We start from the raw sequence: 42102 nt of genomic DNA on the forward strand, positions 1-42102 counted from the left end.
CCTGGCCGCGTGTGGCGAGGACCAGCCCGTCGAGCCGACCTCTTCCACGACCGTCTCACCCCTACCGGGCGACTCCTCCACCACCAGCGCATCTAACTCGAGTTCTTCGTCCAGCAGTTCCACCAGCGACGGTGTGGCCCCCCTGCCTGAGGCTGCGACCAAGCAGACGAAGGAGGGAGCCATCGCGTTCAACGAGTTCTACCAACTGCAGATGGGTGAGGCACTCAAGACAGCCAACTCAGCAACTCTCCGGTCCTACGCCAAAGACTGCGCCGTTTGTGACGGACTAGCTGACGTAGTCGACGACTTCAAGAAGCGGCGAGTGCACGCGAGCAAAAATCCTTACTCGGTCTCGGGCTCGACTGCTCGGGCACGTGACGACGGTGGGTATCGCGTGGAGATGAAGGTTGAGAACTCCGCGTACCGCGAGGTTGGAGCCGACGGCGCCAAGGGCCCAAATATCGATCCCATCTCCCTGACAATTGTGAGCGACACGCAATGGCACGACGGTAGCTGGCAGATCCGAGATTTGGTCCGAGTCAAATGAACGGCCAAGTGTTTGTCAGTGCCTTGATTTTCAGCCTGACCGCAGCGGTCACCCTGTCGGCGCCCCTCGCGCAAGCAGAGCCTACGGATCCTCCACCAACAACCGGACCTTCCGCAGATGCGGACAATCACTCAGCCTCGGTTTACGGCGAAAAGTTCAAAGACACCTCCGGCACTCAGGACTATCAGCAGCCTCCTTCCGGCCAGAAGGCACCCAGCGACCCGCCGCGAGGTGGGAAGGCTCCCGGCGTGACCAAGGTGAGCAACCCGCCCAAGGACGTCGAGGTCGAGGTCAGGACCGAAGCCTGCACCGACATGACCCTCGACCAGTGCCGTCAGGGCCGCACCGCCTGCCTGACCAGCGCGGGAGGACCCGCCGGGTTCAGGCCGCCGACCCTGACCTGGCTCAAGATCGGCGATGGCTCGTGGACCTACAACGGCCTCACCTGCGGCCCGCCCACCTCCATCGAGCTGCCCGGCAGCGGTGGCACCGTGTCCGTCGCTGTCCAGGCCCCACCGGTCCCCACTCTCGGCCAGATCCAGACCGCCTTCAAAGAGCTCCCCTTCAGCAAGCCGAGCGTCACCGTCCAACCCGTGGGCATGAAGACCCTCAAAAACCTCAAGACCTTCTACGCCGCCCACTGGCCAAACAACACCGGCCTACAACCGGGCGAGACCAGCAAGCCCGTCAAGTTGCTGTCTTGGACGGTTGAGTTCAAGGTCGATGCCCAGGACTACCGCTACGACTTCGGCGACGGCACCCACTCCAACTGGACCACCAGCTCGGGAGGCACCTACCCCGACGGCGACATCACCCACACCTACACCGACACCGGCACCGTGGACATCAAGGTCGACGCCCGCCTCACCGGCCAATACCGCGTCAACGGCGGCGACTGGCAGGACATCGCCACCACCGCCGACCTCCAGGACGAACCCACCGGCACCCTCACCATCGTCGGCACCAAAACCCGCCTGACCACCGACGAGGGCTGATTCACACCACGAGTCACGACCGGAGGCGCGGACCCACCTCACGATCAAGGGCACGGTCCACGGCATCGGCGACCGCGTTCAGGCCCTCACCGGTGAGGATGACGTCATAGTGGTTGGCGTCCGTCTCGTGGGTCATCAGGCCTGTAGGCAGACCAAGGGCGGCCAACCGCCCATCGTCGTACAGCCCCTGCGGCTCGTCCTGCAGACCGCGCCGGGCCCACACGAGCTCCACGCTGCTCCCCTGCTCGACCGCGCGGCCCGCCGCGGCATGGGCATCCGGGTCGGCGAGGACATCGGCCCCGTCAGCCCGCACGGCATCGAGGATGCACGAGCTCATGTACCGCCCGTCCCCCTCGGGGGAAGGGATGAGGTCGTGGTCGAGATAGCGCTGCACGATGCCGGCAACCGGGCCCTGCAGCAGCGGACCGACAGCCGGGTGCTTCGCCCAGAAGACGAGGTGGTCCCCTTCGTCGTCGAAGCGCATCGACAACCGGTCCATCGCCGGGCCGATGACCGCTTGCAGTGCGGCGTCGACATCCAGGTCCGGTGGTGGAGGAAAGGCAAGCCCTCCGTCGACGAGCACCACCGAGGGGAAGAGGTCCGGCCTCTCCGCCGCTGTCAGGGCGACGACGAAGCCACCCATCGAGTGGCCCACGAGGATCGGGTGGGTCCCGAAGACGCCGGCGACGGTGGCCAGGTCCACGGCGTGCGCAGCCAGTCCGTACGGCGCCGGTGCCTCGCGGCTGGCCGCCCGACCACGCAGGTCGGGCGCCAGCACGCGCACAGCCCCCGGCCCGTGCCGACGGTGCATCTCCTCGGCCAGACCTGCCCAGGACAGGCCGTTGGCAGTGATGCCGTGGACGGCCAGCACGACGGGAGCGTCCGGGGCGGCCGCTCCCACCGTGAGGTCGTGGATGGCCAGGCTGCCCACCGGCAGCTCGATGACAAAGGTGGCTTCCGCGGTCATGCCCGCTCCCTGCCCAGCAGACGTGCACCGAGCCCGGTCAGACCCTGCGGTGCGAAGTAGACCACCACGATGAAAAGGACGCCGAGGATGAGCAGCGGTTGGCCAAGGAGTCGCTGGACGATGTCCGGCATGGAACCCAGCGCCGACGAGCTGCTGAGATCCACCAGCCGCGCGTCCAGGTAGTGGTAGACGAACCCGCCGACGACCGCACCCCACAGCCGACCAGCGCCACCGAGCACGACCATCACGAGCAACGCGAGGGTGAACTCCGTCGTCGTCAGGTGCGGGCTCGAGCCACCTAGGACGATGGCGTGGACGATGCCACCGAGGCTGCCGATGAGCGCCCCAACGACGATGGCGAGCAACTTGACCTTGTAGACGTCATATCCGAGCACCGCAGCACGGGCTTCGTTCTCCCGGACGGCAGCCATGGCGTGACCGGCCCGCGAGCGCACCAGCAGCGCCACGAGCACCCAGGCGATGACGACGAAGCCCAGTGCCAACCAGTACCGGTACGGCGCGTTCTGCACGCCGACGAGCATCTGCGGGATCGCGGAGCGGTCCAGGACCAGCCCCTCCTCGCCACCCGTCAGGTCGCCCGGGTTGCGCAGGACGATGATCGAGGCCGCCTGGGCGAAGGCCAGGGTCACCATCGCGAAGGCGATGCCTCCGACCCGTAGCGCGATCCCGCCGACGACGATCGCCAGGACGAGGGTGATGGCCAGGGCCACGACGATCGCCAGTGGCAGTGGCAGGTCCCACGCGGACAGCGAAATCGTCAGCAGGTAGCTGCCGGCCGCGACGAAGAGTGCGTGCCCGAAGCTCAGCAGGCCGGTGCGCCCGAAGATCACGTCATAGCTGAGAGCGAAGCCGGCGAAGATGAAGCAGGTCGCCAGCAGCGTCAACGAGCCGGGACTGTTGACCCGCCCGGGCAGGATGCCCGGGAGCGTCACCGTCACGTACGGGAGCATCGCGAGGATGACCACGATGACCAGGCCCGGCAGGACCTTGAGCAGGGATGCGGGTCTCATGCGTGACCACCCTTCATGGATGTGGGCCGGATGAGCAGGACGACGGCCAGGAGGAGGACGACGGACAGGTCACCCACACCGCTGGCGGCGTAGTAGTTCGCCATCTGCTGCACGAGGCCGACGGCGACGGCTGCCACGGCCGTGCCGGGGAGCGAGCCCATGCCGCCGATGACCACGACGATGAAGGCGTAGATGAGCAGTGACCCGCCCTGCGCCGGCGAGACCGACCCGGCGTACTGGGAGTAGAGGACACCGGCGAGCGCGGCGGCAGCGCCTCCCATCGCGAAGACGACGGTGAAGGTGCCCTGCACATTGATGCCGAGCGCCTCGACCATGGTGCGGTTCTCCACACCGGCCCGGATGATCAGGCCCAGCCGCGTGTACCGCAGCAGGGCCATCAGCCCACCGAAGACGAGCAGCGCGACGATGACGAAGAGCAACCGGTCGTTGGGCAGGTGGGCGCCGGCGACGTCCGTCGTCGACGCCATCCAGGTCGGCTTCTCGACGGGCTTGGGGTCCGCGGTCCACACCGCCTGGGCGACTGCGACGGCCGCGAGCGAGAGACCGACGGTGACGAGCACCTGCTGGATGTGGTGCTTGTACAGCGGCCGGATCAGGCAGACCTCGACGATCGCGCCGATGAGTGCGCCGACAGCCAGGGCGACGACGACCGCGAGGACGAGCCGGACGCCGACGGACATGCCCTGCGGCAGTCGCTGCATCGTCTCCCAGCCGGCGTAGGCACCGAGCATCATGAAGGCGCTGTGGGCGAAGTTCAGCACGCCCATCAGGCCGTAGATGAGGCTCAGGCCGCTGGCGGCCAGGAAGTAGAGCGCACCGAGTCCCAAGCCGGTGACGAGGAGGAGGATGAGCTCGCTCATGCCGCACCGTCCCGTCGCATCGCGACGCCGAGGAGCTCACGAGTCAGCTCCGGGTCCGCGATCAGGTCGGCGGCAGAGCCGGCGTGAACGACCTTGCCGGCATCCAGGACGATGACGGTGTCGGCGATGCGGCGCACGAGCGGCAGGTTCTGCTCGACGAGCAGGATCGGGGTCGCCTCGGCGACCTCCCCGAGGACATCGGCCACCTCCGTGACGAGCTTGGGCGCCAGGCCCTTGGTCGGCTCGTCGATGAGGAGCAGTCGGTTGTCCCGCAGCAGGACCCGCGCGAGCGAGACCATCTGCTGCTGACCGCCCGAGAGCGTCCCGGCCCGCTGCGCCCGCCGTGTCACGAGGTCCGGGAAGAGCTCCTGGACGATGGGCGCGTCGGTGCCTGTCGCCGGGTCCACCAGGCGCAGGTTTTCCTCGACGGTCAGCCCACCGAAGACCTCGCGGTCCTCGGGGACATATCCGATCCCGTCCCGCACGATGCGGGTCGTGGTCCGGGTCTGGATCTCTTGGCCGTCGAGCGCGATGCGTCCGGTGCGAGGGGCCAGGCCGAGGAGCGCCTTGAGCGTCGTCGTCTTGCCGACGCCGTTGCGCCCCAGCAGTGCGGTGACGCCGGTGGCGGGTACCTCGAAGGAGACCCCTTGGAGGATGTGCGAGCCGCCGTAGCGCACGTGCAGGTCCTCGACCTGGAGCACGGGCGCGGGGCTGCGCGTGGTCTCCACCGGCTGTGCGGTGGTCTCGTCGTTCACAGCGCTTCTCCCAGATAGGCCTGTTGCACGCGTTCGTCAGAGGTGACCTCGGTCGGGCTGCCGATCGCCAGCAGCTGACCGTGGTGGAGGACGGCGACCCGGTCGGCCAGGCCGAGGACCACGTGCATGTGGTGCTCGACCATGGCGACGGACACCCCTTCGTCCCGGACCTCACCGATGATCTCGGTGAGCCCGTCGACGTCCTCGGCCGAGACGCCGGCCATCGGCTCGTCCAGCAGGAGGACCGTGGGGTCGGATGCGAGCGACATCGCCAGCTCCAGCTTGCGCCGGTCGCCGTGCGACAGGTCGCGCGCGAGGGTCTCCCCCTTGCCCGGCATCCGCACCCGCTCCAGGAGCGGGTCGATGCTCTGGCTCCCGGTGGAGCTCGCGGGGCGGAAGGGCGAGAAGGGGGCCGAGCCGGTGGCCTGGATGGCCAGCCGGACGTTTTCCCTCGCCGTGAGCCCGTCGAAGAGGGCTGAGGTCTGGAAGGACCGGGCCAGTCCGCGGTGGGCACGGCGGGTCGAGCTCATCCTCGTCACGTCCGCCTCCCCCAGGGTGACCCGGCCGGTGGTCGGCCGGGTCACCCCCGAGAGGATGTTGACGAGGGAGGACTTGCCCGCCCCGTTGGGACCGATGATGCCGAGCAGCTCACCGGCCCCGACCTCGAGCGAGATGTCCTCGAGGATCCGTGCACCACCGATGCGCCACCCGATCCCGGTGGCGGCGATCACTTGGACTCGGCGACGGGCGGGGCCACGTCGGCGGCGTCGATGGTCTTGCCCAGGACCGGCACGTAGTTCTTGCCATCCTTCTCCAGCGAGACGGTGAACATCGGCTGGAGCATGGCGTGGTCCTCGGGGCGGATCTCCATGTCGCCCTTGGGGCCCTCGAAGGTCCACCCCTCGAGCGCATCGACCATCTTGTCCGGGTCGTTGCCACCCTCCTTGACGGCCTGGACGACCATCTGCGCGGCGACGAAGCCGTCATTGCTGAAGAGGTCGACCTCCTGGCCCTCCTCCTTCAGCCCGTCCTCGAGCGCCGTGTAGGCGTCGTTGTCCGCGGCGCCGGCGAAGAAGTGCGACAGGAAGTCGATCTTGGTGCTGGCCTCACCAAAGAGGTTGTGGGTCGCCTTGATGTCCAGGCCGGTGACGACCGTGGTCTCATCGAAGACGCCCTGCTGCGACAGCGTGCTCCACATCGAGGTGGCGTTGTCCCCCGCCCACGCGACGTAGAGCAGGTCGGGCTTGGCCGTCTTGATCTTGGTGGCGAAGGGGGTGAAATCCTTGGCGCCGGCCGGAGCCTCGACCGCGGTGACCGTGGCGCCCTGGTCGCCGAGCGTCTTTTCGACACCGGCGATGTTGGCCTTGCCGAAGGCGCTGTCCTGCGCCAGGACGGTGATCTTCTTGCCCTTGACGTCGCCGACCATCGTGCCCGCGGTCGAGACGTCCTGGTAGGTCTGGCGGCCCGAGCGGAAGGTGTAGTCGTTGGCACCGGTGATGCCGTCGACAGCGGCCGGACCGGAGATGAAGAGGATCTTGTTGTCCTGCGCGAGCGGGGCGACCTGCAGGGCCACACCCGAGGCGGTGGAGCCGGCGATGATCTTGGTGTCCTGACCGATGAGGCCGGTCGCGGCGGAGACGGCCTTGGCCGGGTCGCCGGCGTCGTCCTTCTCCGTGATCTCGATCGTGCGGCCGTCGACCTCTCCGGTGCCGTCGGTCGCGTAGTCGAGACCGATGTCGAAGCCGGCGCGGTACTGGGCACCGTACGAGGCCAGCTGGCCAGACTTGCTGTAGACGAGACCGACCTTGATGGGGCCATCACCGTCGGCGCCCGCGTCGCCGGAGTCGCCGGCCCCTCCCGGTGTGCCGCACGCGGCGACGGTTGCAGTGACAGCGATGCTCGCCAGGGCGAGCTTCCACGAGTTGGACATGAGAGTTCCTCCACCTGCGGTGAGCGCTCGCGCCTTTGCTGCAACGAGAACCGTTGACGCTCAACCGATGGGCAGAGTCAATCCGTGCGGGGCCCCCGCGGGTGTGGCTCGACGAAACACATTCGTCTCGTCCTCATGTCCTGCGACGACACCGGACGAAGGGAGGAGAGGTGCACCTCAGAGGTGGGTGCGCAACCGCTCCACGATCGGGTCCGGCGTCAGACCCACCGTCTCGAGCACCTGTGCCCGAGAGGCGTGGTCGATGAACTCCTTGGGCAGACCGAAGCGGTGCACGGGCACGGACAGACCGGCCTCGTCGAGGGCACGAGCGACCTCGGCGCCCACACCGCCGGCAACATTGTTGTCCTCGATGACGGCGACCCGCCCGGCTCGGCGGGCGAGGTCGACGAGCGCGGTGGGCACGGGGAGCACCCACCGGGGGTCGACGACCAGGGTCGAGTGCCCCTCGGCTGCCAGCTTTTCGGCGACGGTCGTCCCGGTCCCGGCCATGGAGCCGATGGCGACGACGAGGACCTCGGGGTCGACACCCGGATCCCCGGCGAGGACGTCGAGACCGCCGATGGTGGACGTGGCCTCGATCGGGTCACCGACGCTCCCCTTGGGGAAGCGGATGACGGTCGGCGCGTCGTCCACGTCGACCGCCTCACGCAGCGCGCGACGGATCTGCTGCCCGTCGCGAGGTGCGGCCAGCCGCAGTCCGGGGACCAGGGAGACCAGGGACATGTCCCACATGCCGTGGTGGCTGGCGCCATCGGGCCCGGTGACGCCGGAGCGGTCGAGGACGAAGGTCACCCCCGCCTTGTGCATCGCGCAATCCATGAGCAGCTGGTCGAAGGCGCGGTTCAGGAAGGTCGCATAGATCGCGACGACGGGGTGCAGGCCGGTGAAGGCCAGACCGGCGGCCATCGTGGTCGCGTGCTGCTCGGCGATGCCGACGTCGAAGATCCGGTCGGGGTGCGCGTCGGCGAAGGGCTTCAGGCCGACCGGCATCATCATCGCCGCCGTGATCGCGACGATGTCGGGCCGCTGCGCCCCCAGCTGAAGCATCTCGTCACCGAACTCGTCGGTCCACGAGCGCCCGGAGATCTCCAGGGGCAGACCGGTCTCCGGGTTGATCTTGCCGACGGCGTGGAACTGGTCGGCCACGTCATTGCAGGCGTGCTCGTAGCCGCGCCCCTTCTGCGTGATGACGTGCACGAGCACGGGACCACCGAAGGCCTTGGCCCGACGCAGCGACTGCTCGACGCTGGCCTCGTCGTGGCCGTCGACCGGGCCGAGGTACTTGATGCCCAAGTCCTCGAACAGCCCCTGCGGCGCCCAGAAGTCCTTGGCGCCCTTCTTCATCGAGTGGAAGGCCTGGTAGGCCGCCCGCCCGACGAAGGGCGTGCGGTTGAGCTTGTCCTTGCCCCAGTCGAGGACCTGCTCGTACTGGCGGTTGGTGCGCAGCATCGCGAGGTGGTCGGCCAGACCGCCGATCGTCGGGGCGTAGGAGCGCTCGTTGTCGTTGACGACGATGACCATCGGCAGGTCCTTGTCGGCGGCGATGTTGTTGAGCGCCTCCCAGGCCATCCCGCCGGTCAGGGCCCCGTCACCGATCACGGCGACGGCATGGCGCTCCTCGCCGCGCAGTCGGTAGCCGGTCGCGATGCCCTCCGCCCACGACAGGGAGGTCGAGGCGTGGCTGTTCTCGCTCACGTCGTGCGGGGACTCGGCGCGGCTCGGGTAGCCGGACAGTCCCCCACGGGTGCGCAGGCCGCTGAAGTCCTGACGTCCGGTGAGCAGCTTGTGCACATAGGACTGGTGGCCGGTGTCGAAGACGACGGTGTCGCTCGGCGAGTCGAAGACCCGGTGGATCGCGATGGTCAGCTCGACGACCCCGAGGTTGGGTCCGAGGTGCCCCCCGCTGCGCGAGACCTCCGCGACGAGGAAGGCTCGGATCTCCTGCGCCAGGGTCTCGAGCTGCTCCGCGGGGAGGCGCCTGAGATCGGCGGGAGAGGTGATCGTCTCGAGGACTGCCACGCTGGCGTTCCTTCCGGGGGTCGGGGACCGCACGAGTCTACGTCCGACGGACTGGGAAGTAACTGTGACCCCGCCCGCCGTCTCTGACCGGTCACAACCGCTCGACGAAGATGCTCCCGTCCAGCGCCTCACGGATGAGCACGATGCCGCGCTGAGCGGCCCGCAGCCGCAGCCCCTCGTGCTCGAGGCACACGAGCAGCGCGTCGAGGGTCCCGTCCGGCAGGGACTCCGACAGGTCGACCCGCACCGTGCGGTAGGCCTGCCGCATCGCCTCGACCTGCGCCGCGACATGGCGCTCGGTCAACCAGGCCAGCGCTGCCGGGTGACGGCGCAGCACGGCGTGACCGCGGTAGTCGGGCGGGCACAGGTCGAGCAGCCACGAGACCGCCGCCGGCTGCCAGCCGCGCACGCCGGGCGGTGGGACCAGGTCCGGCCAGCCGGGGGGACCCCCCTTCGCCCCAGCCGCTGCGGTCCGCGCACCCGGCGACCCGGGCAGCGCCGGCCGCACCGGCGGACCCGCAGCATGATCGAACATGTGTTCGAGTGTACGACGATCCGGCGACATGACGAAGGGCGCCGTCCTGAGGAGCTTGCGCAGCAAGCGTCACGGAGGGGAGGTCCTCGCCGCGGCGAGGACCTCCCCTCCGTGGGGTGTCAGGTGTCAGCTGACCAGCGAACGCAGCACGTACTGCAGGATGCCGCCGTTGCGGTAGTAGTCCGCCTCGCCGGGGGTGTCGATGCGCACGACCGCGTCGAAGGTGACGGGCTCGCCACCCTCCTTGGTCGCGGTGACCTTGACCGTCTTGGGCGTGGAGCCGTTGTTGAGCTCCGTGATGCCGGTGAAGTCGAAGGTCTCCGTCCCGTCCAGGCCGAGCGACTCGGCGTTCTGCCCCTCGGGGTACTGGAGCGGGATGACGCCCATGCCGATGAGGTTGGAGCGGTGGATGCGCTCGTAGGACTCCGCGATGACGGCCTTGACACCGAGCAGGACCGTGCCCTTGGCTGCCCAGTCACGCGAGGAGCCGGAGCCGTACTCCTTGCCCGCGAGGACGACGAGCGGGACGCCCGCCTCGATGTACTTCTCCGAGGCCTCGAAGATCGTGGTCTGCTCGCCACCATTGAGGAAGTCGCGGGTGAAGCCACCCTCGACGCCGTCGAGCAGCAGGTTCTTCAGCCGGATGTTGGCGAAGGTGCCACGGATCATGACCTCGTGGTTGCCACGGCGCGAGCCGTAGGAGTTGAAGTCCTTGCGGTCGATCCCGTGCTCGGCGAGGTAGACACCCGCCGGGCTGTCGGCCTTGATCGCACCGGCCGGGCTGATGTGGTCGGTGGTGACCGAGTCGCCGAGCAGCGCGAGGACGCGCGCACCGGAGATGTCCTCGACCTGGTCGAGCTCCATCTTCATGCCCTCGAAGTATGGGGGCTTGCGCACGTAGGTGGAGTCCTCCGCCCACTCGAAGGTGTTGCCCTCCGGGGTCTCCAGCGAGGTCCAGCGCTCGTCGCCGGCGAAGACGTCGGCGTACTTGTCGACGAACATCTCCTGGTTGACGGCGTGGTCGATGACGTCCTGGACATCAGCCGGTGCCGGCCAGATGTCGGTGAGGAAGACGTCCTTGCCCTCTGTGTCCTGGCCGAGCGGCTCGGACGCGAAGTCGAAGTCCATCGTGCCGGCCAGGGCGTAGGCGATGACGAGCGGCGGCGACGCGAGGTAGTTCATCTTCACGTCGGGGTTGATGCGCCCCTCGAAGTTGCGGTTGCCCGACAGGACCGAGGTCACCGCGAGGTCGCTGGCGTTGACGGCCTCGGAGACCTCCTCGATGATCGGGCCCGAGTTGCCGATGCAGGTCGTGCAGCCGTAGCCGACGAGGTGGTAGCCCAGCTTCTCGAGGTAGGGCCACATGCCGGCCTTCTCGTAGTACGAGGTGACGACCTTGGACCCGGGAGCCATCGACGTCTTGACCCAGGGCTTGACCTGCAGCCCGCGCTCGACGGCGTTCTTGGCGAGCATCGCGGCCGCCATCATCACCGACGGGTTGGAGGTGTTGGTGCAGCTGGTGATCGAGGCGATGACCACGTGGCCGTGGTCGATCTCGACCTCGGTCCCGTCGATGACGGCCTTGGTCGGGTTGGTCGCACGCTCACCGTTGGTCCGCTGGGCGGAGTGCTCCGGGCGCCCTGCGGCCTCCGAGGCCTCGTTGGCGTCGTGGCTCGGCGAGTCGGACGCGGGGAAGGTGTCCTTGAGCTCCTCGTCGACCGAGGACTTCACGATGCCGTTGCCGTCGACGACGTAGTTCTTCAGGTCGCCGCGGAACTGCTGCTTGGCCTCGGTGACCGAGATGCGGTCCTGCGGACGCTTCGGGCCGGCGATCGACGGGACGACCGTCGACAGGTCGAGCTCGAGATACTCGGAGAAGCGCGGCTCGACGGCCGGGTCGAGCCACATGCCCTGCGTCTTGGCGTATGCCTCGACGAGCGCGACCTGCTGCTCGGAGCGGCCGGTGAGGCGCAGGTACTCGAGGGTGACGTCGTCGATGGGGAACATCGCGGCGGTGGAGCCGAACTCGGGGCTCATGTTGCCGATGGTGGCGCGGTTGGCCAGCGGCACGGCCGCGACACCCTCGCCGTAGAACTCGACGAACTTGCCGACGACACCGTGGTCGCGCAGCATCTCGGTGATCGTCAGCACGACATCGGTCGCGGTGGCGCCGGCCGGGATGTTGCCGGAGAGCTTGAAGCCGACGACGCGCGGGATGAGCATCGACACGGGCTGGCCGAGCATCGCGGCCTCGGCCTCGATGCCGCCGACGCCCCAGCCCAGGACGCCCAGGCCGTTTTCCATCGTCGTGTGCGAGTCGGTGCCGACGCAGGTGTCGGGGTAGGCGACGCCGTCACGCGTCATCGTGACGCGGGCCAGGTGCTCGATGTTGACCTGGTGGACGATGCCGGTGCCCGGGGGGACGACCTTGAAGTCGTCGAAGGCGGTCTGGCCCCAGCGCAGGAACTGGTAGCGCTCGTTGTTGCGCTCGTACTCGAAGTCGACATTGCGCTCGAAGGCGTCGGCCGAGCCGAAGACATCGATCTGCACGGAGTGGTCGATGACCAGCTCGGCGGGCGCGAGCGGGTTGATCTTGGTCGGGTCGCCACCGAGCTCGGCGACGGCCTCGCGCATGGTGGCCAGGTCGACGACGCAGGGCACACCGGTGAAGTCCTGCATGATCACGCGGGCGGGCGTGAACTGGACCTCGATGCTCGGCTGGGCGTCCTTGTCCCAGGACCCGAGCGCGTTGATGTGATCCGCGGTGACATTGCTGCCGTCCTCGGTCCGCAGCTGGTTCTCCAGCAGCACCTTGAGGCTGTAGGGCAGGTCCGCAGAGCCCTCGACCGCGTCGAGGCGGTAGATCTCGTAGGACTCGTCACCGACGGTGAGCTGGTCCTTGGCGTTGAAGGTGTTCGCACTGGCCACAGTCGACTCCTCTGTCGTAGTTATCTTGACGTCAAGATAAAACTATCACAGGACCGTGGACATCGGTCCGCCGGCCCGCTGACTCCCACTCTTCCCCAAAACCGCGCCGTCGTCACGGGGTGAGGGGCTCCCCCTTCGGCTCGAAGGTCGCCACGCACTCGACGTGGTGGGTCATGGGGAAGGCGTCGAAGGCACGCAGGCCGGTCATCGCGAACCCGAGACCGGCCAGGTAGGCGGTGTCCCGGGCCAGCGCTGCCGGGTCGCAGGCGACGTACACGAGACGACGAGGACGAAGGGAGGTCAGCGCCGCCACGACCTCGCGGCCGGCCCCGGTGCGGGGCGGGTCGATGACGACGACGTCGGCGCTGGGCGGCAGCAGGTCCGAGCGTGCCGAGCGACCACGGGTGCGGCCCCGGCCGTTGCGACCCCCCTTGGACCCCTTGGGGCCCTTGCGCGGGATGCCGAAGAGGTCGTCGACCCGACCGGGGACGACGAGCGCCTGCGGCGTCGCCGCGAGGTTGTCCCGCAGGTGGTCCACCGCCCGGCGATCGGACTCGATGGCGACGAGCTGCCCGTCCGGCCCGGCCGCTTCGGCGAGCGGGACGGAAAAGAGGCCGACGCCGCAGTACAGGTCGAGCACGCGCTCGCCGCCCTGCACATCGGCAGCGGTGAGGACTGCTTCGACAAAGGCCCGGGGTGCGTCCTTGTGGACCTGCCAGAAGCCTCGGGCGTCCACACCCATGGTCCGCTCCCCCGCGGGAGTCGCGACGCGCTCGGTGACGGTGATGGGCGGGGTCGGCGCGTCCGCCGGGACCTCGACGACGACCGTGTCGTCCTCGCCCGACGGGACGACGACGTCGAGGGCCGAGATGCCCGCGAGCGCCCCCTTGACCCCTGCGGTCTCGGCCAGCGTCTCGGTGAGTGCCTCGTCGATGTCGGGGACGGCGATGGGACAACCGGTCAGCGGGACGATGTCGTGGCTGCGGTGGCGGCGCAGCCCGATCCGACCGTCGGCGACGGCGAACTCCACCCGGGTGCGGTACCGCAGCCCGTCGGCGTCCTCGAGAGGCTCCACGACGACGTCACGCTCCAGCCCGGCCAGTCGCTGCAGCTGCTCGGCGACGACGCGCGCCTTGAGGTCTCGCTGGTGACCCGTGGCCACGTGCTGGAAGTCGCAGCCGCCGCACCCACCGGGGCCGGCGACCGGGCAGCGCGAGGCCACGCGGTGCTCCGAGGCATCGGTGACGGCGATCGCGTCCGCGCGCAGGAAACGGTCGCCGGGACCCCCTTCGGTGATCCTGGCCCGCACCCGCTCCCCCGGCAGCGTGTGCCGGACGAAGAGGACTCGCCCCTCGTAGCGGGCCACGCAGTGGCCACCGTGCGCGACCGGTCCCACCTCGACGTCGATCTCGTCGCCAATGGTCAGGTCATCTGCTGCTGGTCCGCTCATGCTCCACCTCGTCGTACGTCGCCCGCCACGGGGCCGTCCATGCGTTCCTCGGCACCGGCCGAGCTCGCGAGCTGCCAGGGCACCGAGGACACCATGACACCCGGCGTGAAGAGCAGTCGACTGCGCAGGCGCAGCGCCGACTGGTTGTGCAGGGCCTGTTCCCACCAGTGACCGAGCACGTACTGCGGGATGTAGACCACGACCAGGTCGCGCGGGTTGCCCGAGCGGATCGACTTGACGTAGTCGACCACCGGTCGGGTGATCTCCCGATAGGGCGAGTCGAGGGCCTTCAACGCCACCGGGATGCCGCGGCGGTCCCACTCGTCCTGCAGCGCCTTGGTCTCCTCCGGGTCGACGTCGACCGTGACGGCCTCGAGCCGTGAGGGCCGGGTCGCCGAGGCATAGGCCAGCGCTCGCAGTGCGGGACGGTGGATGGTGCTGACGAGGACGATCGCGTGCACGCGCGAAGGGAGGAGCTGGTGCTTGGTGTCCCCCTCTGGCACCGCGAGCTCCTCGCTGACGTGCCGGTAGTGGCGGCTGATCGATCCCATGAGCAGGAAGAGGACGGCCATGGCCGCCATCGCGAAGCCCGCTCCGTGGGTGAACTTGGTGAGGACGACGACGACGAGGACCGTGCCGGACATGACGGCCCCGACGGCGTTGATGGCGCGGCGGCGCATCATCGCTCGCTGCTCGGACCGGTCCCCCTCGAGGGCCAGGTGGCGGTTCCAGTGCCGCACCATGCCGATCTGGCTCAGCGTGAAGGAGACGAAGACACCGACGATGTAGAGCTGGATCAGCCGGGTGACGCTGGCATCGAAGATGATGACGAGCAGCCCCGCCGCACCGGCGAGCAGGATGATGCCGTTGGAGAAGGCGAGCCGGTCACCACGGGTGTGCAGCTGACGCGGCAGGTACCCGTCGCGCGCCAGGATCGACCCGAGCACGGGGAAACCGTTGAAGGCGGTGTTGGCGGCGAGCACGAGGATCAGCCCGGTGACGACCGACACGATGACGACACCGGCGGGGAAGCCGTCGAAGACGGCCGTCGCGACCTGGGCCATGACCGTGTGCTGCACGTAGCCGTCCCCGACAGGCACCCCGTCTCGCAGGAGCTGCTGTGCAGGGTTGTCGGCGATCTTGACACCCGTCCACGTGGCCAGCGCGATCATCGACATCAGCATCGTCACCGAGACGGTGCCCATGAGCAGCAGCGTCGTCGCGGCATTCTTGCTCTTGGGCTTGCGGAAGGCGGGCACACCATTGCTGATCGCCTCGACACCGGTGAGCGCCGCCGCACCCGAGCTGAAGGCGCGCAGCAGGAGGAAGGCCATCGCCAGGGTGCCCAGCTGCTCCATCCCCGGCTCGGGAGCCAACGTGAAACTCGCGCTCTCGGCCGAAGGGAGGGTCCCGGTCGTGCGTCGGACGATGCCCACGAGCGCCATGGCCAGCACGGAGAACATGAAGAGATAGGTGGGGATGGCGAAGGCCTTGCCGGACTCGCGCACCCCGCGCAGGTTCATCGCCGTGAGCGCGGTGATGAGCACGATGGCGGCCAGGACCTCGTGGCCGCGCAGCCAGGAAAAGGCGGCCGCCGCATTTTGCACACCCGAGGAGATCGACACGGCGACGGTCAGGACGTAGTCGACGAGCAGCGCGCTCGCGACCGTCAAGCCCGCCCTGGGACCGAGGTTGGTGCTGGCGATCTCGTAGTCGCCGCCGCCTGAGGGGTAGGCGTGCACGTTCTGCCGATAGCTGGCGACGACGACCACCATCACCGCGACGACTGCCAGGGCGACCGGCCACGAGTGCGTCATCGCCAGGGCCCCACCCGCCAGACCCAGGGTCAGGAGGATCTCGTCCGGCGCGTAGGCCACGGAGCTGAGCGCATCGCTGGCAAAGACGGGAAGGGCGAGCCGCTTGGGAAGGAGGGTCTCGCCGAGATCATCACTGCGCATGGCGCGACCAACGAGGACGCGCTTGAGGAAACGTCCTGAAGACACCACGTGAGTGTAGGCCTGCTTCAGGAGGGGTACCGTCAACTCGTGCACTTCGTCATCATGGGATGTGGCCGCGTCGGCGCCTCGCTCGCTCGTTCGCTCGAACGCATCGGCCACGACGTCGCGGTGGTCGATCAGGACCCTGCGGCCTTCCGCCGACTCGGCAGCGAGTTCAACGGCCGCCGCATCGCCGGCGTCGGCTTCGACCGCGACACCCTCGAGCAGGCCGGCATCCGCGAGGCATATGCCTTCGCCGCCGTCTCCAGCGGCGACAACTCCAACATCCTCGCGGCGCGGGTCGCGCGCGAGACCTTCGGTGTCGAGCACGTCGTGGCCCGCATCTACGACCCCGACCGCGCGCAGGTCTACCAGCGTCTGGGCATCCCCACCGTCGCGACGGTCCGCTGGACCGCTGACCAGGTGCTGCGCCGGATGCTCCCCCAGGGGCAGGCGACGGAGATGACCGATGCGTCGGGCCGTCTCGTCGTCGCGGAGATCCAGATCTCGTCCGCGTGGGTCGGGCGTCGCCTGACCTCCATCGAGGAGGCAACGGGAGCTCGCGTCGCCTACATCACCCGACTCGGTGAGGGCATCTTGCCCGGTCCCGACACGGTCTACCAGGAGGATGACCTGGTGCACCTGGTCATCCGACGGGAGCACGTCCACGACGTCGAGCGCATCCTCGACGGCCCACCACCGCAGGAGGACTGAGCCATGCGCGTCGCCATCGTCGGAGCCGGGTCGGTCGGCCGGTCCATCGCCCAGGAGCTCCTGCAGAGCGAGCACTCCGTCCTGCTCATCGACAAGGACGCCAACGAGGTGCGGGTCGCCAAGCTCGCCGAGGCCAACTGGCTCTCGGGTGATGCCTGCGAGCTCTCCACGCTCCAGGAGGCCGAGATCCACTCGTGCGATGTCGTCGTCTGCGCCACCGGTGACGACAAGGCCAACCTCGTCGTGTCACTGCTGGCGAAGACCGAGTTCGGCGTCCCCCGCACGGTGGCCCGCGTCAACAACCCCAAGAACGAGTGGATGTTCGACGAGTCCTGGGGTGTGGATGTCGCCGTCTCGACACCGCGCCTGATGACCGCGCTCGTCGAGGAAGCGGTGAGCGTCGGTGACCTCGTGCGCATCTTCGACTTCCAGCAGGGCAATGCGTCGATGACCGAGATCACCCTGCCCGCGGACAACCCCAATGTGGGCCGGCGGGTCGGCGACATCACCTTCCCCGTCGACACCCTGCTCGTCGGCATCATCCGCGACGGTCGACCCATCGGGCCCACCGCCGACGACTCCCTCGAGGCGCACGACGAGCTCCTGCTGCTCACCACGGCAGAGGCGGAGCCGGAGCTCGAGGCGATGATGCGGCCGGGCGCCAAGGCTCGCCGCCGCCCTGTCCCGCCGATCTGACCGCGACGGTCAGTGCGAGACGTGGGGGTCAGTCCGAGACGCGGGCGTCAGTGCGACGAGACGTCGACCGGCTGGACGAGCTCGTCGTCCGGGTCGATCGGGGTGTTGCCCTTGAGGAGCATCGCCCCCATGACGGCCACCGCCCCGGCCCAGAGCGGCCATCCGAGGACGACCTTGGAGATGGTCAGCCCGGCCACATTGTCCGTCAGGTACAGCGGACCCATGATGGCGACACGGATCGCGTAGACGGCCACCAGCACGAGGGTGAGACGACTGCACACCTTGACGGCAGCGGCGTTGCGGCGCCAGCGGAAGGCATCTCCGGCGGCGACGGCAGCCTGGTCGGCGAAGCCGACCATGATCCCGACGAGCGGCCAGCGCAGCAGGACCGACAGGAGCGACCCGACCAAGTACGCGCAGGACGTGAGGATGCCGGGGAGGAAGGCATCCTCGGCATCACCGGAGCGCAGCGCGAAGAAGGCTGCCAGCCCCGTCGCGATGATCGACCCCAGGACGAACTGCAGGGTCTGGCGTTGTACGAGACGCACCAGTGCGAGCACGACGGTCAGTGCCGCAGCGGCTCCCAGCGAGAGGTTGCGGTCCGTGGTGATCGACCAGACGATGACGAAGACGAGCATCGGCATGGCCGCCTCGAGCGACCCCCGCAGGCCCCCCAGCGCCTCGCCCAAGCGGTGCCGGATGAGGGCCTCGACCGTCGGGTGAACCGGCGCGGCGATGGCTTCGGGCTCACCCATGGTGCGGGAGCAGCTCGTACGCGGGGTTGAAGATCGTGGCCGACCCCCGGGGGCGGCACAGCATGCCGGTCGCCTTGATGTAGGCGCCCGGCTCGATCCCATGGATGCTGCGTCGTCCCAGCCAGACCAGCTGCACAGCGGTCGATCCGTCGAAGATCTCGGCGACGAGTGCGGGGACGGTGGCCCGCGGTCGCAGGGTGACCGCGGTGATGGTCCCCGCGATCGTCACCGACTGGCGGTCGGTCTCATCGGTGATCGGCGCGCACCCGTGGGCCGTCGCTGCCTCACGCAGCTCACCCGCTGCGAGGTCGTCGTCGGAGCGACCGAGGTCGACGAGCCGGCGCAGCAGGGTGGACATCAGCGGACCTCGGTGATCTCGGGTCCACGCTCGAAGGGCTTGAGGTCATCGGTCTGCTCGTCGACGTCCTCGTCGGCCGCGGTCTGCTCCTGCGGCGCCTCGGGCATCTGGAGTGGCAGCATCTCGCGCGGCGCGCGGGGGTCCTCGCCACGCGCGACCACCACCGTGCTCAGGATCTCGTCGAAACGTGCTCGCACATCGTCGTCGACGGCGGCCGATCCGGAGTAGACCGCCCTCACGAACCATCGCGGGCCCTCGGCACCGGCAAAGATCGCCGGCGCGAAGACCGTGCGGCCCTGCGGGCCCGGCTGGGCCAGTCGGGTCCGCAGCTCGGTGCCGAAGGGTCCCTTGGCCTGCTCGACGGTGCCGCCGTTGCCGGTGATCATCTCGGCGATCTCGTCGCGGATGTCGCCCCAGATGCCTGCGGAGCGAGGAGCCGCGAAGGCCTGCAGCTGCACGGCTGCGTCCTCATCGGCGATCTGGACCGCCGTGACGGCGTTGGTCTTCTGGTCGACCTCGAGGCGCAGCTCGGTGCCCGGTGAGGGCCGGAGGAGGATCGATCCGAGGTTGACCAGGGAGTCGGTGTCGGAGACCTCGGAGAGGTCGCGCGGGCCACGGGTCCGGGTGGTGTCCTCGGTCGTCGACGGCGCGTCAGCGCTCTCGGCCGTGGTCGTCGTGTCGGGCTCGGTCGCCTCGTCAGCTGCGTTCTTCTTCTTGCGCCCGAACATCATTCACGTCCTGTCGTCGACTGTGGGCCGAAGCCCCCGCTGGATCCGTATCCAGTCTCACCCCGCTGGCTGGGTGGAAGCGAATCGACAGGGAGGAACTCCCCTTCGCTCACCTCCTGGAGCACGAGCTGGGCGATCCGGTCCCCCACCTGCACCGTGAAGGACTCGGCCGGGTCGAGGTTGACGAGGTTGACGAGGATCTCACCCCGGTACCCCGAGTCGATCGTCCCGGGCGCGTTGACGATCGAGATGCCGTGACGGGCCGCGAGGCCCGAGCGCGGGTGGACGAGTCCGACCCAGCCATGAGGCAGCGCGAGCGCCACGCCCGTGGGCACGAGGGCCCGCTCACCCGGCGCGAGGGTCAGCTCGGCGACCGACGTGAGGTCTGCGCCCGCATCGCCGTGCTTGGCATATGCGGGCAGCACCGCGTCCCGGTGCAGGAGCTGCACCGGGAGCGTGATCTGACGTGGTCCGTCAGCCACGGGTCACGCAGCGCACTCGGTGCAGACCGGGCCGTTCTTGCCGTCGCTGGCCAACTGGCTGCGGTGGTGGACAAGGAAGCAGCTCGTGCAGGTGAATTCGTCTGCCTGGCGTGGAACGACCCGCACCGACATCTCCTCACCGGAGAGGTCAGCGCCGGGCAGCTCGAAGCCTTCGGCCATCTCAGTCTCATCGACGTCGACGTTGGAGGAGGTCGCGTCGCCGCGACGGGACTTGAGCTCCTCGATGGAGTCCTCGGACAGATCGTCGTCAGTCTTGCGAGGAGCGTCGTAATCGGTCGCCATCTCTCCTGTTTCCTTGGGGGCTAGAGGGGCTTGAAAAGCTCTGTTGCCGTCGTCAACGCAGCAGGTGCTGGTTTTGTGCCCGGCGCGCCGGATTGTGCCCCATCCGGCGACGTTGTGCCACCCCGTTCCTGATCAGCGAACGTTCTCGGGTCCGACCTGCTCCACGGCACCCTCCAGGACGGCCCCCAGGGCGGCGTGGAGACCCGGTGCCGCGGCGAGGGTCATCTCGGCTCGCGGAGCGTGCCCATACAGGTCGGAGACCAGCGCGCCGGCCTCGGTGGCCACGAGCCACCCGGCGGCGATGTCCCACGGGTTGAGACCTCGCTCGTAGTACACGTCGAGGCTGCCCTCGGCCACCCGGCACAGGTCGAGCGCCGCGCTCCCGAGCCGACGGATGTCGCGCACCTGTGGCAGCACGTGGGTCAGCACGGCCGCCTGCCACGCCCTCCGGTCGGCGTCGTAGCCGAAGCCGGTACCGCAGAGGGCCTGGCCGAGCGAGGTCTCGGCGACCCGGAGCCGTCGTGGCTCCTCGTCGCCGACCGCGCGCCAGGATCCACCCTCGAGCCAGGCGGTGTACCGCTCCCCCGTCACCGGGTTGACGACCGCACCGGCCACGGGCTGCCAGGTACCGTCGGTGGTCGGGTCACCCACGACCGCCGCGACGGACACCGCGTAGGCCGGGATCTCGTAGAGGTAGTTGACGGTGCCGTCGATCGGGTCGACGACCCAGGTGATGCCCGACTCCCCTGCCCGACCGCCGCGTTCCTCGCCGGCGAACCCGTCCTGCGGGCGCAGCCCACCCAGCCGTGCGAGCAGGTGGTCCTGGCTGCGCTGGTCCATGACCGTCACGACATCAGTCGCCGAGCTCTTGGTCTCGGCGACGCCGAGGCCGTCCGGCCGCTCGTCCATGATCAGCTCGCCGGCTTCGATCGCGACCGTCAGGGCGATCCGGGCCAGCTCGGCGGGGTCGGTCCCCGGGGGCACCGTGTGCATGTCAGTCCGATCCGCAGAGCGCAGGGTGCGCCTCGCGCAGGTTGGGGCAGCATCCCGCCGGGCAGACCGCCGGGTGAGAGTCGAGGTCGCGCCAGGTCGCGCGCACCGGCTGCTCGCCGCGCTCCTGCGCGGCGCGCTCGAGGATGAGGTCGACGAGCCCCGCGACGAAGGCGCGGTCGCCGCCAGGCGTCGGGACGCGCGTCATGGCCAGGCCGATCTCGGCTGCCGTGGTGGCGGCCTCGATGTCCAGGTCGTAGACGACCTCCATGTGGTCGGAGACGAAGCCGATCGGCACCACGACCACGTGCTCGATGCCCTCCTGCACCAGCTCGCGCATCCGATCGTTGACATCGGGCTCCAGCCACGGGGTCCGAGGAGAGCCCGACCGGGAGCAGAAGGCCAGCCCGGCCGGCAGGTCGGCGCCCAGCACGGTGTCGACCTCTGCCGTGATCGCCGCCGCCAGCTCGGCCTGGTCCGCGGAGTAGGCACGCCCCTCGCCGTCACCCGGTCCGGAGGTCTCGTCCATCGCGTCGGGGATGGAGTGGGTGACGTAGAGCAGCGCGACCGCGTCGGGACCGACCGCCTCCACGGCTGCTCGGGCCGCGGCAAGCGTGTCCCGAGCCAGTGTGGCGGCGAACCCGGGGTGCTCGCCGAAGGGCCGCACCTTGTCCAGGACGAGCCCAGCCCTCCCTTCGGCCGCCTCGGCCAACCCCTCCCGGTACTGGCGGCAGGAGGAATAGCTGCGCCAGGCGCTCGTCGGCACGACGAGGACCCGTCGGGCGCCGTCCGCGGTGAGCTCGTCGAGGGCCTCTGGGACGAAGGGGGCGGAGTTGCGGTTGCCCAGCGCCACCGGGAGCACGCACTCGCGAGCCGTCAGCTCGGCCACGAGGTCCGCGACGAGGCGTCGGTTGAGGGCGGGCAGGGGGCTGACCCCGCCCACGAGGTCGTAGTGGGCACCGACCTCGACGAGTCGCTCGTCCGGGACGCCGCGACCGGCGGTGACCCGCCGCAGGAAGGGCAGCACCTCGTCGGGACCTTCGGGACCGCCGAAGGACTGGACCAGCACGGCGTCATACGGTCGAAGGGGGTGCTCAGCAGCGTCATCGGACATGAACACACGGTATCGCCGCGGCGTGTACGTCCCCGGATCGGACCGAGCAGGTGGCAGAGTCGCCCACGAGGACGATGGACGAGAGGGATCTTTGATGCGCGACCTGCGACTCATCGGGGTGCACGACGACGGCGAGCACCTCGTCGTCACCGACGACGCTGGCGAGGAGTACCGCCTGCGGATCGACGAGCCACTGCGCGCCGCAGCGCGGCGCGACCGCCCGCGGCTGGGCCAGCTGCAGATCGCCATCGACAACGATGTGCGGCCGCGCGAGGTGCAGGCGATGATCCGAGCCGGCGCCAGCGCCGACGAGGTCGCTGCCCGCACCGGGTGGGATCTGGACAAGATCGCTCGCTTCGAGGGCCCGGTCCTCGCCGAGCGCGAGCACATCGCGACCCGCGCCCAGGGCGTGCGCCTGCGCGGCACCAACCAGGCGGGTTCACCTGAGACCCTCGCTCAGCGCGCCGCGACCCGATTCGCCGGCCGTGGCGTCGAGCCCTCGTCGGTCCTCTGGGACGCCTCCCGCAACACCGAGGGCCAGTGGACCGTGTCTGCGGCCTTCGCTGCTGGCGGTCGAGAGCGGACCGCGACCTGGTGGTTCGACGTCGCGGGCATGAGCGTCGTCGCCAAGAACGACGAGGCCAAGTGGCTCTCCGAGGCCGACACCCCCGCCGGGCCCGTCCCGACGGCCGTGCACCGCCCCACCGCAGTCTTCGACGTGGAGGTCGAGGAGACCAAGGTCGAGCGGGCCAGCCGGGCCAACACCGACGACCTCATCAACTCCATGCGTGAGCACTCCGGTGCCAAGAGCCGTCGTCGCGGCGGCCGTCGCAAGAGCCGCGCCGCTGAGCCGACGCCCACCGTGACCGAGGACGCGCTGCCGATCGACGAGCTGCCGCCCCCCGCCAGCGGGACGCACCCGCAGGACGACAAGGCCCGGGGCACGACGGTCCAGGACGACAAGCCCAAGGATGAGCCGGCGCGCGCCGGCGCACAGGCCCCCAAGGCGGCTGCTGCACCCGTCACTCCCGCTGCAGAGGCGCCCTCACCCACGGCATCCGCTCAGGACTCCCCTGCTGAGGACCCGTCCGCCGTGACCACTGACCATGTCGAGGTCTCGGCCGCCGCACCGGCTGCCGAGATGAAGGCCGAGCACGAGCCCGACGCCCAGCCCGTGGACACGGCGGAGGACACCGCGGAGTCGGACGAGCTCCTGGAGGACGAGACGACTGGGCCCGGACAGGACGAGTCGACCGGGTCCGAGCCCGAGCAGTCTGAGCCGGAGCAGTCCGACAAGGACTCCACCGGTAAGGGCCGGGGTGGCCGCAAGGGTCGCGCCAAGGTCCCCAGCTGGGATGATGTGATGTTCGGGACGACCCGGGACTGACCTGGGTCAGCCGGGCGGCACCGGGCAGGCGTCGAGGTCGAAGGGCAGGACATCGGCCGACAGCGCAGCAGCCTGGGCGGCTCGGGAGTTCATCCGGCGCATGTGGTGGCGGCGACAGAGCACCTCGTACTCGACCTCGGCCTCATGGGTCGCGTCGGCGGTGTCGCCGACGACGACCTGCTCGCCCTCGACGACCATGATGCCGTCGACCACGCGCGCGTTGTGCGTGGCGCGGCGTCCGCACCAGCACAGTGCGGAGACCTGCAGGACCTGGGTGCGGTCGGCGAGCTCGATGAGCCTGCGGCTGCCGGGGAAGAGCTCGGTGCGGAAGTCGCTCGTGATGCCGAAGGCGAAGACCTCGATGTCCAGCTCGTCGACGATGCGGGCCAGCTGCTCGATCTGCTCGGGCGAGTAGAACTGCGACTCGTCGCAGATCAGGTAGTCCACCCGGCCGCCCGCCGTCAGCTGGGCGACGACCGTCTCCCAGAGGTCGAGATCCTGCCCGACCTCGACAGCCGGAGTCTCCAGGCCCAGGCGCGAGGAGAGCACGGCCTCGCCGGACCGGTCGAGACGGGTGAAGATGATGCCCACCTGGCCGCGGGCCCGATGGTTGTGGTCCATCTGCAGGGCGAGGGTGGACTTGCCGCAGTCCATCGTCCCGGCGAAAAAGCTCAGCTCCGCCATGTCACTGCTCCCGAGCGGCCAGGGTCAGCCACGGAATCGCCACCTCGTCGGCCGTGATCGAGCCGTGTACCCCGATGAGCGCCCGCAGCTCGGGCCGGTGACGACGCGAGTCCTGGACGGCGATCGGTCCGGTCATCGCGGCGATGACCTCACCGATCCGCGGTCGCACGGTGTCGCTGACCGTCCCGAACCACCCCGACTCGATGGCTTCGTCGCGGGTGACGACCAGCGCGTCCTCCCCCAGTCGGCCTCGCCAGGTCGCCAGGACGTCGTCGAGCGCACCGGTCTGCACGTGCAGCTGGACACAGCGTGGTTCGCCGGAGACATGACGCAGCCCGGCATCGAGCTCAGCGTCCTCGGCGATGTCCGGCCGGGCGTCGAGCGGGACATCGACCATCCCGTGGTCGGCCGTAATGTGCAGGGAGGTGTCGGCCGGCAGCAGGTTGGCCAGCCTCGCCAGCTGCGCGTCGACCTCCTCCAGCTCGGCGACCCACTCGTGGGAGTCGCACCCGTGGACGTGACCGATCTTGTCGACCTCTCCCCAGTAGAGGTACACGAGCGATCGTGGCTGTGCCCGGACCGCGCTCACGGTCGCGTCGACGCGCGCGGCCAAGCTCTTGGCAGCGATGAAGCGGCCGCCGCGTAGGGCCGCCTCCGTCAGGCCGGACCCGTCGAAGAAGCCGGGGCCGATCCGGGTGACCGCCACCCCTGCGGCCTGGACCGCCTCGAAGACGGTGGGTGCGGGCTGCCAACGGTGCGGCGCCGGACCGTCTTCCCAGGACAGCTCGTTGAAGACGGCGTCCGTGTCGGGGTCATAGGCCTCGTAGCCGACGAGCCCGTGCGCGCCGGCCAGGGAGCCCGTGCCGAAGCTGCCCATCGAGGTCGCCGTCGTCGACGGGAACCCGCAGTCGATCGTCACCGCGGCATCGGGGTCCTGCAGCAGGCGACGCAGGAAGGGAGCGTGCCCGCCGCGACGAGTCAGCAGCTGGGCTCCCAGTCCGTCCACGAGGACGACGACGGTGCGTCGGGCAGGAGCCAGGGGCCGGTCCCCGCTGCGTGCCAGACCGGGGACCTCGAGGCTCGTCGCGACGGCCGGGAGCAGGCGGTCGAGTCGTGGGGTCGCCGGCAGGAGGGTCGCGGGTTGGTTGCCGTAGTGCGCCATGGAGCGGGTCAGTGCCCGATGCTCGCGGAGAGGTCCCGGGCGAACTCGATGGCCCGGTCGAGCGCCGTGCGTCCCTCTGCCTCGGCGCTGATGCGCAGGGCGATGTCGTCACTGGTGACGGTGCCCTCGTAGCCGTGGTCGCCGCCGTCGCACTCGGGGTCACTGCACTGGGCCGGCAGCAGGTCGACCCGGCTGACCGCTCCCCAGCCGACCGTGAGGGTCAGCTCGCGCCCGAGCGAACCCGGCACATAGGACGACGGGTCGCCGACGACATGGGTGAGCATGACGCCGCGCACATTGGACAGCGGGATGCACTCGGTCGTGGCCGTCGCGATCTCCTGCGCACCGGAGAAGTGGTCGGGGTAGTCATCGGCATGGGCGACCACCAGACGTGTGGTCGTGCGGGCGAAGACGGTGATGTGCCGGCGGACGGTGTCCTGGTCGAAGGTCGTCTCCTGGTGGACCAGGTGCCCGTGCACGTCCTCGGTGCCGACCGCCGCCTTGATCACGTCGGCGACGAGGGCCGGGTAGTAACCGGCCCGCTCGATGTCAGCGGTGAGGGCCGGCGGCAGGGTGATCGCCGTGAGGTCAGCAGGTGCGGGCATCCCGCCATTGTGCCCCAGCCTCAGGTCAGGCTCCGCGCGTCGGTGTCGATGCGCCGGGTCGCCGGCGAGATCATGACCTCGGCCCCGATGACCGTCACGCCGCTCCCGTGGGCGATCACCGGGTTGAGCTCCACCGACGACAGCTCGAGGAAGTCGTCGGACATGATCGACAAGCGGCCGAGGACGTCCTCGAGTGCGGCACGATCCACCGGTACCGCACCGTCGTACCCCATGAGCAGCGGCGACAGCTTGATCCCCTCGACGATCTCGCGCACGTCGACGTCGGTGAGCGGCGGGATCCGGTAGGCGATGTCGTCGAGCAGCTTGGTCGGCGCGCCGGCGATGCTGAAGGAGACCACGGGACCAAAGAGCGGGTCCTCGATCGTGGACAGCACGGTGGAGACTCCGGGTCCGGCCATCCGCTGGACGACGAAGTAGTTGGCGTCCATCGGGGCCAGTCTCCGGTCGAGGGCTTCGAAGGCTGCCCGCACGGACTGCGCGTCGTGCAGGTCCACGCGGATGCCCTCGAGCATCGCCTGGCCCCGCACGAGCGGCGAGAGGGACTTGACGACCACGGGGTACCCGACGGCTTCCGCTGCCGCCACCGCCTCGTCGGCCGTGGCCGCCTCGTAGCGCGGCCAGACATCGATCCCATAGGCCCCGAGCAGCTCGCTCGCCTCGTCGCTGGTGAGGGCGCGCCCTTCCGGGTCCTCCTCGAGCACCCGGTCGAGCAGCGCGCGGGCCGCCCACCGGTCGATCCCGTCGCGTACCACGGTCTCGCCCTTGTCCTTGTCACGCCACTGCCCGTAGTCCGTCGCGGCGGCGAGCGCCCGGATGGCCTCCTCGGGCATGGCGTAGAGCGGCACGGCCTGCCGGGGAGCATCGTCGGGGAAGTCGCCGGTCTCGTGGAGGAAGGCGGCGTCACCACCGTCGTCGACACCCCGCAGACCCAGCAGCGTCGCGACGCAAGGCTTGTCCGACCGTGAGGCCGCATGCCGCAGGGCCTCGACGACCTCTTGGTCGAGCGCCCCGACAGGAGGGATGAAGCAGACGATAACCGAGTCGACCTGGTCGTCGGCGAAAGCGGCGTCCACCGCCGCCTGGAACTCGACGGCCGTGGCCTCTGTGGGTACGGCGACCGGGCCGTGGACGACCTCGAGCCCGCGCTCGTTGGCGTTGTCGGCGCACAACGCCGCGAGCTGGCTGGAGTTGCCGACGATGGCGACCCGGCGCCCCGCGGGGAGTGGCTGGTGTACGAGCAGCTGGGCGACGTCGAACATCTGGTGGACGTTTTCGCAGTGGATGACCCCGGCCTGCTCGAGCATGGCGTTGAAGGCATGCGGCTTGACCTTGGGCTTGCGCACCTTGTGGCCGGGGGGCGCCCCGTAGCTCGCCGAGGCGGGCTTGACGACGATGACCGGCTTGTTGGAGGCGAGGTGGCGCGCCACCCGGGAGAACTTGCGCGGGTTGCCCATGGACTCGAGATAGAGCCCGACCGCGCGCGTGCGCTCGTCCTCCACCCAGTACTGCATGAGGTCATTGCCGGACACGTCGACCCGGTTGCCCGCGGAGGCGAAGACCGAGATGCCGAGGTTTCGGCGGGCGGCGGAGTCGAGGTTGGCGATCGCCAGGGCACCGCTCTGGGAAAAGAGCCCGAGGAAGCCGGGCTTGGGGATGATCGAGGTCAAGGTCGCGTTGAGGGCGACCGCCGGATCGGTGTTGATCAGCCCGAAGGAGTTGGGTCCCAGGACCCGCATCCCGTGGTCGCGCGCGAGGCGCAAGACCTCCTGCTGCCGTCGGGCTCCCTCGTCGTCCACCTCGGCGAACCCGGAGGAGACGATGAGCAGGGTCCGCACCCCGGCCGCCGCGCACTCGACGACGACCCCGGTGACGCGGTCTGCAGGCACCGCGATGACGGCCAGGTCCACACCTCCGTCGATCTCGCCGATCGAGGCCACCGCCTGCAGCCCCAGGATCTCGTCTGCGTCGGGGTTGACCGCGTGCACCCTCCCGGTGAAACCGCCCTCGACGATCTGCTTGAGCATCTGGTGGCCGATGGCGCGCTCGCGTCGGCTGGCGCCGATCACCGCGACCGAGCCCGGGTGCAACATCGCCCGCACGCTCTGCGACTCCGCACGGTGCTCCCGCGCGAAGCGGACCGAGAGCGACTCCGCGGTCGGCTCGATGGCGAAGTGCAGTGTCACGACGCCGTCTTCGATCCGACGGCTCACCTGGTAGCCCGCGTCGGAGAAGACCGAGAGCATCTTGCGGTTGTGGGGCAGGACCTCGGCCTCGAACTCCTTGAGGTCGCCCGAATGGGCGATCGCCGCGAGGTGCTCGAGGAGGACGGAGCCGATCCCCTTGCCGTGGTAGTGGTCAGAGATGTTGAAGGCGACCTCGGCGCTGTGGTCGCTCACCCGGTCGTAGCGGCCGATCCCGATGATGTCGTCGCCGATCATGGCCACGAGAGCCATCCGGTCGTGGTAGTCGACCTCGGTGAAGCGCTTGATGTCGCGATCGCTGAGGGTGCGCATGGGAGCGAAGAAGCGCAGATAGATCGACTCGTCGGACTGACCGGCGTGGAATTTGCGGATCCCGTCGGCATCCGAGGGCTTGATCGGCCTCAGCCTGCAGACCGACCCGTCCCGAAGGACGACATCAGCCTCAGCCAGCACCGGGTAGCCCGTGGGGAGCTCCGTCATGTCCTCAATCCTGCCACGGCCGGCTGGTCAGCACGTCGGTGACGCCACGTGTGTCGGTACCGCACGTGACGGGGCGCAGGGGTGAGGATGGGTGGGCTCGAGCACCGTTCCCACGAGGAGTCACCAGCCAGCATGGCCCGCCGCACCGCAGCAGCTTCTCCCCCGCCCGACGCCCCGGAGCGGATCGTCGACATCGACGTCGCGGACGAGATGCGCAACGCCTTCCTCGAGTACAGCTACTCGGTGATCCACGCGCGCGCCCTGCCCGACGCCCGCGACGGACTCAAGCCGGTCCACCGCCGGATCCTGTACTCGATGAGCGAGATGGGGCTGCGCCCTGAGCGCGGCCACGTCAAGTCCTCCCGCGTCGTCGGCGAGGTCATGGGCAAGTACCACCCGCACGGCGACACGGCAATCTACGACGCCCTCGTGCGTCTGGCCCAGCCCTTCTCGATGCGACTGCCGCTCGTCGACGGTCACGGCAACTTCGGCTCGCTCGACGACGGTCCGGCCGCGAGCCGCTACACCGAGGCGCGGATGGCCCCGGCCGCGCTGCTCATGGTGACCGGGCTCGACGAGGACACCGTCCCCTTCGTCCCCAACTACGACGACCAGCTCCTCCAGCCGGAGGTCCTCCCTTCGGCCTATCCCAACCTCCTGGTCAACGGCACGACCGGTATCGCCGTCGGCATGGCGACCAACATGCCGCCGCACAACCTCGTCGAGGTCATCGGCGCTGCCCGTCACCTGCTGACCCACCCGGACGCCAGCCTGGACGACCTGATGAAGTTCGTGCCCGGCCCCGACCTGCCCGGTGGCGGGCGGATCGTCGGTCTCGACGGGATCCGCGATGCCTATCTCACCGGTCGCGGCAGCTTCCGCACCCGCGCGACCACGCGGATCGACAAGGTCTCCCCGCGCCGTCAGGGGATCATCGTCACCGAGCTGCCCTACCTCGTCGGCCCCGAGAAGGTCATCGAAAAGATCAAGGACGCCGTGCAGTCCAAGAAGCTGCAGGGCATCGCCGACGTCAAGGACCTCACGGACCGCGAGTCCGGCATGCAGCTGGTCATCGAGATCAAGAACGGCTTCAACCCCGAGGCGGTCCTCGACAAGCTGTACAAGCTCACCCCGATGGAGGACTCCTTCTCCATCAACAACGTGGCGCTCGTCGAGGGCCAGCCGCGCACGATGGGGCTCAAGGAGCTGCTCACGGTCTACGTCGACTTCCGACGTGACGTCGTGCGGCGGCGCACCGAGTACCGCCTGGCCAAGCGTCGTGAGCGCCTGCACCTGGTCGAGGGACTGCTCATCGCGATCGTCGACATCGACGAGGTCATCCAGGTCATCCGCACCAGCGATGACGCCAACATCGCGCGCGAGCGCCTGCGAGAGGTCTTCGACCTGTCCGAGCCGCAGGCGACCTACATCCTCGACCTGCAGCTGCGCCGCCTGACCAAGTTCTCCCGGATCGAGCTCGAGAAGGAGCAGAGTGATCTGCTCGAGCAGATCACTGCGCTCGAGGAGATCCTCGGCGACGACAAGGTCCTCACCCGACTCATCTCCACGGAGCTGGCCGATGTCGCCAAGCGGCACGGCGACCCGCGACGCACGGTGCTGCTGGAGTCTGCGGGCCAGGCAGCCGCAGCGAGCACGCCGCTCGAGGTCGCCGACGACCCGTGCTGGGTGCTGCTGTCGAGCACCGGGCTGCTGGCTCGTACCAGCGACGCAGAACCGCTGAGCACCGATGGCGGCCGGGCCAAGCACGACGCCATCGTGGCCGCGGTGCGCACCACCGCTCGGGGTGAGGTCGCGGTCGTGACCTCCGCCGGTCGGATGGTGCGTCTGGGAGCCCTCGAGCTGCCCGGCCTGCCGCCGTCCAACGGCGCGCCCAATCTCTCCGGTGGGGCGCCGCTCGCGGCCTATGTCGACCTGCCGGGCGGTGAGACGCCGCTGACCCTGATGAGCCTGTCGACTGACTCCCCCGGCCTGGCTCTCGGCACCGCCCACGGCGTCGTCAAGCGCGTGAGCACCGACTACCCCAAGGGCAGCTCCTGGGAGGCCATCTCCCTCAAGGACGGTGACCGCGTCGTGGGAGCCGTCGAGCTGTCCACGGGCGAGGAGGAACTGGTCTTCGTCACCGACCACGCCAGCCTGCTGCACTTCTCCGCCGGTGACGTGCGGCCGCAGGGCCGCTCAGGTGGTGGCATCGCGGGGATCCGACTGACGGACGGGGCGCAGGTGATCTTCTTCGGCGCCGCCAACCTCAACTTCGACAACATCGTCGTGACCGTGTCGGGTTCCTCCGACGCGCTGCCCGGGACCGACACCGGCGCATGGAAGGTCACCTCCTTCGACGAGTACCCGAGCAAGGGCCGCGCGACCGCTGGCATGCGCGCCCACCGCTTCCTCAAGGGCGAGGACGGACTGCTCCTGGCCTGGGTCGGCCGGGCCAATGCCCGGGCCTCCCAGCCCAACGGCGTCCCGGTCAACCTGCCCGAGGCCGACGGTCGTCGCGACGGCTCCGGCACGCCCGCCGCCGCTGTCATCGGCGGTATCGGCTCGCTCTGACAGTCCGCATGACGAAGGGGGTGGAGCCGGCAAACGCCGGCTCCACCCCCTTCGTCATGCCCGGTCAGTTGTGGTCAATGTGCTCCGGGTCGCGCATGTACGTCTTCTTGGCGTAGAGCGCCCGGTTGAGGAACCAGGTGATCGCCCACAAGACGATGCCCAGGACGAGCAGGCCGCCACCGATGACGTACTGCTGCTGCTGGTCCTCGCTGCGGGCCCACGGCCCGACGAGGAAGGCGCAGCACAGTGCCGCGATGATCGGCAGGATGGTCGGCGCCCTGAAGTGCTGACGATCCACGTGGTCACGACGCAGCACGAGGACCGCGACGTTGACGACAGTGAAGACCGCGAGCAGCAGCAGCGCCGTGGTGCCGCCCAGGAGCGACACCACCTCCGACTCGCCGTCGAGGACGACATAGGTGATCAGTCCGAAGGAGATGAGCGTCGTGAAGATGATCGCGACCCACGGCGTCTGCCGGGTCTTGTGCACGGCTCCCAGACCGGGGGGCAGGACCTCCTGACGGGACATGCCGTAGACGAGACGCGAGGCCATGAGCATGTTGATCAGGGCCGAGTTGGCGACGGCGAACATCCCGATGAAGGGGAAGATCTTGTCAAAGGGCAACCCGGGCGCACCCGCGGCGACGACCTGCGTCAGCGCAGACGGTTTGTCCGGATCGATCAGGCTGCCCACCGGGACGAGCGCGACCGCGGTGATGGACACGAGGATGTAGATGACACCCGTGATACCCAGACCGGTCAGCATGACCTTGGGGAAGATCTTCGACGGCTCCTTGGTCTCCTCGGCCATGTTGACCGAGTCCTCGAAGCCGACCATCGCGAAGAAGGCCAACGAGGTCGCCATCGTGATCGCGAAGAAGGTGCCCTTGCCGCTCGGGCTGTCGAAGATGATGACGCGAGAGAAGTCCGCCCGGCCCTGGGTGACGGCGAAGAGGCCGATGAAGATGATCATCAGCAGGCCCGAGAGCTCGACCAGGGTGAGCACGACATTGGCCTTGACGCTCTCGCCCACGCCGCGGAAGTTGATCGCGGCGATGACCGCCATGAAGGCCAGGGCGACGAAGAGCAGCTGCGTCGAGCCGTCCGCCCACTCCAGCTGGAGACCATCGCGCAGGAATTCGGCGAAGGCACTCGAGGCCGTCGACGCCGACGTGATGCCCGAGCACATGACGATGAAGGCGGTGATGAAGGTGATGAAGTGCACGCCGAAGGCCTTGTGCACGAAGGTCGCTGCGCCACCCGCCTTGGGGTACTTCGTGACCAGCTCCAGGTAGGAGAAGGCCGTCATCGTGGCCACGATGAAGGCGACGAGGAAGGGAGCCCACGCCGCACCGCCGACCTCGGCCGCGACCTTGCCGGTCAGTGCGTAGACACCGGTGCCGAGGATGTCGCCGACGATGAAGAGGAGCAGGAGCTTGGGCCCCAGGACCCTCTTGAGCTCGGTCGAGTCCTCACCCGTGGTGTGGTCCGAGGTGGCGACATCGGACATGAGTCCTCCTGAGTCTGCGGCGCGCCCGGCGCGCACCGATCCACATACCGTGACCCACGCCACCGTCGCGCGCAACTGCATCGGCTGCGACGCGCCGACGGCTGCGCGAATTGTGACGGCGGGTGGGGCCGATCAGGCGTCGATCCGCTCCCGATCGAGCTGGTCGGCCGAGGAGACGATGAACTCGCGACGAGGGTCGACGTCCTTGCCCATGAGCAGCTCGAAGATCTCCTCGGCAGCCTCGAGATCCGCGGTGGTGACGCGACGCAGCATGCGGTGGCGGGGGTCCATCGTCGTCTCGGCCAGCTGGTCGGCGTCCATCTCGCCCAGACCCTTGTAGCGCTGGATCGGCTGCTTGATGTTCTTGCCGCGCGAGCTCAGCGAGGACAACTTCTTGCGCATCTCTGCCTCGGAGTAGGTGTAGATCAACTCGTTCTTCTTCGACCCGGGGTTGATGACCTCGATCCGGTGCAGCGGCGGGACCGCCGCGTAGACCTTGCCGGCCTCGACGAGTGGGCGCATGTAGCGGAAGAAGAGCGTGAGCAGCAGGGTGCGGATGTGGGCGCCGTCGACATCGGCGTCGGTCATGATGATGATCTTGCCGTAGCGGGCGACATCGACGTCGAAGCTGCGCCCGGAGCCCGCACCGATGACCTGGATGATCGAGGCGCACTCAGCATTTTTGAGCATGTCGCCGACTGCGGCCTTTTGCACGTTGAGGATCTTGCCGCGGATCGGCAGCAGCGCCTGGAACTCGCTGTTGCGGGCCTCCTTGGCCGTGCCCATGGCCGAGTCGCCCTCCACGATGAAGAGCTCGGTCTTGTCCACGTCGGTGCTGCGGCAGTCGCGCAGCTTCGGCGGGAGCGAGGACGTCTCCAGGGCGTTCTTGCGGCGCTGGGTCTCCTTGTGCAGCCGCGCGGAGATGCGCGACTTCATCTCGGCCACGACCTTCTCCAGCAGCTGGGCAGCCATCTGCTTGTCGCCGCGCTTGGTCGAGGTGAGCAGCGAGGTCAGCTCCGTCTCCACGACCTTGCTGACGATGGCGCGCACGGCGTTGGTGCCGAGCACCTCCTTGGTCTGCCCCTCGAACTGCGGCTCGGCCAGCCGGACGGTGACGACGGCGGTCATGCCGGCGAGGACATCGTCCTTGTCGACCTTGTCGTTGCCGATCTTGAGCTTGCGGGCGTTGGACTCCAGCTGCTTGCGGAAGACCTTGAGCAGGGCCTGCTCGAAGCCTGCGACGTGGGTGCCGCCCTTGGGTGTGGCGATGATGTTGACGAAGGCGGACAGCTTGGTGTCATAGCCGGTCCCCCACCGCAGCGCGATGTCCACCCCGCACTCACGCTCGACGTCGGTCGGGGTCATGTGGCCCTTGGCATCGAGAACGGGGACGGTCTCGGTGAAGGTCCCGGTGCCCTCGAGACGCCACACGTCCGTGACGGGCGCATCCGGAGCGAGGAACTCGACGAACTCGCTGATCCCACCGTCATGGTGGAAGACCTCCTCGATCGCCTCGTCCTCACGCTCGTCGCGCACGACGAGGGTCAGGCCGGGCACCAGGAAGGAGGTCTGCCGGGCGCGGGCAGCCAAGGCCTCACGGTCGACCCCAGCGCCCTTCAGGAAGATCTGCGGGTCGGCCCAGTAGCGCACCCGCGTGCCGGTCACACCGCGCTTGGTCTTGCCGATGACTGCCAACTCGCTGCCCTTGTCATAGGGGCTGAAGTCGTTGTCAGGAGAGATCTCCCCCTTCGCCCCCGCGACATCGGAAAAGGTGCCGGGTTCGCCGCGACGGAAGCTCATCGCGTAGGTCTTGCCCGCGCGGTCGACCTCGACGTCCAAGCGGGAGGAGAGCGCATTGACCACGGAGGCACCCACGCCGTGGAGTCCACCGGAGGCCGTGTAGGAGCCGCCGCCGAACTTCCCCCCGGCGTGGAGCTTGGTGTAGACGACCTCGACGCCGGTCAGGCCCGTGCGCGGCTCGATGTCGACGGGGATCCCGCGGCCGTTGTCGCGCACCTCGACGGAGTCGTCCGCGTGCAGCACGATCTCGATCCGGTCACCGTGGCCGCCGAGGGCCTCGTCGACCGCGTTGTCGATGATCTCCCACATGCAGTGCATGAGTCCGCGCTGGTCGGTGGAGCCGATGTACATGCCTGGGCGCTTGCGGACGGCCTCGAGCCCCTCGAGAACCTGCAGATGGTGCGCGGTGTAGTCCTGCGCCGTCTTGCTGCTCGCGGTCTTCTTGGCGGTGGTGGTGGCTGCCGGAGGCACGAAGGGGGCCTGCCTTGTCGGTCGTCGGGTGGGACCACTGCAGGCTAGTCCGCAGGCCGGACAGCGCTGGGGAGGTGCCCGCTCGTGGTGTCGCGGACCGCGCCGGGGATGTGCCATCGGTCACGCCACGCGGAAAGGATGCTCCCCGGGAAGCCTTTCGCATGTTTGACTGTTGTCTCGGACGTCCACGGAAATCAGCATGAAATGAGGCAACACGTGAACGCGACCCTGGTAAGCCCCATGACCGCAGCCGACCGCTGCGACCGCTGCGGAGCCAAGGCCTACGTGCGTGCCCGCCTCCACGCGGGCGGCGAGCTGCTCTTCTGCGCCCACCACGGGCGAGAGCACATCCCGGCACTGAAGGATCTGGCAGAGATCGACGACGACACGAGTCGTCTCGACGAGAGCACGACGCCGTCGGCGCCGGTCGAAGAGCGCTGAGCGGCACCAGCGCGTGCTGACCCTGGCCGCAGAGGCCAGCCCTGACCCCACCACGGCAGTGCTGTGGCTCGCCGTCGCGATCTACGTCGTCGGTGTGCTCGGCATCATCATCCCGGTCCTTCCGGGGTTGCTGCTGTGCGTCGCCGCAGTGCTGCTGTGGGCGGCAGAGACCGGCGGGACGATCGCCTGGGTGACCCTCGGGATCGTCGTGGTGATCTACGCGATCTGCCTGACGCTGCAGTTCCTGCTGCCCGGGCGACGGATGAAGCGCGAGGGCGTCGGTGGCCTGACGCTCGCGCTGGGTGTCGTCGGCGCCGTCATCGGCTTCTTCGTCATCCCGGTGGTCGGTCTGCCGATCGGTTTCGTCCTGGGTGTCTTCGCCGCGGAGTACGTCCGTTTCCACGAGATCGACCGGGCCTGGCAGGCCACGAAGTCAGCGCTGCGTGGGGTGCTGCACAGCATGGGGATCGAGCTCGGGGCCTCGCTGCTCATCGCGATCACCTGGACCGCGGGCATCCTCCTGCACTGAGCACTTTCGCCCCCTGCCCTTCTCTCTACCAGCCCTGCCCGTGCTTGCGCCGCTCTTCCCAGCGTTGTTCCATACGCTCCATGAAGGTGCCGTGCTGGGCGGGCTTGCCCGCCTTGCCGGCTCCCTTGGCCCGGGTCCGCTTGCGTCCCGTGCGCGGACTGCGGACCGAGCCGTCATCACCCACGAGCCCGAGTCCCTTGCCCTGCCTGCTCCCGCTGGGGGTGAGCGCGAGGGCAACCGACGCGACGATGAGGACGAAACCGGCGACGCCGACCCACAGGTTGGTGTTGATGCCCAGCAGGACCACACCGAGCCCGGAGATCGCGCCGATGATGCCGATGATCAGCCGCCGACGGTCCGAGTGCTCGGACTTGGCGCCGTTCATCTGCGAGGCAAAGCGAGGGTCCTCGGCCCGGATGGCCTCTTCCATCTCCTCGAGCATCTGCCGCTCGCGCTCTGTCAGCGCCACGGTGACCTCCCTACCAGCCAGATCTCATGCGGGGTGAGCCCGCGGGTCCCCACGTCGGTTGCACCGCCGTGGTCCCCTCAGTCTAGGTCGCGACCGCGGCCTGCGGTAGGTGGGCTCGCCTTGCGACTCCGGTCGGCGAGCAGGCTCGCCGGTCGGACGCTGCCTGCACCGAAGCGCGCGCTTGCTCGGTCGATGGCCCGATCGGCCTCGCGCCAGCCGTGCTCGGGCTCGTCGAGAGCCACCTGGACGGGCGTCGAGGAGGCCTCGGACAGTTGCTCGACCCGCACCCCGACCAGTCGGACGCGGGCGCGTTGCAGGCCCAGTGCGTCGTAGAGCTCTCGGGCCATCGCCGCGATGTCCCGGGAGACGTCGGTGGCATCGCGCAGGGAGCGGGAGCGGCTGATCGTGGAGAAGTCGGCGAAGCGCACCTTGATGCTCACGGTGCGGCCGACGAGCCCGGCGGCCCGTAGGCGGGAGGCGGTCTTGTCGCTCAGCCCCAGCAGGGTGCGGTGGACGATGTCGGGGTCGTCGACGTCATGGTCGAACGTGCGCTCGTTGCCGATGCTGCGCTCGCGTCGGACCGGCTGGACCGCTCGGGGGTCCCGTCCCCAGGCCAGGTCGTGCAGGTGGTTGCCGGTGGCCTCACCGAGCCCTCGTACCAACGTGGCGCGGGGGGTGTGGGCGATGTCGGCGACCGTCTTGAGCCCCAGCCGGGCGAGTGCCTCCTCGGTCTTGTCCCCCACTCCCCACAGCGCACCGACGGGCAGCTGCTGGACAAAGGTGACGACCTCATCGGCGGGGATGACGAGCAGCCCGTCGGGCTTGGCCAGGCCGGAGGCCAGCTTGGCGACGAACTTGCTGCTCGCGACGCCCACGGAGCAGGTGATGCCTTGCTCGTCGGCGACGGTGTCGCGGATGCGCTGGGCGATCGTCGCCGGTGAGCCCATGAGCCGCACGGCGCCGGCGATGTCGAGGAAGGCCTCGTCACTGCTCAGTGGCTCCACGTAGGGGGTGATGTCGGCGAAGGTCGCCATGATCGCCGCAGAGATGCGCGAGTAGAGCTCGTGCTCCGGCGGCAGGATCGTCGCCTGCGGGCACAGCCGTCGGGCGCGCCCCATCGGCATGGCCGAGGAGACGCCGAAGGCCCTCGCCTCGTAGGTCGCCGACAGGACGACTCCGCGGTTGCCGCCGCCGACGATGACCGGGGTCCCGACGAGCTCGGGGTGGGCGATGAGGGACGCCGAGGCGAAGAAGGCATCCATGTCGACGTGCAGGATCGTGCACCCGGTGTCGTCCGGGGGCCCCTGACCAGCCCGCGGCGGGGGCCGGTACTGACGCCGGCTCATCGTCGCTCAGTCGCGACGGGCGATGAGGTGGACGGCGCCACCCAGCGCAGACAGTCCGATGCGACCGGCGTCGGCGGAGGCCAGCTCCTCGAGCTCCAGGAGCGCCTGGCGGTCGGCCTCGGTGTCGACGAAGGTGCTGGGCACGACATCGCTGAAGATCCGCACCCCTCGGGTCTCGAGGGTGGTGAAGCCGGCGCGCGTGAGCATCTCGGCGAGCGCCGCCCGGTCGAAGCGTCGCGGCACCGGGTCCTCCTCGCCCCACCGGCCGTCAGGAGCGGTGAGCGCTGTGCGGGCCTGGTCGAAACGCCCGGCGAGGGCTCGGCCGATGACCGCGGCCACCCGCTGCGCGGTGACGAGGGACAGGTGCCCGCCGGGGGCGAGGACCTCGGCGATGCGGGCGAGGGTGGCCTCGGGGTCCTCGACGTACTCGAGGGTGCCGTGGCAGCACAGCAGATCGATGCTGCCGGGCGCGGCGATGCCGGCGAGGGTGTCTGCGTCGCCCTGGACGGCGCTGATCCGGTCTGCTGCGTCGGACTCGGCGACCCGTCGGCTCATCGAGGCGAGCGCGTCGGGGCTCGGGTCGACGACCGTGACGGTGTGGCCCTGCTCGGCGAGGGCGACGGCCAAGCCGCCGGTGCCACCGCCGAGGTCGAGGACGCGCAGTGGTCGGGAGAGCTCGCTCTGGCGGGACTCGCTGAGCTCACGCACCTGCGACCAGATCGCGGCGGTCCGGACATTGCCCTCGACACCGCTGCTTCCACGGCGCCACGCTCGCTCATCAGTCATGGCTCCAACCCTAGTCGCCGCCGGTGACACCCCCTCCGCGCGTCGGGCGTTCGCCCCCTTTGAAGGGGGCGAACGCTCAGCGGCCAGAGCTGCGGCATCCCGGTTGGTCCCCACCAGCGGGGACCAAGAGATCCAGACACAAGGGGTCGAAGAACCTCGGTCTGACCGCTCGACCCCTGCCACCTCGAACCGACGACCGGCGCGAAGGGAGATTCGCCCCCTCTGAAGGGGGCGAATCTCAGTGGCCGGAGCTGCCGGGCGAGGAGTGCCACAGCTTGCGTGGGGGCTCGACACCCGTGCCTGCAGGGCGGGTGTCGGCCCACGGTGACTGACGGAAGCCCGACGCGTGGACGAGCACCCGGTGCCCCTCGGGCTGCTGATGCGCGGCGTCGCGAGCCCGGGCGAGATCGTCGGCCTCGTCGAGCGCGGCGTGCACGGCCTCGATCCCGCCGCGCTCCCAGGCCTCCCACAGCGTCGACAGCTCCCACGCACCGGAGGCGAGCATCGAGATCCCGCGCGGCCCGGCCCGGCGGGTCGTACCGCGCACGAGCAGCAGCCAGGAGTGGAAGATCGTCGCCGCGTAGGGCCCCTGCACGTCCTCGAAGAAAGTCGCGTCGACCGGGCCGGTCGAGTCATCGACGGTGAGGAAGACGACCCGACGTCCGGAGCGGATCGGTGGCGTCTGGGTCGCGACCTTGACCCCGGCGGCGAGGATCTGCGCGCCATTGCGGACGGAGAGCAGGTCGGCGCTGCGGGTCACGCCAAGCGCCTGGAGCATCGGCGCGTAGAAGTCCATGACATGCCTGGACGCGTCGAGGCCGAGAATCTCCAGCTCGGCACTCACCTGGTCGGGGACGGTCATCTCGGGCAGCCCGACGCCTTCACCGAGCTCTGGGGAGTCACCGAGGTCGAGGGTCAGCTGGCTGGCGACCGCGGTGACGGTGCTCGTGCGCACCTGCTGCGCCCCCGGCTGGCCGGCGGCCCATGTCGGGGCATCGGCCCGCCGCGTCCGCCCTCGGGAGCGCCCCGATGTGGCGCGTGACCAGCGGTCGAGCTCGGCGACGTGCAGCAGCAGGTCACGGCGGGTCAGCCGGCCACGGTTGCCGAGCCCCGGACCACCACGCCCTGCCCCGGTGCCGTGTACGGAGTCGAAGGCCCCGACGAGGATCAACCGCTCGACGACCGGCCGGCTCACCGCAGCCCGCTGCCAGAAGTCGGCGAGTGAGTCGTAGGGCGCCCCGGCGACGACGCGAGCGATCTCACTGTCGCTCATGCCCTTGACATCGGCGAGCGAGAGGCGGATCCCCCAACCGGACCCGTCGGGCAGGTCCGGGTCGTCCGGGGGCTGCCCGGCCACGGGCGCGCGCTCGATGCGGTACTCCCCCGTGCTCGCGTTGACGTCGACGCCGAGGACCGTGACACCTAGCGAGCGGGCCTCCTCGAGGAGCAGCCGCTTGGGGTACATGCCGGGGTCGTGGGTGAGGACGCCGGCGAGGAAGGCTGCCGGGTGGTGGGTCTTGAGCCACGCGGACTGGTAGGTCGGCATGGCGAAGGCCGCGGCGTGCGCCTTGCAGAAGCCGAAGGAGGCGAAGGCCGCGAGCACCGTCCAGATCCGGTCGATGTCGGCCTGCGGGTAGCCGCGGGCGGCCGCAGCGGGACGCCACCAGGCCTCGATGCGCGCCTGCCCGTCGGGGCTGCCCATGGTGCGCCGCACCTCGTCGGCCTGTGCCAGGGTCGCGCCGCTCGTCTCGGAGATGATCCGCAGCATCTGCTCGTGGAAGACGACGACGCCCTCGGTCTCGGCGAGCGCCGGGACGAGCCGGTCGTGGAGCAACTGCGGCCGCGACCATCCGTGCCGGGCCTCGAGGAAGGGTCGGATCATGTCCGACTTCACCGGGCCGGGACGAAAGAGCGAGATGTCGATGATCAGGTCGTCGAAGACGGTGGGCGCGAGCTTGCCGATGAGCTCGCGCTGCCCGGGGCTCTCGATCTGGAAGCACCCGAGAGTGCGGGTCGTCCGGATCATCGCGAAGGTCGCCGGGTCGTCGAGCGGCACATCGGCCCGGTCGTCGAGATCGATCCGCCCCCCGTCGACCCGCTCGACCTCGCCGACTGCGTGCGCCATGGCCGACTGCATCCGGATGCCGAGGATGTCGAGCTTGAGCAGACCGAGCGCCTCGACATCGTCCTTGTCGAACTGGCTCATCGGGAAGCCCAGCCAGCTCGACTCGACCGGGGTGCGGTCGAGCAGCCCGCCGTCGGACAGGACCACCCCGCAGGGGTGCAGGGCGATGTGCCGAGGGAGTCCGTCGAGACGCTCGACCAGGTCGAAGAGCACCCCGAGCCGTGGTCCGTCGAGGCTGCGGGTGCGCAGCTCGGGCAGCTCGGCCATCGCCGAGCGCACGTCCTTGGCGCGGATGTGCGGGAAGGCCTTGGCGATCTCGTCGACCTCCGAAGGGGGGACCCCCAGCGCCGCTCCGACGTCACGGATCGCGTGCCGCGCCTTGTAGGTGTCCATCATCGACACGCACGTCACCCGGTCGCGGCCGAAACGCTCCAGGACCAGCTCGTACATCTCGGTCCGGCGCGCGGACTCCACGTCGATGTCGATGTCGGGCAGCTCGGCCCGCAGCGGCGAGCAGAAGCGCTCCATGAGCAGGTCGTGCCGGATCGGGTCGATGGCGCTGATGCCGAGCAGGTGGTTGACGAGGCTGCCCGCCCCGGAGCCGCGGGCGGCGACGCGCACCCCGGCGTCGGTGATGAGGTCGACGACCTCCGCGACGGTCAGGAAGTAGGTCGGGTAGCCCAGCGCCTCGACGACGTCGAGCTCATCGGCCAGCCGCTCCTCGACCCGGCGCAGCGCGGCCGGCAGTGCGTCGGGGTAGCGCGCGCCGATCGCTGCCCGGCACCGCTGCGCGAGCACTGCCTGCGGGTCCTCGTCGGGCCGCAGCCCCAGCACGTGCGCCTCCGGGAGGTGCACCCGGCCGATGCCCAGGTCCTTGCGGTCGTCCAGCGCACATCCCATCGCCGTGCGCACGGTGTCCTCGAGCAGTGCGCGAGCCCGCTGGGTCGGGCTCGCGCAGGACCATCCGCCGGCGCCTCCCCCGAGGGCAGTCGTCACGCGGTGGGCACTCGCGGCCATCGTCGCGTCGTCAGCGAGGTGCCCGGCCGTCGTCACCCGGTCCAGGTGCCGGGCGTCGAGGGCGACGAGTCGCCGGGTCGCGTCGAGGACATCGGCGGTGCTCGCGTCCTCCGGCCGCAGGTGGCGCACGGCCGCGGTGAGCACGGCCGGGACACCGCAGGAGTCGGCCAGGCCGAGGAGGTGCGCGGCGTGGCCGGTCGAGGCGGGTGTGCCCGGCGGGCCCCCGTGGTCGACGACCTCGATCGCGAGCGCGCCGGCGGGCAGCACCTGCTGCCACGCCTGCAGCCGCTGACGGGCGAGG

At 69.5% G+C, this 42102-nt stretch carries 36 protein-coding genes; 8 read left to right on the forward strand and 28 right to left on the reverse strand.

Going from position 1 to position 42102, the window contains the following annotated elements; translation table 11 throughout:
* A partial coding sequence (locus JLI01S_RS17380; protein ID WP_218005502.1) for a DUF6318 family protein occupies nt 1–547 on the forward strand: 547 nt, incomplete at its 5' end.
* An 8-nt stretch (nt 548–555) separates the two neighbouring features.
* Nucleotides 556–1542: a hypothetical protein gene (locus JLI01S_RS17540; RefSeq protein ID WP_245634595.1), complete on the forward strand. Its 987-nt coding sequence runs from the start codon at nt 556–558 to the stop codon at nt 1540–1542.
* 13 nt (nt 1543–1555) lie between these two features.
* On the opposite strand, the gene JLI01S_RS11300 is transcribed toward JLI01S_RS17540, so the two are convergent.
* From JLI01S_RS11300 to JLI01S_RS11350, 11 genes are all read right to left on the reverse strand, one after another.
* Nucleotides 1556–2509 carry an alpha/beta fold hydrolase gene (locus tag JLI01S_RS11300; protein ID WP_068264557.1) on the reverse strand — a complete coding sequence of 318 codons (954 nt, stop codon included), beginning with the start codon at nt 2507–2509 and terminating at the stop codon, nt 1556–1558.
* A complete protein-coding gene (locus JLI01S_RS11305; protein WP_068264562.1) occupies nt 2506–3540 on the reverse strand; it encodes a branched-chain amino acid ABC transporter permease in 1035 nt (344 codons plus the stop codon). The genes JLI01S_RS11300 and JLI01S_RS11305 overlap by 4 nt, the downstream gene beginning before the upstream one ends.
* Nucleotides 3537–4421: a branched-chain amino acid ABC transporter permease gene (locus JLI01S_RS11310; protein ID WP_068264563.1), complete on the reverse strand. Its 885-nt coding sequence runs from the start codon at nt 4419–4421 to the stop codon at nt 3537–3539. Before JLI01S_RS11310 ends, JLI01S_RS11305 begins: the two co-directional genes overlap by 4 nt.
* Nucleotides 4418–5176, reverse strand: coding sequence for an ABC transporter ATP-binding protein (locus JLI01S_RS11315; protein WP_245634596.1), 759 nt, complete (start codon nt 5174–5176; stop codon nt 4418–4420). The genes JLI01S_RS11310 and JLI01S_RS11315 overlap by 4 nt, the downstream gene beginning before the upstream one ends.
* Entirely contained in the window at nt 5173–5907 is a 735-nt protein-coding gene (locus tag JLI01S_RS11320; protein ID WP_068264564.1) for an ABC transporter ATP-binding protein, read from the reverse strand. Before JLI01S_RS11320 ends, JLI01S_RS11315 begins: the two co-directional genes overlap by 4 nt.
* Nucleotides 5904–7106, reverse strand: coding sequence for a substrate-binding domain-containing protein (locus JLI01S_RS11325; protein ID WP_068264566.1), 1203 nt, complete (start codon nt 7104–7106; stop codon nt 5904–5906). The genes JLI01S_RS11320 and JLI01S_RS11325 overlap by 4 nt, the downstream gene beginning before the upstream one ends.
* A gap of 177 nt (nt 7107–7283) precedes the next feature.
* Nucleotides 7284–9146 (reverse strand): 1-deoxy-D-xylulose-5-phosphate synthase, encoded by a 1863-nt coding sequence (dxs, locus tag JLI01S_RS11330; protein WP_068264568.1) that lies wholly within the window; start codon nt 9144–9146, stop codon nt 7284–7286.
* A 91-nt stretch (nt 9147–9237) separates the two neighbouring features.
* A complete protein-coding gene (locus JLI01S_RS11335; RefSeq protein ID WP_245634597.1) occupies nt 9238–9681 on the reverse strand; it encodes a hypothetical protein in 444 nt (147 codons plus the stop codon).
* 126 nt (nt 9682–9807) lie between these two features.
* Nucleotides 9808–12609: an aconitate hydratase gene (locus JLI01S_RS11340; RefSeq protein ID WP_068264570.1), complete on the reverse strand. Its 2802-nt coding sequence runs from the start codon at nt 12607–12609 to the stop codon at nt 9808–9810.
* A gap of 112 nt (nt 12610–12721) precedes the next feature.
* Nucleotides 12722–14059, reverse strand: a complete 1338-nt coding sequence (locus tag JLI01S_RS11345) for a class I SAM-dependent RNA methyltransferase (protein ID WP_068264571.1) — start codon at nt 14057–14059, stop codon at nt 12722–12724.
* Nucleotides 14056–16017 carry an APC family permease gene (locus tag JLI01S_RS11350; protein ID WP_068264574.1) on the reverse strand — a complete coding sequence of 654 codons (1962 nt, stop codon included), beginning with the start codon at nt 16015–16017 and terminating at the stop codon, nt 14056–14058. The genes JLI01S_RS11345 and JLI01S_RS11350 overlap by 4 nt, the downstream gene beginning before the upstream one ends.
* Before the next feature lie 87 nt (nt 16018–16104).
* Between JLI01S_RS11350 and JLI01S_RS11355 the strand changes: the two genes are divergently transcribed.
* Both JLI01S_RS11355 and JLI01S_RS11360 read left to right on the forward strand, forming a co-directional pair.
* Entirely contained in the window at nt 16105–16770 is a 666-nt protein-coding gene (locus JLI01S_RS11355; RefSeq protein WP_068264575.1) for a potassium channel family protein, read from the forward strand.
* Nucleotides 16771–16773: 3 nt separating this feature from the next.
* The gene (locus tag JLI01S_RS11360; protein ID WP_068264577.1) at nt 16774–17466 is read left to right on the forward strand and encodes a potassium channel family protein; all 693 of its coding nucleotides are present in this window, start codon (nt 16774–16776) and stop codon (nt 17464–17466) included.
* A 47-nt stretch (nt 17467–17513) separates the two neighbouring features.
* On the opposite strand, the gene JLI01S_RS11365 is transcribed toward JLI01S_RS11360, so the two are convergent.
* The 7 genes from JLI01S_RS11365 to JLI01S_RS11395 all read right to left on the reverse strand — a co-directional run bounded on the left by JLI01S_RS11365 (nt 17514) and on the right by JLI01S_RS11395 (nt 22196).
* On the reverse strand, nt 17514–18221 hold the full coding sequence (locus tag JLI01S_RS11365) for a DUF3159 domain-containing protein (protein WP_068264580.1): 708 nt from the start codon (nt 18219–18221) through the stop codon (nt 17514–17516).
* On the reverse strand, nt 18214–18579 hold the full coding sequence (locus JLI01S_RS11370) for an OB-fold nucleic acid binding domain-containing protein (RefSeq protein ID WP_068264584.1): 366 nt from the start codon (nt 18577–18579) through the stop codon (nt 18214–18216). The genes JLI01S_RS11365 and JLI01S_RS11370 overlap by 8 nt, the downstream gene beginning before the upstream one ends.
* Entirely contained in the window at nt 18579–19310 is a 732-nt protein-coding gene (locus JLI01S_RS11375; RefSeq protein ID WP_084349379.1) for a DUF3710 domain-containing protein, read from the reverse strand. Before JLI01S_RS11375 ends, JLI01S_RS11370 begins: the two co-directional genes overlap by 1 nt.
* Complete coding sequence (gene dut / locus JLI01S_RS11380; RefSeq protein WP_068264588.1) at nt 19307–19789, reverse strand: dUTP diphosphatase; 483 nt, start codon at nt 19787–19789, stop codon at nt 19307–19309. Before dut ends, JLI01S_RS11375 begins: the two co-directional genes overlap by 4 nt.
* 3 nt (nt 19790–19792) lie before the next feature.
* On the reverse strand, nt 19793–20092 hold the full coding sequence (locus JLI01S_RS11385) for a DUF4193 domain-containing protein (RefSeq protein WP_055994881.1): 300 nt from the start codon (nt 20090–20092) through the stop codon (nt 19793–19795).
* A 132-nt stretch (nt 20093–20224) separates the two neighbouring features.
* Complete coding sequence (locus tag JLI01S_RS11390) at nt 20225–21085, reverse strand: inositol monophosphatase family protein (RefSeq protein ID WP_068264590.1); 861 nt, start codon at nt 21083–21085, stop codon at nt 20225–20227.
* Between the two features lies 1 nt (nt 21086).
* A complete protein-coding gene (locus JLI01S_RS11395; RefSeq protein ID WP_068264633.1) occupies nt 21087–22196 on the reverse strand; it encodes a ferrochelatase in 1110 nt (369 codons plus the stop codon).
* Nucleotides 22197–22290: 94 nt separating this feature from the next.
* Between JLI01S_RS11395 and sepH the strand changes: the two genes are divergently transcribed.
* Nucleotides 22291–23583 (forward strand): septation protein SepH, encoded by a 1293-nt coding sequence (gene sepH / locus JLI01S_RS11400; protein WP_068264592.1) that lies wholly within the window; start codon nt 22291–22293, stop codon nt 23581–23583.
* Nucleotides 23584–23589: 6 nt separating this feature from the next.
* Here sepH and JLI01S_RS11405 read toward each other — a convergent pair whose 3' ends face one another.
* The 4 genes from JLI01S_RS11405 to JLI01S_RS11420 are packed head-to-tail and all read right to left on the reverse strand — an operon-like array spanning nt 23590 to nt 28736.
* Nucleotides 23590–24267 carry a thymidine kinase gene (locus tag JLI01S_RS11405; RefSeq protein WP_068264595.1) on the reverse strand — a complete coding sequence of 226 codons (678 nt, stop codon included), beginning with the start codon at nt 24265–24267 and terminating at the stop codon, nt 23590–23592.
* 1 nt (nt 24268) lies between these two features.
* Nucleotides 24269–25429 (reverse strand): alkaline phosphatase family protein, encoded by a 1161-nt coding sequence (locus JLI01S_RS11410; protein ID WP_068264597.1) that lies wholly within the window; start codon nt 25427–25429, stop codon nt 24269–24271.
* 8 nt (nt 25430–25437) lie between these two features.
* On the reverse strand, nt 25438–26034 hold the full coding sequence (locus tag JLI01S_RS11415) for a DUF5998 family protein (RefSeq protein WP_068264599.1): 597 nt from the start codon (nt 26032–26034) through the stop codon (nt 25438–25440).
* A gap of 20 nt (nt 26035–26054) precedes the next feature.
* On the reverse strand, nt 26055–28736 hold the full coding sequence (locus tag JLI01S_RS11420) for a bifunctional acetate--CoA ligase family protein/GNAT family N-acetyltransferase (protein ID WP_068264602.1): 2682 nt from the start codon (nt 28734–28736) through the stop codon (nt 26055–26057).
* Between the two features lie 132 nt (nt 28737–28868).
* Between JLI01S_RS11420 and JLI01S_RS11425 the strand changes: the two genes are divergently transcribed.
* A complete protein-coding gene (locus JLI01S_RS11425; protein ID WP_068264604.1) occupies nt 28869–31307 on the forward strand; it encodes a DNA gyrase/topoisomerase IV subunit A in 2439 nt (812 codons plus the stop codon).
* A 64-nt stretch (nt 31308–31371) separates the two neighbouring features.
* Here JLI01S_RS11425 and JLI01S_RS11430 read toward each other — a convergent pair whose 3' ends face one another.
* Nucleotides 31372–32817 carry an APC family permease gene (locus tag JLI01S_RS11430; RefSeq protein ID WP_068264607.1) on the reverse strand — a complete coding sequence of 482 codons (1446 nt, stop codon included), beginning with the start codon at nt 32815–32817 and terminating at the stop codon, nt 31372–31374.
* Between the two features lie 132 nt (nt 32818–32949).
* Nucleotides 32950–35088 (reverse strand): DNA gyrase/topoisomerase IV subunit B, encoded by a 2139-nt coding sequence (locus JLI01S_RS11435; protein WP_068264609.1) that lies wholly within the window; start codon nt 35086–35088, stop codon nt 32950–32952.
* 240 nt (nt 35089–35328) lie between these two features.
* On the opposite strand from JLI01S_RS11435, the gene JLI01S_RS11440 reads away from it, so the two are divergent.
* Both JLI01S_RS11440 and JLI01S_RS11445 read left to right on the forward strand, forming a co-directional pair.
* Nucleotides 35329–35529, forward strand: a complete 201-nt coding sequence (locus tag JLI01S_RS11440) for a DUF7455 domain-containing protein (protein ID WP_174521319.1) — start codon at nt 35329–35331, stop codon at nt 35527–35529.
* Nucleotides 35530–35542: 13 nt separating this feature from the next.
* On the forward strand, nt 35543–36058 hold the full coding sequence (locus tag JLI01S_RS11445; protein ID WP_068264616.1) for a DUF456 domain-containing protein: 516 nt from the start codon (nt 35543–35545) through the stop codon (nt 36056–36058).
* Between the two features lie 25 nt (nt 36059–36083).
* Here the strand turns inward: JLI01S_RS11445 and JLI01S_RS11450 are convergent, their stop codons facing one another.
* The 4 genes from JLI01S_RS11450 to dnaE all read right to left on the reverse strand — a co-directional run.
* Nucleotides 36084–36527, reverse strand: coding sequence for an SCO2097 family morphological protein (locus JLI01S_RS11450; RefSeq protein ID WP_068264620.1), 444 nt, complete (start codon nt 36525–36527; stop codon nt 36084–36086).
* Nucleotides 36528–36604: 77 nt separating this feature from the next.
* Nucleotides 36605–37873, reverse strand: a complete 1269-nt coding sequence (gene dinB, locus JLI01S_RS11455; protein WP_068264623.1) for a DNA polymerase IV — start codon at nt 37871–37873, stop codon at nt 36605–36607.
* Between the two features lie 6 nt (nt 37874–37879).
* Nucleotides 37880–38659: a class I SAM-dependent methyltransferase gene (locus JLI01S_RS11460; protein WP_068264625.1), complete on the reverse strand. Its 780-nt coding sequence runs from the start codon at nt 38657–38659 to the stop codon at nt 37880–37882.
* A 238-nt stretch (nt 38660–38897) separates the two neighbouring features.
* On the reverse strand, nt 38898–42102 hold a 3205-nt coding region (dnaE, locus tag JLI01S_RS11465), incomplete at its 5' end, for a DNA polymerase III subunit alpha (RefSeq protein ID WP_068264627.1).

It is taken from the genome of Janibacter limosus NBRC 16128, from assembly GCF_001570985.1.
GTDB classification, from domain to species: domain Bacteria; phylum Actinomycetota; class Actinomycetes; order Actinomycetales; family Dermatophilaceae; genus Janibacter; species Janibacter limosus.

Bases quoted from the DNA above. Each gene is read 5' to 3' on its own strand.
- JLI01S_RS11300 (WP_068264557.1), bottom strand. From the start codon at position 2,509: ATGACCGCGGAAGCCACCTTTGTCATCGAGCTGCCGGTGGGCAGCCTG.
- JLI01S_RS11305 (WP_068264562.1), bottom strand. From the start codon at position 3,540: ATGAGACCCGCATCCCTGCTCAAGGTCCTGCCGGGCCTGGTCATCGTG.
- JLI01S_RS11310 (WP_068264563.1), bottom strand. From the start codon at position 4,421: ATGAGCGAGCTCATCCTCCTCCTCGTCACCGGCTTGGGACTCGGTGCG.
- JLI01S_RS11325 (WP_068264566.1), bottom strand. From the start codon at position 7,106: ATGTCCAACTCGTGGAAGCTCGCCCTGGCGAGCATCGCTGTCACTGCA.
- JLI01S_RS11335 (WP_245634597.1), bottom strand. From the start codon at position 9,681: ATGTTCGATCATGCTGCGGGTCCGCCGGTGCGGCCGGCGCTGCCCGGG.
- JLI01S_RS11345 (WP_068264571.1), bottom strand. From the start codon at position 14,059: ATGAGCGGACCAGCAGCAGATGACCTGACCATTGGCGACGAGATCGAC.
- JLI01S_RS11350 (WP_068264574.1), bottom strand. From the start codon at position 16,017: ATGCGCAGTGATGATCTCGGCGAGACCCTCCTTCCCAAGCGGCTCGCC.
- JLI01S_RS11360 (WP_068264577.1), top strand. From the start codon at position 16,774: ATGCGCGTCGCCATCGTCGGAGCCGGGTCGGTCGGCCGGTCCATCGCC.
- JLI01S_RS11365 (WP_068264580.1), bottom strand. From the start codon at position 18,221: ATGGGTGAGCCCGAAGCCATCGCCGCGCCGGTTCACCCGACGGTCGAG.
- JLI01S_RS11370 (WP_068264584.1), bottom strand. From the start codon at position 18,579: ATGTCCACCCTGCTGCGCCGGCTCGTCGACCTCGGTCGCTCCGACGAC.
- JLI01S_RS11375 (WP_084349379.1), bottom strand. From the start codon at position 19,310: ATGATGTTCGGGCGCAAGAAGAAGAACGCAGCTGACGAGGCGACCGAG.
- JLI01S_RS11385 (WP_055994881.1), bottom strand. From the start codon at position 20,092: ATGGCGACCGATTACGACGCTCCTCGCAAGACTGACGACGATCTGTCC.
- JLI01S_RS11390 (WP_068264590.1), bottom strand. From the start codon at position 21,085: ATGCACACGGTGCCCCCGGGGACCGACCCCGCCGAGCTGGCCCGGATC.
- JLI01S_RS11395 (WP_068264633.1), bottom strand. From the start codon at position 22,196: ATGTCCGATGACGCTGCTGAGCACCCCCTTCGACCGTATGACGCCGTG.
- sepH (WP_068264592.1), top strand. From the start codon at position 22,291: ATGCGCGACCTGCGACTCATCGGGGTGCACGACGACGGCGAGCACCTC.
- JLI01S_RS11405 (WP_068264595.1), bottom strand. From the start codon at position 24,267: ATGGCGGAGCTGAGCTTTTTCGCCGGGACGATGGACTGCGGCAAGTCC.
- JLI01S_RS11410 (WP_068264597.1), bottom strand. From the start codon at position 25,429: ATGGCGCACTACGGCAACCAACCCGCGACCCTCCTGCCGGCGACCCCA.
- JLI01S_RS11415 (WP_068264599.1), bottom strand. From the start codon at position 26,034: ATGCCCGCACCTGCTGACCTCACGGCGATCACCCTGCCGCCGGCCCTC.
- JLI01S_RS11420 (WP_068264602.1), bottom strand. From the start codon at position 28,736: ATGACGGAGCTCCCCACGGGCTACCCGGTGCTGGCTGAGGCTGATGTC.
- JLI01S_RS11425 (WP_068264604.1), top strand. From the start codon at position 28,869: ATGGCCCGCCGCACCGCAGCAGCTTCTCCCCCGCCCGACGCCCCGGAG.
- JLI01S_RS11430 (WP_068264607.1), bottom strand. From the start codon at position 32,817: ATGTCCGATGTCGCCACCTCGGACCACACCACGGGTGAGGACTCGACC.
- JLI01S_RS11440 (WP_174521319.1), top strand. From the start codon at position 35,329: ATGACCGCAGCCGACCGCTGCGACCGCTGCGGAGCCAAGGCCTACGTG.
- dinB (WP_068264623.1), bottom strand. From the start codon at position 37,873: ATGAGCCGGCGTCAGTACCGGCCCCCGCCGCGGGCTGGTCAGGGGCCC.
- JLI01S_RS11460 (WP_068264625.1), bottom strand. From the start codon at position 38,659: ATGACTGATGAGCGAGCGTGGCGCCGTGGAAGCAGCGGTGTCGAGGGC.